Raw genomic sequence first — 57,671 nt, forward strand, 5'->3', positions numbered from 1 at the left:
GCCATGAGACCGCCTTCACCGTCAGCATCGAGGCCCGCGAGGGCGTCAGCACCGGCATCTCGGCCGCCGACCGCGCGCTGACCATCTCGACCGCGATCAACGAACAGAACACCCAGGCCCATATCGCCACGCCGGGCCACGTCTTTCCGCTGCGCGCCCGCAACGGCGGCGTGCTCGTGCGCGCCGGCCATACCGAGGCCGCCGTGGACATCTCGCGCCTCGCCGGTCTCAACCCCTCCGGCGTGATCTGCGAGATCATGAAGGACGACGGCACCATGGCCCGCCTGCCCGACCTGGTGGACTTCGCCAAGACTCACGGCATGAAGATCGGCACCATCTCCGACCTCATCGCCTATCGCCACAAGCACGACAACCTCGTGCGCGAGGTCCGGCGCGAGACCGTCACCTCGTCCCATGGCGGCGAGTGGGAGATGCGCATCTTCGCCGACCAGATCACCGATACCGAACACGTGGTGCTGTCCAAGGGCGACATCACCGACGGCAAGCCCGTGCTGGCCCGCACCCACGCCCTCAACGCGCTCGAGGACGTGCTCGGCATCGGCCTTGACGCCAAATCCGACGGCCCCACCGGCAAACTGCCCCGCGCCATGAACATCATCGCCCGAGAAGGCCGCGGCGCGGTCTTCCTGTTCCGCCAGCCCCGGCCCTCGCTCGCCTCGGAAATGGAAGAGGACGACACGCCCCGGACAATCAAGCAGACGGGCCTCGGCGCTCAGATCATGTCGACGATGGGCCTGCACGAACTGATCCTCGTCACCGACAGCCCCAAGACCCGCTATCTCGGGCTCGACGCCTACGGCATCAGCATCGTCGGCACGCACCCCCTCAGCGAAGGATAACGCCATGGCCGGAACCGAATACACCCTGCCCCGCGCCACGTTCGACAAGCCGGTGAAACTGCTGATCGTCGTGGCCCCCTTCTACCGCGACATCGCCGACATGATGATCGAAGGCACCCGCGCCGAGATCGAAGCCTCCGGCGCCACCTACGACCTCATCGAAGTCCCCGGCGCGCTGGAAATCCCCACCTCCATCGGCATCGCCGAGCGCCTGTCGAACTTCGACGGCTACGTCGCCCTGGGCTGCGTCATCCGCGGTGCCACCACCCACTACGAGACGGTCTGCAACGATTCCAGCCGCGGCATCACCCTTCTGGGCCTTCAGGGCCTTTGCATCGGCAACGGCATCCTCACGGTCGAAAACCGCGAGCAGGCCATTGAGCGCGCCGACCCCGAGCAGATGAACAAGGGCGCAGGCGCCGCCGCCGCCGCCCTGCACCTCGTTGCGCTCACCCGTAAATGGGGCACCCGCAAAGGCGTCGGCTTCATGCCCGACTCCGAGGAATACAGGCTCGCAGGCGCGCTCAAGGACAACCCCACCGCATGACAGAATTATCGGGCAACCAGAAACGCAAGATGCGCTCCGCCGCGCGGCTCTACGCCGTGCAGGCGCTCTTTCAGATGGAACATTCCAGCCAGTCCTACGAGACGATCATCCGCGAATTCCTCGATTTCCGCTTCGGGCAGGAAGTCGAAGAGGGCATCGACATGGCCGACGGCGATATCGACCTTTTCCGCAAGCTGGTCGAACAGGCGGTGAACTGGCAATCGAAGATCGACCAGATGACCGACCGCGCGCTGGTGGCCAAGTGGCCCATCGCCCGCATCGATCCCACCTTGCGCGCTCTCTTCCGCGCCGCCGGGGCCGAGTTCCTCGAGGGCGAAGCGCCGGTCAAGGTCGTGATCAGCGAATTCGTCGATGTCGCCAAGAGCTTCTATCCCGAGGGCAAGGAAGGCAGCTTCGTCAACGCCGTGCTCGACCACATGGCCCGCGAGGCGAAACCCGAGGCGTTCTGAGAGACGGGGGGGGTCCGGTTGGCCGGATCCTAAACCGTTTCGCCTTTCACCAAAGGCATCAGCCAAAGGCAAAACGCGTACGACGCTTGTGTGCGGCGCGGTCTTTGGCGGGTCAGCCGTGATCCGGGTTTACCGGAAGGCGCTTCAGTGCCCGCCGCCCCCGGCCAGCCCCACGCCCGAGATGATCGACCCCCAGACCTTCAGCCGCAGCCCCGCCGCCTTCACGACGCCCGTCGCGGCCACCAGGTGCCCGCCCGTTCCCGGCAGGTCGGTGCGGTAGGTCTGAACGATGCAACCCGACCCATCCAGGACGATCTCCTCGTGCTCGGGATGGACCAGTTCCATGTAGACCAGAACCGACCCGCGCTGCCGTACGCTGTTGGGATCCAGCAGCTTCGCCCCCGGCGTCACCTGCCCGGTCGCGATGGCGGGTTGAATCGCCACCACCCGCGCCGGCAGGACCGCGTTGCGGAACGACAGGTTGGCATTGGCGTCACAGGCGATCTCGGCCGGCATCCCCTCGTGCAGGTTGGCCATCGCCACCTGCGAGAACCCGGCCACGATCCGCACCGGCGTGTCCGCGCTCCGTTCCGGGATGATCACCATCGCCGGGCTCAGGATCAGGGTCGAGGCCGGGCTGCCCTCGCTCATCGCCAACTGCGTGACCGTACCGGCGGCAAAGCTGCGCACCACGGTGCGCTCCAGTGCCACCTTGGCGCTTTCCAGCCTGGTCTCCGCCGCGCGCCGCTGCGCCGGGATACCCTCTTCCAGGTCCGAGGTTGCCGCATCCACCTGCGCCTGCGCCGCGGCCAGCCCGGCCTGCGCCGCGTCCAGCGCGGCTTGCGCGGTCCGTACGTCGTCCTCGCGCCCAACGTTGCGCTCCACCAGGGTCTGCGCATTCTGCAAGTCCACCGAAAGCTTGGCCAGGTTCGCCTCGACCTGGCGCACCTGCGATTCCGCAACCCGCAGCGCATCCTGCGCTTTGGTCTCGGACGCCGCGATCTGTTCGAACTGCGCCTCGGCCTCGGCCACGGCGGCCTTCTGCGACGCGTCTTCGATCCGGAACAGCACATCGCCCGCCGCGACCCGCTGCCCGTTCACCACGTTCACCTCTGTCACCGGCCCGCTGGTCTGGGCCACGACCGACACGGTGCGGAATGGCACCAGCCCGGAATAGCTCTTGGGATGAAAATAGAAGATCACCAGGAACAGCGCAAAGGCCATGACGGCCCACATCACCACCGCCGTCTTCATGTTCCACACGCTCAGCGCCTCGCCCCGCCACTTCAGCTGGAAATACCGGATGATCACCGGAAACGACGTCAGAAGAAGCTCAATCATGCGCCGTCCCCCCCCGGGCTGCGCCGGTCTCTCCGCATGTGCCGTTTCCCGCGCCGTCTCGCCGTGCCCTCGAGCCCCACCTCGACATGCCCCAGGTTGAACCGCGCCCAATCCGCCATCAGCGCGATCAGGATGGCGCTCAGCGGCAGCAGGATGTTGAAATGGTCCAGCGGAAAGATCTCGTACAACAGCGCGATGGTCAGCATCGTCGGAATGGTCTTCGCCAGCGGCGTGCCTTGCGACTGATGTTCGGCCCACCTGTCGAACGCGGCATAAAGCACGACCATCCCGTAGATTGCCAGGCACAGCAGGACCACCACGAACCATGCCAGGTAATCGGTTTCCCCGGGCGCCACGAACCACGACGGGTCCGCGTGCGCCGACTCTGAATTTGCAGCCATTTCAATGTCCCCGGTGCGAGTTCTGAATTTGCAGGTACTGAAAAAAAGACGGGTACGAGAACCAATCCCTCGACCTAAGGCGAGTATGCGCAACCTGTAAAGCAAAAAGCAGGGCATCGGCCCCGCCGCGTCAGGCGTCGGTGTCGTCTTCGCCCTGCTCCGCCGACCACGTGCCCGCCGCCTCGACCACGAAGGCCGACGAGGCCGGCAGCACGCCCAGGTAGCTCTCGGTCTCGTCCACCGGCGTCGCGGCCCGTTTCGTCATCCGGTAGGCGGCATAGGCCGCAATCGCCGCGAACGCCGCCGCCAGCACCAGCCAGAACGCCGCCGGCCCCGATACGTCCATCACCCAGCCCGCCGCCAGCGGGCCCAGGATGGCCCCGATGCCGAAGGTCAGCACCAGCCCGCCCGACGCCGCCGCCATGTCCTCAACCGGCAGGAAATCGTTGGTATAGGCCAAGAGCAGCGAATACAGCGGCGTCGTCACGCCCCCGGTCAGGAACGCCGCCGCCATCAGCGGCCAGAAAGTCCCGCCCATGGCCCAGCCCAGCAGGCAGAACGCAGCCCCCAGCGCCGCCGCGCCGAAGATCACCCTGCGCCGGTCGATCCGGTCCGACAGCCACCCGATGGGATATTGCAGCACCAGCGCGCCGCCGAACAGCATCGCGATGAACAGCGCGATCTCGCCCTTGCCCATCCCGATCTGCGCGCCATAGACCGCGCCCATCCCCGATTGCGTGGCGTAAAGACTGCCCAGCAGGAAAATCCCCACCGTCCCCAGCGGCGAGCCGGTGAACAGCTCCCGCAACGGCATCGCGCGGATCACCTCCGCCGCCGGTACCGGCGTCACCGACAGCAGGATCGGCGCAAAGGACACCGACACCAGGATCGACGCCCCGATGAACAGCGACGCCCCCGCCGTCTCGCCCAGGTTCAACAGCCCCTGCGCACCGATGATCCCCAGCGTCTGCGCGATCATGTAGGCCGACAGCACCTTGCCCCGCGTCTCGTTCGTCGCCGCGTTGTTCAGCCAGCTTTCCGCGGTCACGTAAATGCCCGACATGGCAAACCCGATCAAAATGCGCAGCAAGGTCCACGCCCATGGCTCGGCCAGCAGCGGAAAAGCAATCAGCCCCGCCGACATGAAGCTGCCCAGTGCGGCGAAGACCCGCACGTGCCCGACCCGCCGGATCAGCCGCGGCGCATAGCGCGCGCCCAGCAGAAAGCCCACGAAATAGCCCGATGTCACCACCGCCAGTTCGCCCGAGGAAAACCCCTCGATATCCCCGCGCAGACCGATCAGCGTGAAATGCATCCCGTTGCCCAGCATGATCAGCACGATCCCGATCAGCAGCGCCCAGATCCCCGCAAAAGCCTGAAACATCGCGTGCCCCTTTTCGATTCGGCAGCCCCTATGCCCTGCCGTCACTCCTGCCAGCGTCCCCCACCGCCGTCGTCCCACCGACGCCGCTTTGGCGTCCCCCCGCGACACCGCCTAAATTGGACGACAACCAACGCCGCGCCGCTACGTAGGGTGGGTGAAAACCCACCTTTGGTGGGTGACAACCCACCTTTGGTGGGTGACAACCCACCTTTGGTGGATGAAAACCCACCTTTGGCGGGTACGCCGCCCCTAATCCAACTTGTCGCGCACCCGCTTGATCATCCACCACACCGCCGCCACCACCGGCAGCGCCACGATCGCCGTCAGCATCTCCTTCGACATCCCCGTCGGCTCGGTCAGCGGGTAGAGAAGATACCCCGCCAGCGACACCGCGTAGTAACTGATCGCCACCACCGACAGCCCCTCGACCGTGCGTTGCAGCCGCAGCTGCATGTCGGCACGCTTGTTCATGCTCTCCAGCAAGTCCTGGTTCTGCGCGCTGCGCTCCACGTCCACCCGCGTCCGCAACAGCTCGCCCGCTCGCATCGCCCGGTCCGACATCGCGTCCAGCCGGTCCTTGGTGGAGCGCACCGTGCGCATCGCCGGATCATAGCGCCGCATCATGAACTCGCCGAAGGTCTGCCGCCCGTTGAACCGCTCCTCGCGCAGCACCGTGATCCGCTGCTTCACGATCTGCTCATAGGCCGAAGTGGCGCCAAAGCGATAGGACGACCGCGCCACCATCCCCTCCAGCTTGGCCGAAATCTCCAACAGGTCGTCCAGCGTGTCCTCCGCGGCCACCGACCCGCCCGGCATGTTGCTGATCAGATGCGTCAGCCGCTCTTCCAGCGCGCCCATGTCGGGCCGCATCTCGCCCACCCGGGCAAAGCCCAGCATCGACATGGTCTTGTAGGTCTCGATCTCGAACAGGCGCTGCACCACGCGCCCCATCCGCCGCGTGCCGATATCGGCCGACGCATTGACCATGAACCGCAGATGTCCCGCCGGGTCGATGCGGAAGTCCCCCGCGATGATGGCGCTGTCGTCCAGCACCCGTGCCACGGCCACGCTGTCGGCCACGAACCAGTCGTGGATGTTCCGGCGCACCGTGTCCTCGTCCTTCTGCGTCTCGATCCGAACCATGGCCGAGGTCATCCGGTGCCCCGGCGCCTCGCTCAGCCAGTCGCCCGGAAAAACCTCGAACTCCGCCGGATCGAAGGGCCGGTCGCTGACCCCGTCACGGAACGCGGTATAGGTGACGAACTCAGTATGCCGCTCCCACTTCAGATGGTGCTTGCCGATATCGCCGGAGTAATGCGAGGCACCCGGCTTGGGATGCACCGCGCCATAGCGGTCCAGCAGCGCCGTCAGATGCGCCAGGTCATCGCCCCGGTCCCGTGCCGCCGCCCCCTCGACCCGCTTGATCGCCAGGAAGACTCCGGTCGCCGGTGCGCTCAGGTTGGGAAAGGGCCGCGCGTGCAGCTCGTTCGACAGCTCGTATCGCAGCGGATGATCTTCAATGGGCGGCATGGCTCTCGCGTCCTGACATGTCCCGGCACCCTAGCGACACGGCCCGGAGATGAAAATAGATTGAAGCGCACTTTCAATAACTTAGCGGAATGCAACTGTATACTGGCGCAAATTTAGCCAGTTTCGGCCCTGAACGCACGTTCTCCATCCACCGCTCGGTAGGGTGGGTGAAAACCCACGCGCCCGCACCGCACGAAAAAGGGCGCCGAACCCACGCCCGACGCCCCTTTCCAATCCTGCCCGCCTATTGCTCAGGCCGCTTTCTTCAGCGCCTTCTTGGCCTTCTTCAGCTTGGCCTCCTGCTTGGCGACCTTCTTCTTGCGGTCTGCCACTTCCTGTTTCAGCGATTTGATCTTGGCTTTCTTCGCCATCGTGTCTTCCTTTCAGATATGTCCTGCGCCTCCTGCCGTACCTACGACGAGCGCATATTAAATCTATATTCATTGTATATACGTTTTGCAACCCGCAACGGCACCCGCCCAGACGTCCCGGACCTGATCCGGGACCTCCGCCGCGCCCCAACGAAAAAGGCCCGCCAGCCGGCGGGCCCTTTCCAATTCCATAAGGCCGGGCCTTACCCGATCTTCGACAACAGCGCCGTCACGCTGTCCTTGGCATCGCCATAGAACATCCGCGTGTTGTCCTTGAAGAACAGCGGGTTCTCGATGCCGGAATACCCCGTGCCCTGCCCGCGCTTGGACACGAACACGTTCTTGGCCTTCCAGACCTCCAGCACCGGCATCCCGGCGATGGGGCTGTTGGGATCGTCCTGCGCGGCGGGGTTGACGATGTCGTTCGAGCCGATCACGATCACCACGTCGGTGTCGGGGAAATCGTCGTTGATCTCCTCCATCTCCAGCACGATGTCATAGGGCACCTTGGCCTCGGCCAGAAGCACGTTCATGTGCCCCGGCAGACGCCCCGCGACGGGGTGAATCGCGAACCGCACTTCCTTGCCTTGAGCCCGCAGCTTGTTGGTCAGCTCGCTGACCGCCTGCTGCGCCTGCGCCACCGCCATGCCGTAGCCCGGCACGATGATCACGCTGTCGGCCTCGTTCAGCGCATTGGCCACGCCGTCGGCGTCGATCGGCACCTGCTCGCCCTCGACTTCCGCCGCCGGACCGCTGGACCCGCCAAAGCCGCCCAGGATCACGCTGACGAAGGACCGGTTCATGGCCTTGCACATGATGTAGCTCAGGATCGCACCCGACGAGCCCACAAGCGCACCCACAACGATCAAGAGGTCGTTGCCCAGGCTGAAGCCGATGGCCGCCGCCGCCCAGCCGGAATAGCTGTTCAGCATGGAGACCACCACGGGCATGTCCGCACCGCCGATCCCCATGATCAGGTGATAGCCGATGAAAAGCGCCAGCAGCGTCAGAACGACCAGCGTCCAGCTGCCCGACCCGCTCAGGTACATGATCGCCAGCACTAGCGACAAGGCTGCCGCCGCCGCGTTCAGGATATGCCCGCCCGGCAGCTTCGTGGCGGCCGAGTCGACCTTGCCGGCCAGCTTGCCATAGGCAATCACCGACCCGGTGAAGGTCACGGCACCGATCCAGATGCCCAGCACCAGCTCGACCTTCAGGATCGACACTTCCACCGCCGTCTTCTTGGCGACGATCGCGGCGAATCCGGTGAACTGCTTGGCAAAGGCCACGCCTTCCGCCGTCACTTCCTCGGGCCGCGGGAAGGGCAGGCCCGCATCGGCGAACTGCGCCGCCACGCGCCCCAGCTCGATATCCGCGTTGAAGCCGACAAAGACCGCGGCCAGACCGACGAGCGAGTGCATGATCGCCACCAGCTCGGGCATCTGCGTCATCTGCACCTTGGTGGCCAGCTGATAGCCCACCACCGCGCCGCCCGCGATCATGATCAGCGACACCAGCCACAGGCCCGAACCGGGGCCGATCAGCGTCGCCAGAACGGCGATGCCCATACCGACAATGCCGTACCAAACAGCGCGTTTCGCGCTTTCCTGCCCGGACAAGCCGCCCAGGCTGAGGATGAAGAGAACTGCCGCGACCGCATAGGCCGCAATGGTAAATCCGAAATCCATCGTCCCTTACCCCCTTACGATTTCTGGAACATGGCGAGCATGCGCCGTGTCACCAGGAAGCCGCCAAAAATGTTGATCGCCGCCATGAAGATGCCAAGACCGGCCAGCAGCGTGATGAGGTAGGAGGTCGAGCCGATCTGTGTCAGCGCCCCCAGGATGATGATCGAGGAGATCGCGTTCGTCACCGCCATCAGCGGCGTGTGCAGGCTGTGCGCCACGCCCCAGATCACCTGGAACCCGATGAAGACCGACAACACGAAGACGATGAAATGCTGCATGAAGCTCGCCGGCGCCACGGTGCCGACCAGCAGCACCAGGAACGCGCCAACGCCCAGCAGGCCCACCTGGTTCATGGTCTGCTTCTTGAAGGCCGCCACTTCCTGCGCCTTCTTCTCTTCCGGCGTCAGTTCCTTGGGCTTTTCCTTCTTCGGGGCCGCCGCGATGGCCGACACCTTGGGCGGTGGCGGCGGATAGGTGATCTCTCCCTTGTGGGTCACCGTCGCGCCCCGGATCACGTCATCTTCCATGTTGTGATCGACCTTGCCGTCCTTTTCGGGCGTCAGGTCGGTCATCATGTGACGGATGTTGGTGGCATAAAGCGTCGAAGACTGCGTCGCCATCCGGCTGGGAAAGTCGGTATAGCCCACGATGGTCACCTTGTTGTCGGTGACGATCTTCTTGTCCTTCTCGGTCAGCTCGCAGTTGCCGCCGCGCTCGGCGGCCAGGTCCACGATCACCGACCCCGGCTTCATCATCTCGACCATGTCCTTGGTCCACAGCACCGGCGCGGGCCGGTTCGGGATCAGGGCCGTGGTGATGACGATGTCGATGTCCGGCGCCAGCTCGCGGAATTTCTCAAGCTGCTTTTCCTGGAACTCGGGGCTCGAGGGCGCGGCATAGCCGCCGGTCGACGACCCGTCCTTCTGCTCCTCCTCGAAATCGAGGAACACGAACTCGGCCCCCATCGATTCGATCTGCTCGGCCACTTCGGGCCGCACGTCGAAGGCGTATGTGATCGCGCCCAGGCTGGTCGAGGTGCCGATCGCGGCAAGCCCCGCCACACCGGCACCGACCACCAGCACCTTGGCCGGCGGCACCTTGCCCGCAGCAGTGACCTGCCCGGTGAAGAAACGGCCGAAATTGCTGCCCGCCTCGATCACCGCGCGATAGCCGGCAATATTGGCCATGGACGACAACGCGTCCATCTTCTGCGCGCGGCTGATCCGCGGCACCGATTCCATCGCGATCACGGTCGCGCCCTTCTCGGCGGCGATCTTCATCTGCTCTTCGTTGCCACCGGGATTGAAGAAGGAAATAAGGGTCTGGCCCTTGGTCAGGCGCTTGACCTCGGTGTCGGTGGGCACGCGCACCTTGACGACGATGTCGCTGGCCTTCCACAGCGCCGCGGCCGACTTGATGATCTCGACACCGGCCTCCTTGTAATCGGCATCCGAAAAACCGGCGGCTTCGCCCGCTCCGGCCTCGATGGCACAATCATGGCCCAGCTTCTGAAGTTGCAGCGCCGAGTCCGGCGTCATCGCCACCCGCGCTTCGCCTTCCATCACCTCTTTTGGTGTTCCGATCTTCAACTTTCACTCCCCCCGTTTTCTGACGGTCACTTGTGGCGGCCCCTCGGCCTGTCGCTTTCCGCACCCTAAAGGTCGGGTACGCCTTATCACACAAAATTTATCACCTTGGAATGTAGCGATTGTCGCAGGGTGTCAAACCCAACGTCGGGTCTTATGACAGTATTGCGCGAAATTCATTCGAAACTTTCGTCGCAACCGGTCCTCCTCGGGTAGGATGAAGCGCCGCTCGATGATCCATATGAAAATCGGCACCAGCGGCAGGCTCAGCACCGCGTCCCAGCGCAGGATCAACCCCGCAAGGATCAGCGCGTCGCCCAGGTAGATCGGGTTGCGGCTGCGCTTGTAGATGCCCGAGGTCACCAGCCGCTCGGCCTCAAGGTGCGGAATCGGCGTGGTCCTGTGGCGCCTCAGCTCGATCAGCGCCAGCGCCATCAGCACCAGCCCCGCCCCCACCAGCAGACCGCCCGTGAAATCCGCCCAGGCCCCGCCAAAGCTCAGCCCCGCCGGATAGTGCGACGCCTGCACCCACGCCAGCGCCGCCGCCCCGGCCAGCCACACGGGCGGTATGTCGATCCATTTCAGCACGCCGGTCTCCTTCTGGGCGGGTCCAAAATTTGTGCAAATTTTGGAATGGAAAATACGCATTTTCCATCCCGATTTCTGCCGCAGAAATCGCGCCCTTGGCAAGCCGTCCGGCCTGCGGCACAGTCATGCGCATGACACTGAAAGGAAAACACGCACTGGTCACCGGCGGCGGCACCGGCATCGGTCTGGCCATCGCCCGCGCGCTGCAAGACAACGGCGCCGACGTCACCATCACCGGCCGCCGCCCTGAGGTTCTGGAAAAGGCCGCCAGCGGCCACGGCCTGCACCCGCAACCGATGGACGTGCGCGACGAGGCCAGCGTGGTCGAAGGCATCGCCGCCTCCGTCGCCGCACGCGGCCCGATCCAGGTCTGCGTGCCCAATGCCGGCATCGCCGAGGGTCGCAGCCTGTCGAAGACCGACACCGATTTCTGGCACCGCACCATGGCCACCAACCTCGACGGTGCGTTCTGGACCATCCGCAGCGCGATGGCCTCCATGAAAACCACCGACTGGGGGCGCGTGGTGGCGATCTCCTCCATCGCGGGGCTCAGGGGCCTCAAGGGCGCCGCCGCCTACTCTGCCTCCAAGCACGGGCTGATCGGCCTCATCCGCGCCCTTTCCGAGGATTACATGGGCAGCCCCTTCACCTTCAACGCGGTCTGCCCGGGCTATGTCGACACCGACATCATCACCCGCAATGTCGATGCCATCAGCGCCCGCGCCGGGGTCGACGCCGACACCGCCCGTTCCATGATGGTCGACGCCAACCGCCACAAGCGCCTGATCGCCCCCGACGAGGTCGCCGCCGCCGTCGCGTGGCTCTGCGGTCCGGGATCCGAAAGCGTCAACGGCCAGACCATCGAAATCGCCGGCGGCCAAGTCTGACAATGCTGCCCCGCGACGCGTTCATGACCTTCTGCGCGGCGCTGCCCGCCACCAGCCATGTCGTGCAATGGGGCAACGCGGATGTCTGGAAGGTCGGCGGCAAGGTCTTTGCCATCGCCGGCTGGAACCAGGGGCGCGTCGCCTACACGTTCAAGGCCTCCGACATCGCCTTTGACGTGCTCCGGGACCAGCCCGGCATCCGCCCGGCCCCCTATCTCGCCTCCCGCGGCATGAAATGGCTCCAGGTGCATGCCGACCCGGGCCTCTCCGACGACAGCCTGAGGGACCATCTTAGGGCCTCCTACGACATGGTCGTGGCCGGCCTGACCAAAAAGAAGCGGGCCGAGCTGGGTCTCTGACGCTCGTCTGCCGCCCGACGGTCACGCCCGCAAAAAGACCCAATTTATCTCAAAATCGCCAAAAATCTCCCGCCTTCCGGCCACGGAGGCTCTGTATCCGCGTTGGAAACAACCGGCGCAAGAGCAGCAGACGAATGCGCCCGGGTCACGCGGCACAAGACCGCGGACGGATAAAGGAAGGCAGGAAGACCATGGCCACCTACGAGGTCAAGTTCTACAATTACAACCCGGCCGGCAACATCCCGACCGGCACGGGCAGCACCTTCACCTGGAGCGGTCCCGGCACCGCCACGGGCACCGCCGTCATCACCGACAACGAGACGGGCATCCAGGAATTCACCCTCGACGACGACAGCGCGGGCGGCGAATCCGCCACTGCGAATGTCACCGTGGGCGGCAACACCTCGATCGCATCGGACGTCGACGCCGAACTTGTCTGGACCCTGCGCGACACCGTCACGGGCCAGACCTTCCAGGTCATCCAGTTCGAGGTCGAGGACGGTGCCGCCAGCGGCAACTACACCCTGTCCGAAGTGCCGCTGGTGGCCGGCCGCAGCTATCAGGTGCAGGCCTACGACTCCAACCCCAACGCCGCAGCGGGCGACATCGCCTTCAGCGCGCAGGATTACACCGACCAGATCGTCGACGGCACCGATGGCGACGACACCATCGACGGCAGCTATAGCGGCGATCCCCAGGGCGACGTGGCCGATGGCGGCGACGGCACCGGCGCGGGGCTCAATGCCGACCTCATCCATGCCGGCGCGGGCAATGACAGCGTCGTGGCGGGGCTCGCCAACGACACCGTCTACGGCGGCTCGGGCGACGACACGATCCTCGGCGGCTCGGGCAACGACATCCTCTACGGCGACAGCGACCCGCGCGAATCCAGCAGTTCGGGCGGCACCAATATCGTGGGCAGCACCTTCAGCGTGTTCCGCCTGGGCAGCGACGCGGATGTCGACCCGACCGAGACCAACACCGCCAGCGAGAACGCCGGCAACCTGAGCGGCACCTACGGCAGCAGCGACGACCCGCTCTACCAGCAGCTTCTGTCGGCCCAGACCTTCGACAGCAACAGCGACGGCACGCTGCAATCCGACGACAACGGCCAGACGCCCGAGACCATCGTCATCGACGGCGTCACCTACCAGATCGATTCCGGCCTCGTCTACAACGCCACCGTCACCTTCACCGACGGCACCTCACAACCCTTCACCGCCGTGGTCATCCAGACCACCACGGGCGAAACCTTCATGCTGCCCGAGCTGACGAACAACGCCGACAACGCGATCCTGACCAGCCAGCCGATCCAGTCGATCACGCTCGGCACGCTCAGCAACGACAGCGCCACCATCGGCGCCAACCGGCTCGACGCCGACTACCAGCTCGGCGACGGGGCCCCCGGCGACGACAGCATCGACGGCGGCACCGGCAACGACACGATCTACGCCGAAGGCGGCTCCGACACCGTCACTGGCGGCGACGGCAACGACGTCATCTACGGCGACGACGCGCCCGCCACGGGGCAATGGGACTACCAAGTCTACAACTACGACTTCGGGGCCGCCAACGGACAGGCCTTCGACATCGAGTCGGGAACGCTTGTCGGCTCGGGCCAGTCGGATGGCTTCGATTCGAATACCCTCGTGAACGAGGCCCGAGGCACGACCGGCGACCCCGATGACTTCGGCGTGATCTACACCTCGCAGTTCCTGGCGTCCCAGGGCGGCACCTACACGTTCTCGACAACCTCGGACGACGGCTCGACCATCCGGCTACTCGATGAAAACGGTGACCCCCTCACCTTCACCAACCAGGGCGGCGGCACGGCCGGCTACATGAACAACGACTTCCACCAGGGCGCGACGACCCGGTCGGGAACAGTCGAGCTGGAAGCCGGCCGCATATACACCATCGAGGTCCGGCACTGGGAAAACGCCGGAGCCGAAGTCATCTCGGGGCAGGTCACGACACCCGGTGGCGTCACCTCGGACCTTGCGGACAGCAGCCACGTCATAGGACCGCCAGTCGCGTCCGGTGGCGATGACAGCCTCAGCGGCGGTGCCGGCAACGACGCCATCTTCGGCGGGGCGGGAAACGACACGCTGATCGGCGGCACCGGGGCCGACACGCTCCACGGCGGCCTCGGCGACGACGAGATGTACTTGGCCGAGGGCGACCGCGCCTTTGGCGGCGACGGCGACGACCTCTTCGTGCTGGGCGACCTGGGCGAGGCCGGCTCAGGCACCATCACCATCGTCGGCGGCGAAGGCGGCGAGACCAACGGCGACACGCTGCGCCTGACGCCCGACGTCAGCCGCAACGACATCACCTTCACCAACACCGATGACGATACGGGCGGGCTCTCGGGCAATTTCACCCTGCCCGACGGCACCACGGTAAGCTTCTCGGAAATCGAGAACATCATCTGCTTCACCCCCGGCACCCGCATCCTGACGCCGCAGGGCGAACGCGTCATCGAAACGCTGCGCCCGGGCGATCTGGTCATCACCCGCGACAGCGGCCCCCAGCCGATTCGCTGGATGGGCCATCGCACGGTCGAAGGCCGCGGCAAGTTCGCCCCCATCGCCGTCAATTCGACGGTCATGGACGGCGCGCGCCGCCCGCTCCTGGTCTCGCCGCAGCACCGGCTGATGTTCTCGGGCTACCGCGCCCAGCTTCTCTTTGGCGAAAGCGAGGTTCTCGTGGCCGCCAAACACCTTGTCGGTCTCGAGCACGACGTGCGCATCGCCGAACGCCGGCTGGTCACCTATTTCCACATGATGCTCGACCGGCACGAAATCGTGTATGCCGAAGGCGCGGCGACCGAGAGCTTTCACGCCGCCGACGTGGGCGTGGGCGCGCTCTCGGACACCTCGCGCGAGGATATGTTCCGCGTCTTCCCGCACCTGCGCGGCGATCTCACCGCCTATGGCGACACCGCCCGCCTTTGCCTCAAACCCCACGAGGCAAGACTTCTGGTGGAAGGCAGGCAGCGCCTCGCAATGGCCGCGTGAAACTACCTCGCATTGCAGGCAAATTCCATTTTTTGGCCTCATTTACTGCTGAATCCCGTCACCGGCGGACCCTAGCCTGAGCTTCAAATGACCGGCCCCAAAGGGCTGGCGGTTACCCAGGCAGATCGAGCAGACAGAATGAGAAACCGGGCCCCTCACAGCCCCCACCTGCCGCTATCGGTCATGGCGTCCCACCACATGCGGGGTGTTGGAGTGCCATGACCACCTATGTCGTCACCATCGCCAACTGGAACGACCCTGCCTTCTGGGCCGCCATCTCCGAAGCCGCGGGCGGCCACACGCTCGACGTCTCCGGCCTGCCGTCGCATTTCGACATCGACATCGACAAGGCATCGGGCCGGATCATCCTCAGCGATGGCACCACGACCTTTACCGTGGGCGAAGCGGGCTATGGCGGCGCCTCCGACGCCACCCTCGGCGGCAGCACCCTGCTCGACTATTTCGAAACGCTCGACTTCGGGAACGGCGATCACCGCATCATCGGCGACAGCTCGGCGGAAACCATCACCACCGGCAGCGGCAACGACACGATCCACTATGGCGACGGCGCCGATACCGTCCGCGCGGGCGACGGCGACGATCTCATCGACGACGCGCCGGGCCTCGACTCCTCCGCGACCGGCAGCCTCGTCTTCGCCGAGGGCGGCAACGACACCGCCTATGGCACCGCCGGCGACGACACGCTTCACGGCGGCACCGGCGATGACCTTATGGGTGGTGACGGCGGCAACGATCACATCTTCGGCGGCGACGGGGCCGACACCATCCTCGGCGGCACCGGCAACGACCGCATCTCGGCGGATGACGTCACGCCCACCGGCCCCAACCTGATCGTCAACGGGTCTTTCGAAGACACCACCGGCATGACGACCACGGTCTATGGCTTCCAGAGCACAACCGGCAGCGTGCCGGGATGGACCGACTCCGGCGGCAGCCTTGTCGATTTTCACAATGACGGCCGCGGCGGGCTTTCGGCGACCGATGGCGCCAACTGGCTCGACATGGAAGGCGACGCAGGCCAGCACCTCGCGATCTCGCAAACCGTCGCGGGCCTTCAGCCGGACGGGATTTACCAGCTCAGCTTCGACGCGGGCGATCTGTCCAGCGCCGATGACGGCACGGCGCAGGACAACACGCTCCAGGTCTACTGGAACGGCCAACTGGTCGACACCATCGACCCGCCCGACGGCGGCTGGCAGACCTACACCTACACCCTCACCGGCGGCGCGGGCGACGGGACCGGCACGCTGGATTTCCGCGGCGCGGGCGCAAATGATGCCAACGGTGTCTCGGTCGACGCGGTGGAACTCCACGCCACCACCGCCGCACCGGGCGGCGCCGATTCCGTCCTCGGCGGCGACGGCGACGACACGCTGCTGACAGGCGCGGGCGAAGATACCGTCGCCGGCGGCACCGGCAACGATCGCATCGACCTGGGCGCGGAGGACGGCGTCACCGACACGCTGGTTTTCTCCGATGGCGATGGCGCCGACACCGTCACCGGTTTCGAAGGGCCCACCGACAACGGCGACGGCACCTTCACCGGCCGCGATGAGCTTGACCTTTCCGACGCGACCGACGCCGCGGGCAACCGGCTCAACACCCGCGACATCACCGTGGGCGACGACGGATTCGGCAACGCGCTGCTCAGCCTTCCCAGCGGCGACAGCCTCACCCTTGTCGGCATCGCCCCCGCCGACCTTTCGGACGAGGACGCGCTGGCGGCCATGGGCATCCCCGCGCCCGACGACATCGTCACCGGCACCGGCGGTGCCGACCTGATCGACGCCGGATACACCGTCGACCCACAAGGCGACGCCATCGACGCCGCCGACAACGCCACCGGCACCAACGACGATTCGGTTCAGGCGGGGGCAGGCGACGACACGATCGTTTCGGGCGCGGGCAACGACACGATCGACGGCGGCACCGGGGCCGATCAGATCGAAGCGGGCACGGGCGACGACGAAATCCTCGTCGACCAGGGCGACACCGTACAGGGCGGTGACGGCGACGACACGTTCCGCCTGACCGATCTCGACACCACCGGCACCGGCAACGCCGCCATCGACCTCACCGGCGGCGAGGGCGACGAAACCAATGGCGACACGCTGATCCTCACCCCGGATGTCAGCCGCGACTCAATCACGTTCTCCAATACCGACGACGCGGCGGGCGGCCTCTCGGGCAGCTTCACCATGGCCGACGGCACGCCCGTCACCTTCTCCGAGATCGAGAACATCATCTGTTTCACCCCCGGCACGATGATCCTCACCAGCCACGGCGACCGTCCCATCGAAACCCTGCAACCCGGCGACCTCGTCGTCACCCGCGACCAGGGCCTGCGCCCGATCCGCTGGATCGGCAGGCGCACCGTCGAGGGCCAAGGCCGTTTCGCCCCGATCCGCGTCGGCGCGGCCGCGCTCGACCCCACGCGCAAGGGCCTGCTGGTCTCGCCCCAGCACCGCATCCTCTATACCGGCTACCGTGCCGAGCTTCTGTTCGGTGAAAGCGAAGTTCTGGTGCCCGCGACACATCTGCTCGATGGCCGCGAGGTCCTGCGCCAGCCCTGCGACCAGGTCACCTATATTCACCTGATGTTCGACCATCACGAGGTGATCTACGCCGAAGGCTACGCCACCGAGAGCTTTCACGCCGGCGATGTCGGCCTGGACGCCATCGCAGAGCCCGCCCGCGAAGAGCTGTTCGCGCTTTTCCCCGAACTGCGCACCGCGCCGGGCCACCACCTGGAAACCGCCCGCACCTGCCTCAGGAAACACGAGGCCGCCCTTCTGATCGAAGACACCGGAGGCGCGTTCTACTAGCCCGGGGGTGCCGCCCGGTGCGTCTTCACGCCGTCCCGTTCACGCCAGGCGCAGCGCGGGGCCACGCGCGCCCGCCTGCCATTTGCGGGCGGCATCGCCCAGCGCCTCGAACAGGCAGCGGCTGACCGGGTCGTTCGCGGCGTTCCATTCCGGGTGCCATTGCACCGCCAGCGCGAACCCCGGCGCACCGTCGATATAGACGGCCTCTGGCGTGCCGTCATGCGCGTGGCCGTCAACCACGATACCCTTGCCCGGCTTGACGATGCCCTGACCGTGCAGCGTGTTGGTCATCACCTTGTCCGACCCCATCAGCCGATGGAAAACGCCGCCCTCGGAAAACGTGACCTCGTGGCGCAGCGCGAATTTCTCCTCCAGCGTGCCGTCGGGCGGCATCCGGTGGTTGTCGCGCCCGGGCAAGTCGCGGATCTCGGGATGCAGCGTGCCGCCCAGCGCCACGTTCACCTCTTGGAAGCCACGGCAGATCCCCAAGATCGGCTGCCCTTGCGCCACGCAGGCCCGCACCAGCGGCAGGGTCAGCGCATCGCGCTCACGGTCGAACGCGCCATGCGCCTCGGTGGGCGCCTCGCCATATTCCTCGGGATGGATATTGGGCCGCCCGCCGGTCAGCACGAACCCGTCGCAGATCGCCATCAATTCCTCGACGCTCACCAGCGCGGGATCGCTCGCCACCAGCATCGGAATGCAGTCCGACACCTCCGACACCGCTTCCGAGTTCATCCGCCCCACCGCGTGCACGGGATAGCGGTCGTCGATGGCGTAGCTGTTGCCGATAATGCCGATCACGGGGCGCGTCATGTGTGTCCTTCGTCTGCTGCGGTTGCGACTTTAGGATAATATCACCAACGAATAAGAAAACCTCAACAGGCGCACAAGCGGGACTGCAAATTTGCCGCCCTGTTAACCCTTTCCCAAGCCCCCTCGCCTAGTTTCAGGGCGCAGGCGGAGGCACCGCACCTGTCGGGGCGCCACATTGCATCCCGGGGCCCCAGGGGACCGGGGGCGTCCGTCTGCACCTGCCTCCCGTTTCCACGTTGCCTCCCCTTTCGCATCGCCCTACCCTCCGCACGAACCTTCCCAGACGGAGAGACACGCGATGAAAGACGCCGCCCCCCAGCCGATCTATCTGGCCGACTATACGCCCCCCGCGCATCTGGTCGATCATGTCTCGCTCACCTTCCGTCTCGACCCGGAAAAGACCCGCGTCATCAGCAAGATCGCCTTCCGCCCCAATCCCGACGGGCCCGGCGGCCCCCTGCGCCTCGACGGCGAGGATCTGACCCTGATCGCCGCCCGCATCGACGGCACCGAGGTCACGCCGGAGGTCACACCCCGCGGCCTCACCGTCGCCGCCCCCGACGCCCCCTTCACGTTCGAGGCCGAGGTCGAGATCGCACCCATCCGCAACACCGCCCTCGAAGGTCTCTACATGTCGAACGGCATGTACTGCACCCAGTGCGAGGCCGAGGGTTTTCGCAAGATCACCTATTACCCCGACCGCCCCGACGTGATGGCCACGTTCGACGTCCGCATCGAAAGCGACGAGAAAATAAAGCTCTCCAACGGCAACCCCGGCGACGCGGGCGACGGCTTTGCCGAATGGCACGACCCCTGGCCCAAGCCCGCCTATCTCTTCGCGCTGGTGGCGGGCGACCTCATTAACCACCCCGACACGTTCACCACGAAATGCGGGCGCAAGGTCGAGCTCAACATCTGGGTCCGCCCCGGCGACGAGCACAAATGCGCCTTCGGCATGGAGGCGCTCAAGAAGTCCATGAAATGGGACGAAGACGTCTATGGCCGCGAATACGACCTCGACGTTTTCAACATCGTCGCGGTCGACGATTTCAACATGGGCGCGATGGAAAACAAGGGGCTGAACATCTTCAACTCCTCCGCCGTGCTGGCCAGCCCCGAAACCTCGACCGACATGAATTTCGAGCGGATCGAGGCGATCATCGCGCATGAATATTTCCACAACTGGACCGGCAACCGCATCACCTGCCGCGACTGGTTCCAGCTTTGCTTGAAGGAAGGCCTCACCGTCTTCCGCGACGCCCAGTTCACCGCCGACATGCGGTCCGAGCCTGTCAAGCGCATCGACGACGTCATCACCCTACGCGCCCGACAGTTCCGCGAGGATAACGGCCCACTCGCGCACCCCGTCCGCCCCGCCAGCTTTGTCGAGATCAACAATTTCTACACCGCCACCGTCTACGAAAAAGGCGCCGAGCTGATCGGGATGCTGAAAACCCTCGTCGGCGACGCGGCCTATTACCAAGCCCTCGACCTCTATTTCACCCGTCATGACGGCGACGCCGCCACGATCGAGGACTGGCTCAAGGTGTTCGAGGACACCACCGGCCGCGACCTCTCCCAGTTCAAGCGCTGGTACGAGGACGCGGGCACCCCGCGCGTCTCGGTCACCGACGATTTCTCGGGCGGCACCTACATCCTCACCTTCGAGCAGCACACACCCCCCACCCCGGGACAGGACGACAAGCCGCCCCGCGTCATCCCCATCGCCGTGGGTCTGCTGTCGCCCAACGGCGACGAGGTGCAGCCCACCAAGGTGCTCGAAATGACCGAAGCCAAGCAAAGCTTCACCTTCGACGGCCTTTCGTCGAAACCCATCCCCTCCATCCTCCGCGGCTTCTCCGCACCCGTCATCATCGACCGCGAGACAACCAACGACGAACGCGCCTTCCTGCTCGCCCACGACACCGACCCCTTCAACAAGTGGGAAGCGGGCCGCGACCTTGCCCGCGACGCCCTCGTCGCCATGATCCGCGACGGCGCCGCGCCGGACGAGGCCTATATCGACGCCGTGCACACCATGGCCCGCGACGACAGCCTCGACCCGGCCTTCCGTGCCCTCGCCCTCGGCCTGCCCAGCCAGGACGACCTTGCACAGACGCTTTTCGACACCGGCACCACCCCCGACCCGCAGGCCATCTGGGACGCCATCGAGACCCTGCGCCACGCCCGCGCCGAGCGGATGCAGGACACCGCCACGCGGCTCTATGCCCAGTTCCAGGTGTCCGAGCCCTACCGGCCCGACGCCGCACAATCCGGCGCCCGGTCGCTGGCCAACGCCGCCCTCAGCCTGATCAACCGGCTCGACGGCGGCGCGCAGGCACAGAAACAGTTCGATGTCGCCGACAACATGACGCAACAGCTTGCCGCCTTCTCCTGCCTGCTTCAGGCCGGCAAGGGCGCGGCGGCCACGCAATCCTTCTACACCCAGTGGCAGAACGACCGCCTGGTGATCGACAAGTGGTTCATGATGCAGGTCGTCCACGCCGCCCCCGAAGACGCCGCAGCCACGGCGGCCCACCTCACAGAACACCCTGATTTCACGATGAAAAATCCCAACCGCTTCCGCGCCACGCTGGGCGCGCTCACCATGAACGCGGCGGGCTTTCACCACGTCTCGGGCGCAGGCTACGACCTTCTGGCCGACTGGCTGATCCGGCTCGACCCCCTCAACCCGCAAACCACCGCGCGGATGTGCTCGGCCTTCGAGACCTGGCGGCGCTACGACGAGACCCGCCAGGGTCTCATCACGTCCCAGCTCGACCGCATCCTGTCGACGCCCAACCTCAGCCCCGACACCACCGAAATGGTGACCCGCATCCGCGGCAGCTAAATTCGGGGTGCATCCCACTCGGCGCGGAATCAAGGCGCGGCAAGCCGCGCCGCCGCGCCATCGACGGGCCGCCACCACGGCACGTCGATTGGTCAACGTCAGCGCGCCGTTCAGAGGTTTTGCGGGACCTCAAAGATAAAGTGCATCCGCTCCAGCGTTGGTTCGACGCACCGCGGCCCGTCAATGGCCCGGCTCGGCATCCGGTCCACCGAACTGTTCCCCCCAACGCACTTGGATTAGAACCCTTTTCGGCCACACCGCGACTGACAGATCAAGCGGCTCCGCAAAACGCCGTTGCGCCGCCGTGCGGGGGCCGCTTATCTGATCGCAGTTTGTCGCAAGGGATTTCCAAGTATGCACATCATTCTCGGCCTGATCGGCCTCGCCACGGCGGCCTATTTCCTTGTGATCCGCGCCCGCAACGCCGCGCATGTCGCCTCCGACCTCTCCGACTTGGCCCGCGACGTGCGCTCCGCCGCCCGCCGCTTCGGCTTCAAGCGCCAGACCAACATCCACCCGGTCGAGACCATCGAGGACCCCAACCTCGCCATCGCCGCCCTCGGCACAGCCTTCGTGGAAATGGACGACCTGCCAACGAAGGAGCAGCGCGACGCGCTCAATGCCGCCTTGCGCGAGCAGTTGCAGATGTGCGCCTCCGACGCCGACGAGGCGCTGATCCTCGGCCACTGGTTCGTCTCCGAATGCCACGGCCCGGAAACCGCCGTACCGCGCCTCGGCCGCAAGCTCTACAAGCTTGACGGTCAGGCCAGCTTCGAGCCGCTCCTGTCGGTCGTCACCGCCACGGCACAGGCTGGAACGGGCGATCTCAACGCCAAACAGCGCGAGGCGCTCGACGAGATCCGCCGCGCCTTCCGCATCAAATGATCGGGACTATTCGCTGACGGGAATCGGCTGCGGCTCGGGCGCGGCATCCGCCGCCGCCGGCACCTCCTGCGCCTCGGGCGTCTCCGCCTCCGGCGCGCGACCCACGACATCGGGCAGGTCCTGCACCGCGGGTTCGACCCCGATCGCCTCGGGCTCGGGCGCGGGCAGCGTGCGCACCACCACCAGGTCGTCGGGCCGCAGCCGCGGACGCACGGTGCTCATCGGCTTGCAATAGGTCTGCCGCCGCGTCCACGCCATCATGTCGCGCCGCTTGCTGCCGCTGTGCAGCGGCCCCCAATCGGCCGCCACGCCGCGCATCCCCCGCGACACCACGCCGTCCCGCGTCACTGTCTTGGCCATGATCCGGATCGCGCAGCTCAGGTTCGTCGGCCCGTGCTTCAGCTCCCCCCCGCTCCGGCCGCGACACCCGTAAAGCCTTGCCGTTGCGGGCAAAATCTGCGTCAGCCCGTACCACCGCCCGCCGCCGCCCACGGCGCGGGACCGATAGGTGCTCTCGTGCTTGACCAGCGCCGACAGGAACCCCACCCAGAAGGCCCGTCGCTGCGCCGGGCTGGCATCGGGATAGGCCGGGCACCACTCCTCGATGTCGCGCGGCACCATGTCGGTCAGGGGCTTGCCGTGATCCTTCAGCGCCGCCAGCGCCGCGCGGGTCCACAGGCGCGATCCGCCCACATGTTCCCACCGCGTGCGCGGCACATTGCCGTCGCGCGCGGGCGGCGACACCCGTGTCACCACTCCGTCCCTCAGCACCACGCCGTCCTCCTCGGCCGCGGCAAGTGACTGAAAGCACAGGCATATCACAAGGGCAGCGAACCTGAGCATCGGCGCAGTCTGCCCGGAACCCCGCGCCAAGGCAAGACTATTGAGACCATGGGCAATTTCCCTCTTGTCTCCGCGTCCCTGCCGCTTTTTGGCCGGATTGCCCTGTCACAAAGGTCCCGACATTACGAGCAGGCCGAAGGTATGGCACGACAGTCCCGACATGACGGCGCGCAAGGCGGCGCGCCCCTCCCCCCGTCCACCAAGCCGCCCCGCGGCCTGCGCAAGTGGTTCGCCGCGCGCAGCGCGCCCTCCCGCCCGGGCCCGGCGCCGCGCCGCTCGACCGAGGATATCGATTCGCTGGCCAAGCGCATCATCGTGCCCTCGCTGCCGGTCTCGGACGAGGAAATGGCCCGCGCCACCCACCAGGATCGCGGCCAGAAACTCGCCCGACAGGAAGCGTGGCAGGCCCTGTCGGACAAGATCCAGTACGCCGATCACACCCGTCTGGCCACTCCGGGCGGCGAAACCGCCTCGCTGCTGCTGGCCCAGGGCGCGCGCGGCGATATCGTCGCCGCCGCCGAGGATTCGCTGCATGACGGCCAGCCCCCGGCGCCCGAGGCCATCGAGGCGCTGGAAGAAGTGCTCGACGAGATGCCGGGCGACTACCCCACGGCCCTCGTCGTGGCGCTGGCGCATATCGACATCGCCTGGGCCTGGCGCAACATCGCCGCCCGCGACGATCCCGCCACCGCGGCCCGCGCCATTGCCGGCCATATCGCCAGCGCCGACGCCATCCTGGAACCCTATGACGGCCCCGTCATCGACTCGCCCTCGATCGCCGCCGCCCGCTGCGCCCTCATTGCCGCCTGCGACAAGCGCGGCCGCCGCGTGGCCGAGGAATACGGGGCCCTGATCGCGCTCGATCCCGACGGCCACCGCCATATCCGCGCGCTTGGCCGCCACATCCTGCCGCCCTATGCCGGTGGCGTGAAGGCGCTCGAGGTCGCCGCCCGCCGCGTCGCCGCCCGCACCCAGGACACCTGGGGCGCCGGCGCCTACACCTGGGCCTATCTCGACGCCCTGGCGCTCGAGCCGCGCGCGCTCGACCTGCTCGAACCGGGCTTTTTCGTCGAGGGGCTGCGCGACATCCTCGCCCGCAAGGACGACCAGCACGTGATCAACTTACTGGCCGCCTTCTGCGCCATCGCCATGGCGCCCGGCGCGGGCGACCGGGTGCTGTCGCCCCATGCCGACCGCACGCGGGCCGAGATCCACGACTGCGTCGACTGGATTCTCGAACATCACCTGCAGGAACTGCATCCGCTGATCTGGTCGCAGACCCTGCTGATGCCGGGCCACGCGCCGCTTCTGCCGTCGCGCCGCGCGCTCATTGCCAAGGGCCGCCAGACCGCCCTGCGCATCATTGCCGCCCGCTTCGCCGGCCATATCGCCGACGGCTCCTCGCTCGCCTTCTCGCGCCAGGGCATGTACCGCCTGCCCGCGCTGTGAGCCACAAAGCGCTTGCGCGGAACAAGGGCGAAGCCCGCCGCGCATCGCCGTCGGAAAACAACGTCCACTTCGTCCGCAATTTGGCCATTCATCTTTATCGCAGCGAATGTACGGTTTGAGCCCACTTTACCTAATGCCGCACTGCGCACGAGTGTCCGGTTCTCAAGAGGTGGCCAGAAACGTGACAAAATCAAACTGGGTTTCGCCAAGGGTTTGCGTCACAAGATTTTCCATCAGTTCGGTGAACCAACGGTCAGTGACAAAAAAGACCGTTTTGACGAATTGGTTCTGGCCGAGGGTTTATGTCGGGTGCGCGGACGAAACGGTCATCCACACCCCGTTGTCGTTTGAAAAGCGCCCCTACGTTCTGGGTGTAGGCTGATGGGCGAGGGGCGCCCAAAACGTATGGCGCTTTTCCGCGTTACTCCGGAGCATCTAGCGGCCTGAGCGCTCAGGGATCGGTGGTGCGCAGGCCCACTATCTCCACGAATCCCCACTTGTTTACCTCGTTTAGCGCGAAGTCCCGAAGGTCGGTTTCGTGCCAAGCCACAGCTGCCAGATCGCACAAGCCGGACGCCGTGGCCTGAAAAACATTAATCACGCTTTGCTGTGTTGTGATGGGGCCGTGTCTCCTTACTAACCATCCAGCGGCGTGATCCGGGTGGCCAGAATTCTCGGGCGACCAGTCTCCACTGACACATACTGGATAACCCTTTGCGATATCCTCAGCCGAGAGATTCTTTTTCGACTCGTAGGTATAGTATCGCCACTCAGCGCCCGTTTCTTCAGAACTTGCGTAGCTTGAGAAACATAAAAAGCCTGCCGTCACTACGCAGAATATATTTCGCATAATATACTTTCCCCCAAACAGATGTGCGCCGATTTCGCTCACGAGAGCAATTCCGCAATCCACTGTCAAGATATCATGAGCCGGAACGCCGCGAATCGCCTGTGCGTTAAGCGTCCGTAAGCGGTCGATTACAACCGTTTGTGCCACCCAGAGTTACGTCAAAGCTGACCTCGGCGCAGCCGCAGCGAAAGCTAACAATGTCCCGCAAAGCCGTATTTGCTGCCCGCAACGAATGTCTGGTCGAGCCCTTGTACGCCATCTGCATCGCCCCCCAGCCGGTTAACAGCCGCGAAGCGGCCCGGCCATCGTCAGCCCCTCCCCTGGGCTGGCGATTTGGCTGAGGCTGGGCGCAACAATCATTCCGAGGATGTATTTGGCAGGCATAAAGTGCTTCACAATGCCCGTCGGATCGCCACCCCAGGGGCTGACGATGGCCTCCGTCAGGCGTCCCCCTCCACCTCACCCACCACCACGTGATCCTCGGGAATGTTCGGCTGCGGATAATCCGCCTTCGTCCCACGCCGGACAAAGACCGAGCCATGCACCCGCGCGCCCTGAGGAATATGCCGGTACTCGCAGAGCGGCAGGTAGAACCCCAGGAACGTCCTGCGCCGGCTCAGGCTGTAGCGCGTCTTGTAGAACGGCAGGAATTCGACCACCTTCCAGCCCCACGTCATCGACTCGTTGGGCCGCGCCAGCGGATCGGGCGCCACATAGCGCCCCTCCGTATCCTCTCCCAGAACCAGCCGCCGCACCGTCGGTTCCTTGAACATCACCCCCAAGGGACGCAGCTCGTCGATCATCCAGGCCAGCGGAAATTTCGCCAACTGGCTGCGCTTTTCGGGATAGCCGCCGCCCACGTCCCCATGCACACCCGAGAACCACACCTCGTTCACGTCCTGCGGCGCGATCTTGCGCTCGTCTTGGGGCCGGAACGCGCTGCCCCAGTACTCGCCGCCCCCGGGCCAGGGTGTCGGCAGGTACATCGTGCGCCGCTCGTCGATCGCCAGCGCGTGGCGCACCGACCGCACGGACGGGTTCTCGGACACATGCGCATGGTTGCGGATCCGCGGCAGCCGCGCGCTCCATTCGATCACCGACCCCACCGTATCGAACAGGCCCAGCGCCCGGATCGCCGGCCGCCGCGGCCGCAGCATCCGCTCGAACAGCCGCACCTCGGCAAAGGGGTTGCGCTCGGGCTCGCGCGCATCGGTCACGTCCCGCCCCGTCGCCTGCCCGATATTCTTGTAGGCCCGGTAGGCATAGTTCAGCAGGTTCAGGTTGCGCGCCTCGATCAGCCCCAGCGCATGGATGAACCCCGCCAGGACCCGCGCAGTATAGGCCCCCCGGCTAAACCCGATGATATAGATGCGGTCCGGCGCCTCGTCCGCCACGTTCTCGCGCGTGCCGTCATCGTAATGCTCCACCAGGAAGCGGTACGCCTCCTTCACGTTGGCATCCAGCCCCCAGCCGGTGATCAGGCCCCAGATCTCCACCGCCCTGCGCCAGAAGCTCAGCCAGGCATTCTCGGCCCCGAAAGTCCCCACCCCGGGATCGTAGAACACAAGCTGGTCCTCGTCCTTCTTCAGGCAGCCATAAAGCCGCAGGATATTGGTCCGGTTGCGGGCAATCTCGTTCGACGTCCCGTCGCACAGCAGGATGATGTTCTTGGGCATGGCAAAGGCCTTTCTAGAAATGACGTGTCGCCGGAAAACCCGGCACAACCATAAAGCAATGCCATCATCCTACCCCTCAACCCCTCCGGTTGCCAAGCGCGCCGCCCGCAGCCGTCCCCTCACTGCGGCCGACGCAGCCGCCCGGCGGCGGCCCGGGCGCGGACCTCCGATGGCGTCGTCCCGGTCCAACGGCGGAACGCGCGGCTGAAATGCGCCGCGTCGCTGTAGCCCAGCCGCTGCGCGATATCGGTCAGCGGCACGACCCCCGCGCGCACCATCTCCAGGGCGCGATCCCGCAACATCCCGTCCAGCACGCCGCGGAACGACACCCCCTCGCGGTCCAGGACGCGCTGCAGCGACCGCCGGCTCATGCCCAGCTTGCCCGCCGCCCAGTCGATGCGCGGCTGCCCCTCCAGCAGCGCGATCGCCGCCAACGCCGCCACCTCGCCGGCCGGCCCCCGCGCCAGCGGCAGCTCCGGCCCCCCGCCGCCCTCGGCCCTGCGGGTCTGCGGACCGGGCGCCGCCAGCAGCGACAGGTCGAACTCCACCGCCGAGACCCGCGCGCCATGCCGCACCGGCGCGCCGAAGACCCGTTCCAGCGCCGCCGCCTCCGCCCGTCCGGCGCAGGTCGCGTGCACCATCGCCGGCCGCCAGCCCGGCCCGGCATAAAAGCGCACCGCGTCGATCAGATAGCTCACGCCCAACAATTCGTTCTGGAACCGCCCGTCCCCGCCCGGATCGAGAAACCCGATCGACCAGCAGGCCCGGTCCCCGCGCACCCGCAATGTCAGGTCCGTCGCCGTCTGCAGGTATCGGTTGAGGCACCGGTTCGCCCGGTCGATCGACCCCGCCAGGGTCGGCGCTTCCCCGATCCACCGGCCGAAGTCGCTCAGCTTCGCGGCTTTAACCTCGCGCCCCAAAGTCGCGCCAAAGAACGCATCGCCGGTTTCACGCCCCGCGGCACTCAGCACCCGGAACTGCTCCTGCAGGGGGAGCGCCATCTCGGGATTGTCCAGCAGCGCCAGCGGCAGGTCGACGCTGCGAAAGACCCGTTCGATCGAACCGCCCCGCCCCTCGACGACCTCGGCGATCGGCCCCAACGCACTTGCCCGTGTATAGCCCCGCATCCGCCGCGCCTCCCCGCGCCGCGCCGGGGCCACCGCGCGCCCGGCTTCGGCAGCAAACAGCCCCTGGCACCGATTGGCAAGCGTCGCCGCCCAGCGCCGTGCTATCCTGCCGGCATTTCCACCGGAGAACAGAATGACCGACACCAACCTCAGCCGGCCCCCGACCCCATCGGCGCCCGCCGCCGGCCTTCTCGACCAGTCCAACGTCACCTGGAACACGCTCGAAGGGTTTGACCACGTCTGGTATCACATCCTGAAAGTGGACCCGGACGCGAAAACCGTCGACCTGCTGCTCAAGTTCGCGGCCAACCAGCGCATCCTGCTGCACCGGCACCACGCCGATTACAGCACCCTCATCCTGCAGGGAGAGCTGCGCCTCTACGACGCCTCCGGCACCCTGACCGAGATCCGCCCCACCCTCAGCTTCGTCGAAAAACCGGCCGGCGGCCCGCCGCACAGCGAGGGTGGCGGCGACATCGACTGCATCGCGTGGTTCAGCAATCGCGGCACCGACGGCATGATCTACGAGATCCTCGGCCCCGACCTCGAAACCGTCGCCACCCTCGGCCTGCCCGATTTCCACGCCCTCTGGCTGGCCCAGGTGCCGCCCGTGCAGCCCTCGCATCCCGATTGACGCGCCGTTCCCCGTCACGGGCCAAAGGCTCAGACGCCCTTGCCCGCGCGCCCGCTCTGGCCTAGAACCGCGCTGATACCTTGAACGGAGCGCGCACCCCATGCTGGACCTGACCTATGAGACCCCGAAACCCAAGGTGATCGCCGGGGCGAAACAGGACTGGGAACTCGTCATCGGGATGGAGGTCCACGCGCAGGTGGCCTCCAACGCCAAGCTCTTCTCCGGCGCCTCCACCCGCTTCGGCGCCGAGCCCAATTCCAACGTCGCTTTCGTCGACGCCGCCATGCCGGGGATGCTGCCCGTCATCAACGAATTCTGCGTCGAACAGGCGGTGCGCACCGGCCTCGGCCTCAAGGCGCAGATCAACCTCAAATCCGCCTTCGACCGCAAGAACTACTTCTATCCCGACCTGCCGCAGGGCTACCAGATCTCCCAGCTTTACGAGCCGCTGGTGGGCGAAGGCGAAATACTCGTGGACATGGAGCCGGGCATCGCGCGGCTGGTGCGGATCGAACGCATCCACATGGAACAGGACGCGGGCAAGTCGATCCACGACATGGACCCCGCCATGTCCTTCGTCGACCTCAACCGCACCGGCGTGTGCCTGATGGAAATCGTCAGCCGCCCGGATATCCGCGGCCCCGAAGAGGCCGCCGCCTATGTCGGCAAGCTGCGCCAGATCCTGCGCTATCTCGGCACGTGTGATGGCAACATGCAGAACGGCAACCTGCGGGCGGATGTCAACGTCTCCATCTGTCAGCCCGGCGCGTATGAGAAATACCGCGAAACCGGCGATTTCTCGCATCTCGGCACCCGCTGCGAGATCAAGAACATGAACTCCATGCGCTTCATCCAGATGGCCATCGATTTTGAGGCCCGCCGCCAGATCGCCATTGTCGAGGGTGGCGGCACTGTCGATCAGGAAACCCGCCTGTACGACCCGGACAAGAACGAAACCCGCTCGATGCGCTCCAAGGAAGAGGCGCATGACTACCGCTACTTCCCCGATCCCGACCTCCTGCCGCTGGAGATCGAACAGGGCTGGATCGACGATATCGCCGCGTCCCTGCCCGAACTGCCCGACGAGAAAAAGGCCCGCTTCGTCAAGGATTTCGGCCTGTCGGAATATGACGCCAACGTCCTGACCGCCGAGCACGAGAACGCCGCCTTCTTCGAGGAGGCCGCCGCGGGCCGCGACGGCAAGCTGACCGCCAACTGGGTCATCAACGAGCTTTTCGGCCGCCTGAAAAAGGACGACCACGACATCACCGACAGCCCCGTGTCACCGGCACAACTGGGCGGCATCGTCGACCTCATCGCCTCCGACGCCATTTCCGGCAAGATCGCCAAGGACCTCTTCGAGATCGTCTATACCGAGGGCGGCGACCCCGCGCAGATCGTCGAAGAGCGCGGCATGAAACAGGTGACCGATACAGGCGCCATCGAAACCGCCGTGGACCAGATCATCGCCGACAACCCCGCCCAGGTGGAAAAGGCCAAGGTCAATCCCAAGCTCGCCGGCTGGTTCGTCGGCCAGGTGATGAAGGCCACGGGCGGCAAGGCCAACCCCAAGGCCGTCAACGAGATCGTCGCCCAAAAACTCGGGCTGTAAGCGACCAGAATTTTCGTACGAAAATTCTCAAGCCCAGAAAATTCGCACGAATTTTCTGGGCGCCCCGTTCACATCACTCCGCGTTGAACTGCTGCGGCTGCTGGCCCTGCTGCATCTGTCCCGCCGGCACGGTCTGGAACCCCGCCGCCTTCCAGGCCTCGATCCCGCCGCGATACCAAAGCACGTTGGTATACCCGAGGTTGATCGCCCTGAGCGACGCGTTGTAGGACATCCAGCATTCCACCGACAAACAGTAGAACACCAGCGGGGTGTCGGTCTTGCCCTGCGTCAGCTGGGTCAGGAACTGCCCCATCTGCTGTTGGGTCTGGTCCTGGAAACTGCCCGCCTGCGAGGCGCCCACCGCGGGGATCGCCCCCGGCAGCGTCTCGTTGCCGCCCAGCACGTCAAAGAGCGCATAGGGCATCTGCCGCTGGACCATCTCCGTCAGCCCCTTGGTGGTGATCAGCTGACCTCCGGGGATGGAATTGGGCGTGGGTCCGTGCATCGCCCCGCTGTGCAGCTGGTTCGTCGCCGGAACGCCCATGTCGCGCCGCTCCTGCTCGGCCAGCGCATCCAGCTGCGGGTTCCCGGTCGGCTGGGTGGTCGGGGTGTTGGTGGGCTGCGTTGTCGGTTGCGTCTCCGGCAAGGTGGGCGGCTGGTCGGGCGGCGTCTGCGTCGCCTGCCAAAGCCCCTGAAGCGCGGGCACGCTGCCCGCCTGCGTCCAGTCGGCCATGCCATTGGCCCAGACCAGCGTGGTTTGCTGCAACGCGCCGCTCTGCGCCTTGGCCGCCAGCTGCTCCATCGAATAGGGTCCGCCCTGCTGGCCGTTTTCCACCACGTAGAACGGGTCCGACTGCGCCGCCGCCGCCAGCGGCAGCACCGCCAGCATCAGCCCCGCCAGCATCAACCCCGTCGCAATCCTCATCGCCAGTCGTCTCATGAACATTTTCCTCTCCCATAAAAATCCAAGCACATCTAGATCTTGCGCCGCGACACCGTGCCTTGCGCGTCGCGGATGGTATTGTCGTCGATCACCTCGAACTCCGCCGGCGGCACCTCGGTCCGCTCGACCCGGTCGGCCCCGGCCGGATCGCCGCTCGGCAGGGTCATGACCAGCGGCGCGGCAAAGACGATCTCGAAACGGTCCGGCGCCTTGCGCGTCACGCTATAGCCGCCCTCCGACGCAAGCCTCATGGCCCGCGCCGCGCCGGCCGCGTCGGTCAGGTCGACCTGCCCGGTGAAACTGTAGGTGCCATCGGCGCGAAAGACCGTCTCGCCGGTGGCCACGCCCCGGCCCAGGCCCGGCAGTTCGGTCGTGACCGGCTCCGACGTCCAGGTGCCCTGCACGAACCGGCCGAAATCGCGCTCCTTCGGAATCGGCGGCAGGGCGGGGTCGAACAGCGCGCCCACCTCCGGCACCTCCGCCGCCGGCTGCCACGCCGCCATGCCGGTCGTCCAGACCGGCGTGTCGCGCCTGAGCCGCCCCATCAACATCCGGGTGCGCAGCTCGTCGATGAAATACGGGCCCGCCTCCCGGCCCGCATGCGCCATGTAATATTCCGTCCGCTCCGCTTGCGCGCGGGCCGCCTCCGGCCCGGCGAGACCGGCAAGGCCCGTAAACAGGAAAGCGATCAACAGGCGCAAGACGGTCCCCCCGCGGTTTCGCGCGGCCCCGGCGCCGCGCTGCATCAGACCGACTATCGCGCCCCGGCGCAGCCGCGTCCTCACCCAATTGGGTGAAGCCGCCAGACCGCCTTTTCGGGTTTACTGTCCGTCAACCACCAGCGGCCCGCCGCACAGACCTATCAGGGGGAGGCCTCCGTGCCACGTTCTCGTCTTCCATACCTTACCGGCGTGCTTGCCTGCGCCCTCGTTCTTGCCCTGCCGCTGCCCGGCCACGCGCAATCGCCGCTCGATCCGCATCTGGGCCCGCTTTCCGGCGTCGTCGAGACCGGGCGGGACGACCCCTGGACCGTCGGCACCGAAGGCGGCTGGGCCACGTTCCGCAACACCAGCGATCCCGGTGACGTGCGCTATTACTGGACCGAATTGACCGACATGGCCGATACCGATTTCTCGGTCGCCGTGACGCTCTTTGCCCAGTCGGACGAGCCCGCGCCGATGCATGCCGGCATGATCTTCAATTACGAGGCCGCCGACAGCTACTTCGCCGTCAGCATTGCCAGCGACGGAACCCCGTTCGTGATCGTGCGCAACGCCGACGGCTTCAATCCGCAGCCGCTCGACACCACTTCCGCGCAGCTCGACGGCAGCGATGTCCTCAGGCTCGAGGTCGAAGGCACCGATGTCCACGCGACGCTGAACGGCGACACGCTGATCAACGCCAGCTTCGGCGGCCCGGTGTCGCGCCGCACCGGGATCATCACCTATGGCACCGGCGTCGCGGGCTTTACCGGCCTCACGGTCGAGCCGATCCGGACCGCAAGCCCGCTGCCGACACCGGGCGGCGACACCCCCCTGCCCACGCCCGGCGGCGACGACGATGGCCCGCCCACCCCGCCTGCAAATGACGGCGGCGACGGTCCTCCTCCCATTCCCAACACCGGCGGTGACGGACCTCCACCCATCCCCAATACCGGCGGCGACGGACCTCCACCCATCCCCAATACCGGCGGTGACGGACCTCCACCCATCCCCAATACCGGCGGCGACGGCCCTCCGCCCATCCCCAATACCGGCGGCGACGGCCCTCCACCCATCCCCAATACCGGCGGCGACGGCCCGCCACCCATTCCCAATACCGGCGGCGACGGCCCGCCACCCATTCCCAATACCGGCGGCGACGGCCCGCCACCCATTCCCAATACCGGCGGTGACGGACCTCCGCCCATTCCCAATACCGGCGGCGACGGACCTCCGCCCATTCCCAACACCGGCGGCGGCGGCCCTCCCCCCATCCCCGGCCAGCAGGAAGGCGGACAGCAGACACCCGGCACGTCCCCGATTGCCGGCCTCACCGCGGACCAGGCCCAGCGCCGCATGGGCGTCGCCCTCGGCATCTTCCTGCACGAGATGGCGCACGCCGTGATCGGCGAAACCGACCTGCCGGCCACCGGCCCCGAGGAAGACACCGCCGACAGCTTCTCGGCCTTCGCGATGGCCAGCGTGATGGAAGGCGCCACACCCCAGACCGCCGAGTACATCACCGGCATCATCAGCAGCTCGACGCTGTTGTGGTACTACTCCGCCAAGGCGCTCGAACAGCACCAGGTCACCCATGACTGGCAGGACGAGCACGCGCCCGACATCAAGCGCTTCCGCAACTCCTTCTGCATCATCTACGGCTCCGAGCCGCAGGTCTTCGACCCGCTCGCCAACAAGGTCGACTTCACCGACCGCTCCCGCCAGCGCTGCGCCCAGGAATACCAGACCAAGTTCGAAGCCTGGGAAGAATTGCTGGCCCTGCGCGGCCGCAACCTCGGCCCCGACCTGCCCGGCCGCTTCCCCGCCAACCAACCCGGCGGCAAGATCAACCTCGTTTTCCAGCCGACGCAGACGGACTACGGCCGCACCACCGAGGCGCTGATGAAATTCAACGATCTGATCCCGACGCTGTTGCGGGTCTTCGAGGAGTATTTCGTCTGGCCCCGCGACCTGACCGTCACCTTCCGCGATTGCGAGGAAATCAACGCCTGGTACAACCCGAACGATAGCTCGGTGACGATGTGCTACTCGGCGATCGAATTCTACGAGACCTTCCTGGCAAGGGGTCTCACGTCGGGCAACTGAACGGAATGCGGTGCCGCTCCGTGGGGGAGGAAAGGCGCGTTGCGCCTAACGCCGGCGCCGCAATCCCATGCCGCGTCCCGCCGTTTCGGGGCGCGGCAGTTTCCCGTGCTGCTCGGCCACCTGCCGCAGGCGCGCCAGGATCGCCTCGGGCATCGGCGCTACCTTCGGTCCCGACTGGTCCACATGCAGCGCGATCCCCTCGCCCGTCGCCACCACGGTGCCATCTTCGCGGATCAGCTCCTGGTAGCTGTGAAACCGCTTCTCGTCATGGTCGAGGATGCGGAACGCAGCCTGCACCCGGTCGCCCAGCTTCAGCTCGCGCAGGTAACGCACGTGAAACTCGGCAGTGTAGGTGGTGCAGCCGCTGGCGTCGCGATACTCCGGCCCGAACCCGATCTCGGCATAGGCCTCGTCGGCGGCGCGGTCGAACAGGACGGTGTAATACCCCATGTTCATATGCTGGTTATAATCGATCCATTCCGCCTCGACGGCGTGAAAGCTGGACATCAGGGGCGCAGGCTCGGTCATGGAAGATGACATAGCATGGGCCCTGGGCGCATGACCACGCTTTACGCGCCCACCAGACCAATTTATACCAGTTACACCGAAATTGGTCTGGTCCGATGAGCACAGAAACCCAAGACACCGCCCCCGAACTGCGCCTCGCCCATCCGGTCGGCGCCACCGTGCAGATCGTCGTCGACACGCTCTTCGCGCGCATCAAGTCCGAGGAATACCCCCGCGACACCCGCCTGCCGTCCGAACGCACGCTCGCCGCAGAACTGGGCGTCGCCCGCAACACCGTGCGCGAGGCGCTCGACGTGCTCGAAGGCCAGGAGGTGATCCGCCGCCGCCCCGGCGCCGGCAGCTTCGTCACCTACCGCTCCACGCCCCAGGCCGCCCCCTCGCCCGATTCCGTCGCCGGCGAGACCAGCCCCCTCGACCACCTCGTCGTGCGCGGCATCCTCGAGCCCGAAATCGTCCGGCTGGCAGTGGTGAACATGACCCCGCGGATGCTGACCGCGCTGTCAGAAACCCTGTCGCGGATCGAGACTGTCACCACCGATATCGACGCCTTCATCGCGCTCGAGGAACAGCTCTACCTGCAGATCGCCGAAGGCACCGGCAACGCCCTTCTGGCCTCCTGCTACCGGCTGGCCATCGACACCTACCGCGAAAGCTATCGCACCCGCCTGCGCCGCCGCGCGCTCACGCCGCGCCGGATGCAGGACTACCAGAAACGCTACAACACGCTCTACAACGCCATCGCCTCGCGCGATGTCGGCCAGGCGGTGGAGTTCATCAAGCTGCATCTCGTCGAGGAACAAAAACTGCTTCTTCAGGATGATTGACGCGCATTAACCCCGGTTAACGCAAGGCCAAGACTTTTCAGAAAAGTCTTGGCAAAAGCCTTCAAAAGGCTTTTGCACCGCACGCCCCGTCAATCTGCCAAATCAGCAAAAAACGCACCGTCGGAATACCACCCGGATACCGACGAAATACCGACACGCCGACTCGGCCCGATTCGCCCGCGTTTACCCTTCAGTCGCACCCTCGCCCTGCACCACGCGCGCCCCCAGCGCCAGCACCCGCTCATAGGACAGCCGCTGCTGCCACATCTGCCCCAGGTCCTGCATCTCCGCCCGCAACAGATCCTCGTGCCGCCGCAGCCATCCCGGCACCGACCCGAACGCCACGACCCTGGCCCGCCCCTCCTCGATACGCACCACCGGCCAGTCGCCCACCAGCGCGTTGTCGATCCCGAACATCTCCGTGCCCCACCACTCGGCGGGACCGAAAGCATGTGTGACTTCGCCCAGCTGTTTCATCGCCGCCAGCACGCTTGCCGGCGCCACGCTGTCGGCCTTTTCGACCGCGGCGTGCCAGATATCCAGGATCGCCGCGTATTCCCAACTCACGGCCGTCCAGCTGTCGGGATAGGCGGCGTTGTATTCCTCGTAGAACGCATGCGGCCGGTTGAAGAAGAACGCCTTCTCGCTCAGCGCCGGATCGTCGAAATCGGGGAACTGGAACACCACGCCTTCCATGAACTCCGCGCCCAGCTTCTCCACCAGGTGACCGTAATGATCGCAGGTGCAGGACAGGATTTGGCCTTTGAATCCCTTGGCATGTGCATATTCCGTCATCGCGTGCACCATTGGCGTATAGCTCGTGCACCAGCACAGGACATCGGGGTTCGCGGCCAGCATCGGCCCCACCACGTTCTCCGCCGGTGCGCCTTCCGCGGGGTACTGCACCTCGTGCACGATCTCGACCCCCGCCGCCTTGAACGCCGCGCGGTAGGTGGCCAGCGACGGCAGGCCCATGCCGTCCTGCTGCGCGCAAAGCGCGACGGTCTTCAGCTCCGGATGCCGCTGCGTCAGCCACTCCACTCCCGTGACCACGTAAACCGGATGCACCTCCGACGGCGCAATGAGGTAAGGCGCGTCCGGCGACAGGTCCGAGGGCAGCAGGGTCGAGGTCAGGATGCGCCTGTCCATCAGGTCCTGCCCCACCGCGCGATAGGCGTCGCCGCCCAGCATCATCATCAGCTTGATGTCGTGGTCGCGCATGAGCGCCTGCGCCCCCTCGCGCGCCGCGTCAGCACTTTCTCCACTGTCATATGAGTGAATGCGGATCGGATAACGCCGCCCCCCGATCAGCACCCCGCCCGCGTTGTTCAGCCACCGCTCCCAGATGCGGCAGCCCTGCAATCCGGGCAGCCCCCAGCTTTCCGCCTGCCCCGACAACGGCGCCAGGAAACCGATATCCACCGTGCGCGCCATGCCCACCGACAGGCGCGGCATCACCCCCGAAAGGGCCAATCTCTGAGCAAAACTTGATGTTTCCGCGGCCACCGCACGCTCCCTTAAGGAATCCTTGACAGACTGGTCCAGTCTTTGGCTTAGTAAAAGGAACCAAAAGAACCAAAGTCAATAATTGGTCCACACCAATCTAGGGAGATAAGATACAATGGCCAAGAAAAGAGTTGCCGTCATCGGCGCGGGACCGTCCGGACTGGCGCAATTGCGCGCCTTCCAATCCGCCGCCGACAAGGGCGCCGAGATCCCCGACATCGTCTGCTACGAAAAGCAGAGCGACTGGGGCGGTCTCTGGAACTACACCTGGCGCACCGGCGTCGGCGCGGATGGCGAGCCCTGCCACGGCTCGATGTACCGCTACCTGTGGTCCAACGGCCCCAAGGAAGGGCTCGAGTTCGCCGATTACACGTTCGACGAACATTTCGGCAAGGAAATCGCCAGCTACCCGCCCCGCGCCGTGCTCTTCGACTATATCGAGGGCCGGGTGAAAAAGGCCGGCGTGCGCGACTGGATCCGCTTCAACAACGTGGTCCGCGACGTGCGCTACGACGACAAGACCGAGAAATTCACCGTCACCGCCCGCGACTCCAGCTCCGACACCGAAACCGAGGAAGAGTACGACCACGTCATCGTCGCCACCGGCCACTTCTCCACGCCCAACGTGCCCCACTACCCGGGCTTCGACACGTTCAACGGCCGCATCCTGCACGCCCACGATTTCCGCGATGCCCGCGAGTTCGAGGGCAAGGACATCCTGCTGATGGGCGCGTCCTACTCGGCCGAGGATATCGGTTCGCAATGCTGGAAATACGGCGCCAATTCGATCACCACCTGCTATCGCTCCGGCCCCATGGGCTATGACTGGCCCGACAATTGGGACGAGGTGCCGGCACTGGAGAAGGTCGAGGGCAAGACCGCCCATTTCTCCGATGGCCACACCCGCGAGGTCGACGCGATCATCCTGTGCACCGGCTACAAGCACCACTTCCCCTTCCTGCCCGACGACCTGCGCCTGAAAACCGCGAACCGCCTGGCGGCGGACGACCTCTACAAGGGCGTCGTCTGGATCGAAAATCCCCGTATGTTCTACCTCGGGATGCAGGACCAGTGGTTCACCTTCAACATGTTCGACGCTCAGGCCTGGTGGGTCCGCGACTGCATCCTGGGCCGCATCGCCCTGCCGGACACCGCGACGATGGAGGCCGACTGGAAAAAGCGCCAGGCCGACGAGGACGCGCTCGAGGACGATTACGCCTGCATCCGCTACCAGGGCGACTATACCGAGGAGCTGATGGCCGAAACCGACTATCCCGGCTTCGATGTCGAGATGGCCTGCCAGCAGTTCTACGCCTGGAAGAAGCACAAGAAGAAGGACATCATGGCCTTCCGCGACCACGGCTATGTCTCGCCCATGACAGGCAAGCAGGCGCCCGCGCACCACACGGCGTGGAAAGATGCGCTGGACGACAGCCTGGAAAGCTACCTGCAAACCAGCTGAACCGATTACACGCCGGCCCGCCATGCCGCGGGCCGGCGCGCTCCTTGCCACAGCTCTTCCTCTGGCCGGAAATATCCCGGAGAGCGCGAGAGGCAGCGCCTCTCGCCCCGGTCGACGCGGGCGCAGCCCGTGGCGAAACCGCTCTTAACCGGCTTTCATAGCCGCCCCCAGCCGCGCCGCGCGGCGCCCCGGCTCCTCACGCCCGATCGACCGGCAGAGGATGATCACCGGCAACAACCCGAACGCCACCAGCACCAGCGACGGCACCGCCGCCTCGTGCAGCCGCTCATCGGCGGCCAGCCGGTGCGCCTGTACCGCCAGTGTCTGAAAGTTGAACGGATGCAGGATCAGCGTCGCCGGCAACTCCTTCATCACGTCCACGAACACGATCAGCAGCGCCGTCAGCACCGAGGATCGCGCCACCGGCAGATGCACCCGCATCAACAGCTTCGGCCCCGATTGCCCCAGCGACCGCCCGATGGCATCGAAATGCCCCGGCACGGTCGCCATGCCGCTGTCATAGGCATTCAGCGCCGCCGCCATGAACCGGGTCATGTAGGCCAGCACCATCAACCAGATCGACCCGGTGATCAGCAGCCCGGTATCGATGCCTAAATTGCTCTCCATGATCCGGTCGATCAGGTTGTCGAGCGCGGCCATCGGCACCATCAGGCCCACGGCGATGACGCCGCCGGGCACCGCGTATCCCAGTCCCGCGCCCACCACCAGCGCCTTGCTGCCCCGCGTGGGCCGGGTGCGCGCGCGGAACCCGATCAGGATCGCGCCCATCACCGTCAGGACCGCCGCGACCGAGGCCAGCAGGACCGAATTCTGCATGAAGCCGATATAGCGCGCCGCAAAGAGGTTCTGGCCCGACCCCACCGCCATCGTGCCCAGCATGATGACCGGGACGATGAAGCCCAGCAGCACCGGCACGAGGCAGACCAGTGTCGCGATCCATCCCGCGCCGCCGGTCAGCCGCGGCTTCTCCAGCGTGTCGAACCGTGCCCCGCGTCCCGCCGTCTGCGCGCGGCCCCGCTGCGCCCGCTCCAGGCCCGCCACCAGCAGCGCGAACATCAAAAGGCACAGCGACAGCTGCGCCGCAGCGGGCCGGTCCCCCAGGCTGAACCAAGCCTGGTAGATCCCCGTGGCGAAGGTCTGCACATTGAAGAATGCCACCGTGCCGTAATCCGCGATCGTCTCCATCACCGCCAAAAGCGCACCGCCGGCAATGGCAGGGCGCGCCATCGGCAGCGCCACCCGCCAGAACGCCGCCATCGGCGAGCGCCCCAGCGTGCGCGCCACCAGGAACGCGTTCGACGATTGCTGCCGGAACGACGCCCGCGCCAGCAGGTAGACATACGGGTAAAGCACGATGATCAGCATCAGCGCCGCACCGCCCAGGCTGCGGATCTCGGGGAACCAGTAGTCGCGCGGCCCCCACCCCGTCACATCCCGCAAGAGGGTCTGCACCGGGCCGGGATGATCCAGCAGATAGGTATAGGCATAGGCCAGAACATAGGCCGGAAAGGCCAGCGGCAGCGCCAGCGCGATCTCCAGCCAGCGATGTCCAGGAAAGCGATAGACCGTCACCAGCCACGCGGTGACCGAGCCTATGACGGCGGTGGACAGCCCCACCACGACCACGAGGATCAGCGTCGTCGCGGTATAGCGCGGCAGGACACTCGACAACACGTTGCGCCAGGTGTCGAGGTCGCCGGTGAACGCGGCCAGCGCGGACGCGATGATCGGCGCCACGCATAGCGCGACGACGATCCAGGCCAGGCGGTGCAGCAGGCTTTCCGACATGCGGCGAGCGGGTCCTCAAAGGGTGTTGGCGCCCTTCGCTGCCACATCCCGCCGCGACTTGCCAGCAAAAACCCGACAGAAACGTTTGGCCGGCCGCCACGTCGCGCGGCCGCCAAAGATGCAGAGCCATCCCGGACATGATCCGGGATCGCCCGGACCGCCCTCATTTGGTCAGGATCAGCTTGCCCGCCCGCGTGATCCGCAAGGTGTAGACCTTGTCGTCCAGCGTGATCTGCGCGGTCGTGCGACCTTTCGTTAACTCCCTTGCGTCAAACAGGGCTTCGCTGGTTTCGGTATCGGCCACCAGCTGCGGCATCGCCTTGGTCTGTGCGCGGATCATGCCCGGACCTCCCCGGCGCGTTCCAGCAGCCGTTCGATCATCAGGTCAAGGCACAGCCCGCTGGCCATCGCCGACCCGAGAAGGGGAAAGTTCACGTCCGGCACGCCCGCGTGCCGCGGCTCCAAGCCTGCCGATTCTGTCTGTCGGATCACATGCATGATCGCGCTCCATTGCTTGCGATTTCAGGGGGTGGCTGACCGATCCGGCTGGCTTGACCTAATTTCTGATCGATTTAGTCAGAAATGTCAACTCGCAGGATCTACCCTGTCTGCGAAGGCACGGCACCGCCGATGCTGCCGCGCGGGATCGCGGTGGCGTTCAGGATCGCGAAACAGGCCTTGCCGGGGGCCAGGCCCATCTCCGACGCCGCCCTCTGGGTGATGCGCGCCAGGAACATGTCATCGCCCGCCCGCAACTGAACCGCCACCCCCGGCCCCATCCCGCGATGCAGCGCCACGATCCCGACCGGCAGCACGTTGTGCGACGACAACCCCTCGGGCCGCGCCTGTGACAGCAGCACGTCCCCCGCCAGCACCCGCAGCCGGATCATGCTGCCCTCGGGCGCGGTGACGCCGGGCAGCAGCAACTCACCGCCCGACAGCACCAGGCGGCTCAGCCCGTCGGCCCCGTGCTCGGCCACCCGCGCCGGCAGGATCGCCCCGGCCTCGCGCACGCCAACGAGGGGCAGCGCCTTGGGATCGCTCAGCACGGCCTCGGCCCTGCCCGACAGCACCACCTGCCCGCGCTGCATCACCACCAGATCATCTGCCAGCCGCGCCACCTCGGCCAGGTTGTGCGAGACGTAGACGATCGGCACCTGTGCCACGTCCCGCAACCGCTCCAGGTAGGGAAAGATCTCGTCCTTGCGCGGCTCGTCCAGCGCCGCCAGCGGCTCGTCCATCAACAGCAGGCGCGGCCGCGACAGCCAGGCCCGCGCCAGCGCCACCCGCTGTTTCTCCCCGCCCGAGAGCGTGCCGGGCCGCCGGCCCAGCAGCGCCTCCAGCCCCAACAGCCCCACGACCCGCCCCATCTCGGGCCGGTCCAGCCCACCGGGCGCAAAGCGGGCGCCGTATTCGATATTCGCCCCGACACTCATGTGCGGAAACAGCCGCCCGTCCTGAAAGACATAGCCGATACGCCTGCGCGCCGCCGGCACGTGCACGCCCCCTTTGCCGTCGAACAGCACCGTATCGTCCAGCGCGATCCGCCCGGCATCGGGACGCAGCAATCCGGCGATGGCATTGACGACGCTGGACTTCCCCGCGCCCGACGGCCCGAACAGGGCGGTCACCCCAGCCCCGGCCTCGAACGCCACGTCCAGGTCCAGCCCCGGAAACCGATGCCCGATCTCGACGCTCAGGCTCATCGCGTCACGTCCTGACCGATGCGCCGCGCCACGCGCCGGGCCAGCCATTCCGACACCAGCACCGCGCCCAGCGCCACGACGGTCGCCAGCACGACCAGCCGTATCGCCGCCGTCTCCCCGCCCGGAACCTGCAGAAAGGCATAGATCGCCGAGGGCAAGGTCTGTGTCTCACCGGGAATGTTGGCCACGAACGTGATGGTCGCGCCAAATTCGCCCATCGCCTTGGCAAAGCCCAGCACGACGCCCGCCAGGATGCCCGGCGCGATCAGCGGCAACGTCACGGTGCGAAACCGCGCCATCCGGCCCGCGCCCAGCGTCTCCGCCGCCTCTTCCAGCCTGGGGTCCACCGCCTCGATCGCCAGCCGTATCGCCCGCACCATCAGCGGAAATCCCATGATCCCCGCCGCCAGCGCCGCGCCGGTCCAGCGAAAGGCGAACACGATCCCCCAGTCGGCCAGCACCCGGCCCACCGCCCCGTTCATCCCGAAGGTCAAAAGCAGAAGATACCCCGTGACCACCGGCGGCAGGACCAGCGGCAAATGCACCAGCGCGCTTAGCAGCGCCTTTCCCGGGAACCGCTTGCGCGCCAGCACCCACGCCATCGCGACAGCCAGCGGCAGGCTGACCAGCACCGCCCAGAACGACACCTTCAGCGACAGCGCCAGCGCCGCGGATTCCGCTTCGGTCAGGCCAAAGGTCACCGATCGTCCCCAAGCACCACGAATCCATGCCGCTCGAACGCCTGCCGCGCCGCGTCGCGCTGCAAATGCGACAGCACCCCGCGCGCGGCCTCGCTGTCGCGCCCCGCAATCAGGGCGGCCGGGTAAACGATCGAGGCATGCAAGCGCGCGTCGATCTCCGCCAGCACCACGACGCCCGGATCGGCCTGCGCATCGCTGGCATAGACGACGCCCAGCGGCGCCTCGCCGCGCGACACCAGCGCCAGCGCCGCGCGGACGTTCTCGCTCTCGGCCAGTTGCGGGCGCAGCGCCTGCCAAAGGCCCGCCGCCTGCATCCATTCCCTGGCATAGATGCCCGCCGGAACGGCCTCGGTGTGGCCCACGGCCAGCCGCCCCCCGGCCAGCCTGCCCGTCAGCGCGGCGGCATCCGCGCGGTCCAAAGGCGCCGCGCCTTTCGGGCCCACCAGAACCAGCCGGTTGCCCAACAGGTCCCGGCGGCTGCCGGCGTCCACAAGGGCCTGCTCCTGCAGCCAGTCCATCCAGGCCACGTTCGCCAGGATCACCACGTCCGCGGGCGCTCCCTGCGCGATCTGCCGCGCCATGGTGCCCGACCCGCCATAGGACACGCGCACGTGCGTCTCTGCCCCCTCCAGCGCGGCATCGAGCGCCCCGCGCAGGGACGCGGCGGCGAAAATGGTGACCGGCGCATCCGCCCGCCCCGGGGCGATCGTCGCCAGCATCGTGCAAATGATTGTCAGAAGGCCGAAAATGCGTAACATCGGCGCAAGTATCCTGCACCTGCGGAGGCGACACAAGAGCCGTGGCACAGCACCATTTACGTTTCGGACCCGACGGCGCGCTGCATCGCGGCAAGGGAATGCGCGGCTATCATGGAAAATTCATGTGAATCGAATAAAATCGTGCTAATACTTCGTATATACATTCCGGTCTGAGCAGACGGGCAGGAGAGAACCCGATGACCCTACACAGCAAAGATCAGCTTCCCCTGGCGCTGCAGATTCCCGACAAGCGCGACGTGCGCACCCAGTTCGGCGCCTTGTGTTTCCGGATGAAGGCGGGCCAGCCGCAGGTCCTGATGATCACCTCCCGGCGCACCGGGCGCTGGATCATCCCCAAGGGCTGGCCGATCGAAGGCAAAACCCCCGGCGACAGCGCCCTGCGCGAAGCCTGGGAAGAGGCCGGCGTGCGCGGCAAGGTCGCGGGCCCGTGCCTTGCGCTCTTTTCCTATTCCAAGGGCGTCGGCACCGCCGACAAACTGCCGTGCGTCGTCATGGTCTACCCGGTCAAGGTCAACGCCCTGACCGATGACTTTCCCGAGGCCGGACAGCGCAAACGCCGCTGGATGAGCCTCAAGAAGGCCGCGAAACGGGTCAATGAGCCCGAGCTTGCGCACCTGCTGAAAACCTTCGACCCGCGCAAGTTGTAAATCGCCCGGCACCGCGCTTCTGCTTGATTGTACCGGGATTTTGCCTATTTGTTACACGTCGGATAGCGGAGCGGAACGGTGATCAAGTTCACCCTGAAATGCAAGAATGACCACCAGTTCGAAAGCTGGTTCCAGTCGGCTGCGGCCTTTGACAAGCTCGACGCCGCCGGCATGGTGTCCTGTGCCGTGTGCGGAAACGGCTCGGTGGAAAAGGCGATGATGGCCCCCAGTGTCCGCGCCAGCCGAAACGCCGCCCCGGCCCAGCAGGCCCCGTCGGCAGGCGACGGCCTTTCCGCCCCCACCGACGACCGCGCCCGCGCCATTGAGGCCCTGAAACGGCAGGTCGAGGAAAACTCCGAATATGTCGGCACCAGTTTCGCCAAACGGGCCCGCGACATGCATGACGGCGTCACCCCGGACCGCCCCATTCATGGCGAGGCGAAACCCGAGGAAGCCCGCAGGCTGATCGAGGACGGCGTGCCGATCCTGCCCCTGCCCTTCGTCCCGAGCCGAAAGTCGAACTAGCCTCTCGCAATGCCGCCCCCCGGCATGGCGCAGACCCCCACCGCGACCCCAAGGAGCCTTGCCATGCATGTTGTCATAACCGGCGCCAACCGCGGCATCGGCGCCGCCCTCGCCAAGGGTTATGCCGCCCGGGGCGACGACGTCACCGGCACATCCCGCGACCCCGAGGCCGAATACACGCTCGACGTGACCGACCCGGCCAGTCACCGCGCCTTCGCCGCGCGGCTCGACGGCGCGCCGGTGGATCTGCTGATCTGCAACGCCGGCGTCTATCTTGACAAGGGCGAGACCCTGCCCGACGGCTACCCGGCCAAGATGTGGGCGGACAGTTTCGCCGCCAACGTGACCGGGGTCTTCCTGACCGTTCAAACCCTGCTGCCCTGCCTGCAGGCGGCACAGGCGGGCAGGATTGCCATCATTTCCAGCCAGATGGCCAGCCACGAACGCGCGCCCGGCGGCAGCTACATCTACCGCGCCTCCAAGGCGGCCGCCCTGAACCTCGGGCGCAACCTGTCGAAGGACCTGGCGCCCCTGGGGCTTGCGGTCGGGATCTACCATCCCGGCTGGGTGCGCACCGACATGGGCGGTGACGGCGCGGACATCTCGGTGGACGAGGCCGCTGCGGGCCTGATCGAGCGTTTCGATGCGCTCGACACCGACAGCACCGGCTGTTTCAAGACCTGGGACGGCCAGGACCACCCGTTCTGACCCGCCATTTTCTTCACCGAAGAAAATGCCCAGGAAAATTCGTACGAATTTTCCTGGCCGCGCCCGACCCACGCTCCGCTCTTGCCCTTCCCCGCGCACCCGCGTAAAGCACCTGCGATCTGACCCAAGGACGCAGCCATGCCCCTGCTCGTGATGAAATTCGGCGGCACTTCGGTGGCCAATATCGACCGCATCCGCCGCGCGGCGAAACGCGTGGGCGTCGAGGTGGCCAAGGGCTATGACGTGATCGTCATCGTCTCGGCCATGGCCGGGCGCACCAATGAACTGGTGGGCTGGGTCGACGAGATCTCGCCGCTCTACGACGCCCGCGAATACGACGCCGTGGTCAGCTCGGGCGAGGCCGTCACCGCAGGCCTCATGGCGCTGACCTTGCAGGAAATGGACATCCCGGCGCGCAGTTGGCAGGGCTGGCAGGTGCCGCTCAGGACGAACTCGTCCCACTCCGCCGCCCGGATCGAGGAAATCCCCACCGACAACATCAACGCCAAGTTCGGCGAAGGCATGCAGGTCGCCGTGGTCGCGGGCTTCCAGGGCGTCAGCCCCGAGGGCCGGATCACCACGCTGGGCCGGGGCGGATCGGACACGACAGCGGTGGCCTTCGCCGCCGCCTTCGGCGCGGAACGCTGCGACATATACACGGATGTCGACGGCGTCTACACCACCGATCCGCGCATCACCGACAAGGCGCGCAAGCTCGACAAGATCGCCTTCGAGGAGATGCTGGAACTGGCCTCGCTCGGCGCCAAGGTCCTGCAGACCCGCTCGGTCGAGCTGGCGATGCGCTACAACGTGCGCCTGCGCGTGCTATCAAGTTTCGAGGAACAATCGGACGACGCAGGGACCCTGGTCTGCGCCGAGGAGGAAATCATGGAATCAAACGTGGTCAACGGCATCGCCTATTCCCGCGACGAGGCGAAGATGACCCTTATCTCGGTCGCCGACCGGCCCGGAATCGCCGCCGCCATCTTCGGGCCGCTGTCGGACGCGGGCGTCAACGTGGACATGATCATCCAGAACATTTCCGAGGAAGGCCGCACCGACATGACCTTCTCGTGCCCCACCAACCAGGTGGCCCGCGCCGAAAAGGCGCTCAAGGGCGCCAAGGAAAAGGGCGAGATCAACTTTCACGACCTCGTGGCCGACACCAACGTGGCCAAGGTCTCGGCCGTAGGCATCGGCATGCGCAGCCAGTCGGGCGTCGCCGCCAAAATGTTCCGGACGCTGCGCGACGAAGGCATCAACATCAAGGTCATCTCGACCTCCGAGATCAAGATCTCGGTGCTGATCGACCGCAAGTACATGGAACTGGCCGTGCAGTCGCTGCATGACGCGTTCGAGCTGGACAAGACCGCCTGACGGGCCGCCCCGGCGCCCTGCGGCGGGGCAGCGCCAGCGACGCCACGCCCGCTTTCGACAGCCCCGCGCCGGCCCGCTCTTGCGGCAGGGACAAGCGCGATCCGACACCAATCGGGCAATATCGAGGCAATTCACCGGGCTGCGCCGCCCCGCGCGTCGCCGCGCGACATTGCCATTTCACAATGCCGGCAACCTGTGATTTAAACGTCCCGGCTCCGGCCAGAACGGCCCAATGGAAAGGCTTCCGAACGCCATGTCACCTTCCGGCGATCATATCGAGACGGACAGCCGCCAGATGCTCTCGCGCCTGCGCGCGCTCATGGCCGAGGACGCCGCCGGACAGGCCCGGCTCGACGCGATCACCGCGCTCATCGCCGAGGAAATGCGCACCGAGGTGTGCTCGATCTACCTCTTCCGCGACGAGGACACGCTGGAGCTCTGCGCCACCGAAGGTCTCAACCGCGACGCCGTGCACCAGACCCGGATGAAGCTGGGCGAGGGCCTCGTGGGCCGCGTGGCGCGCACCGGCAAGGTGGTCAACACCGACAACGCGCCCGCCGCCCGCGGCTTTCGCTACATGCCCGAAACCGGGGAAGAGGCCTATTGCTCCTTCATGGGGGTCCCGATCCAGCGGCTGGGCGAAACCCTGGGCGTGCTGGTGGTCCAGTCCAAGCAGGCCCGCGAATATTCCGACGAAGAGCTTTACGCGGTCGAGGTCGTCGCCATGGTCATCGCCGAGATGGCCGAGCTGGGCGCCTTCGTCGGCGAAGGTGCGGCCATGTCGGCCCGCCACCAGCAGCCCGTCCTGTTCCGCGGCGGCATCGCCCAGGAAGGGGCCGCGCAGGGCCATGTCTGGCTGCACGAGCCGCGCGTCGTGGTCACCAACCCCATCGCCGAGGATCCCAACCGCGAACTGGAACGGCTGGAAGAGGCCGTGGACACCCTGCGCGTGGGCGTCAACCGCATGCTCTCGACGGCGGCCACCGGCGACAAGGAACAGCTCCAGGTGCTCGAAGCCTACCGCATGTTCGCCAATTCCAAGGGCTGGATGAAGCGGATGGAGGAGGACATCGCACGCGGCCTGTCGGCGGAGGCGGCGGTGGAAAAGGAACAATCCACCACCCGCGCCCGGATGACGCAAGTCACCGACCCCTACCTGCGCGACCGGCTCCACGACCTTGACGATCTCTCGAACCGCCTCTTGCGCATCCTCACCGGCCAGGGGTCGGAAACCGGGGCGGAAATGCCCGACGATCCGATCCTGATCGCGCGCAATATCGGCCCCGGCGAGTTGCTGGATTACGGGCGCAAACTGCGCGGCATTGTGCTTGAGGAAGGCTCGGTCGGTAGCCACGCCGCCATCGTCGCCCGCGCGCTGGCGATCCCGCTGGTCATTCACGCCAGCCGCATCACCAACGAGGCGCTCAACGGCGATTTCATCATGGTCGACGGCGATCAGGGCATCGTGCACCTGCGCCCCGACGACAACGTGGTCACAGCCTTCCGCGACAAGATGGCGATGCAGGCGCAGGCCCAGGAACGCTACGCCTCGATCCGCGACAAACCGGCGGAAACACTCTGCGGCACCCGGCTCGCGCTGCACATGAACGCCGGCCTCATGGCCGACCTGCCCAGCCTCGAAGGCTCGGGCGCCGAAGGCGTGGGCCTCTTCCGCACCGAGCTTCAGTTCCTCGTGCGCGCCCACATGCCCCGCCGCTCGGAACTGAGCGAGCTATATTCCCACGTCATGGACGCGGCCCGCGGCAAGCGCGTCTGCTTCCGCACGCTCGACATCGGCTCCGACAAGGTGCTGCCCTACATGAAGGTGGTGGACGAGCCCAACCCCGCCCTCGGTTGGCGCGCGGTGCGCGTGGCGCTCGACAAGCCCGGCGTGATGCGGATGCAGTTGCAGGCGCTCGTGCGCGCCGCCAAAGGGCGCCCGCTGTCGGTGATGTTCCCCTTCGTCGCCCAGCGCGAAGAATTCTCCGCCGCCAATGCCGAGATGAACAAGGCGCTGGATCGCGAGCGCATCCTCGGACACCCCCTGCCCTCCGAGATCGAGATCGGCGCGATGCTGGAAACGCCGTCGCTGGCCTTCGCGCCTGATTCTTTCTTCAAAGAGGTCGATTTTCTGTCGATCGGCGGCAATGACCTCAAGCAGTTCTTCTTCGCCGCCGACCGCGAGAACGAACTGGTGCGGCGGCGCTACGACACGCTAAACGTCAGCTTTCTGAGCTTCATCGAATCCATCGTGAAACGCTGCGAGACGCATGACACGCCGCTGAGCTTTTGCGGCGAGGATGCCGGCCGCCCGGTCGAGGCCGCCTGCTTTGCCGCGATCGGCCTGCGCAGCCTCTCGATGCGCCCGGCCTCCATCGGGCCGGTGAAATCCATCCTTCGCCGGGTCGATCTGGAGGAGCTCTACGAGGTGATCGACGGTGTGCGCATCGCGGGCGACCAATCGGTCCGTCCGGCGGTCATGGACTACCTCAAGGGCAAGCTCTGAGCCGCAGAAAATTCGTACGAATTTTCTCCGGCCCGGCCCTCAGGCGCGCTTGACGCTCGGAAGCGCCACCAGTTCGCGAAAATCCTCCAGCAGTTCGGCATGGTCGCGGTCGGCCTCTATGGCCAGGCGGCGCAGGCCGAAATGCACATGCGCCATCTGCTGGTAATAGCTGGTGAAGGCATAGTTGGTCGCCGCCCCCGCCGCCGCCCCCAGGATGGGGACCGTCTGCGCCGCCAGCTTCTGACCCAGCACGGTGGCCAGCCGTGGCGCGACCTTCGCCACCAGCGCCTGAACCGCCTTGCCGGTCACCGCCACGCGGGTGCTGAGAAAGGCCAGATCGCTGCCGTCGTCGTGGTCCAGCGGCCCGGCTGCGGCGAATACCTTGATACAGTCGTATTGCACGCCCGGCTCGTCCGGGTCGAAGCCGTATTCCGCCGCAACGTCCTGGATCGCCCGCAGCAGCACCGTGGTCGTGACAGGCAGTTCCGCCAGCGCCGTCGGCAGTCCGCCCGCGCCGCCCGCGGCCCCCATCGCCGTGGTCATCGCACGGCTCAGCCAGCCGGGGCTCTCGGCCACGTATCCGCGCGAGCGGTGCGCCGTGTCCATCGCCAGCCGCAGCGCCCGCTCGGTGCTGTCGTCCAGCCGCGACCGCACCGGCGCCGGCAGGCGCGACAACAGGCCTTCCGCCTGGCTGCCGATCATGTTGAGCACCTGGATGCCGACATTTCCGGCCCGCCGATGCCGCTCGGCCAGCGCCTTCAGGCGCGCCTCCACCGCGGTCGCATCAATCGCCGCCGGCAGGATCTCGGAATAGGATTTCTTGCCCATGCCTAGAAGATCGGGCACCGCGCCCGCATTTTCAAGCGTCACGCACGACTTTACCGGCAATCCCGTCCCAGGCCCCGGGGGTCAGCGCGTATCCGAGCACCCGTTCGGGGTTGGTAGGCGGCGGCATCTTCACCTTGTCCAGCCGGGTAAACCCGAACCGCGCGTAATAGGGCGCGTCCCCCACCAGCATCGCCCGGTCCCAGCCGGCCTCATGCCCGATCCGCAACGCCTCGCGGATGAGGTACCCGCCCAGGCCCTCGCCCTGCCGCGTCGGGTGCACCGCGATGGGCCCCACCAGCAACGCCCGCGCCGTGCCGATCCGCACCGGCCAGACCCGGATCGCCCCGGCCAGGATGCCCCCCTCGTCGCGCGCCACCAGGCACAGCGCCGCCACCGGCGCCACGCCCTCGCGCAGCCGGTAGGACGACAGCGCCTCGCGTCCGGGCGCAAAGCACAGGTCGTAGAGCGCCTCGACCTCCCACCAATCCTCGCGTGTCTCTTGGTGCAACTCGTACACGGGGGCGCATTATCCTTCGAAAAACAGGTGGATCGTCGCGTAGCACGCGTTTAGGCCTATGTCCAAACGCATTCGTCCCAACCCGGAAAGTTGCTCATGTTCTACCGCCCCGAAGACGGCCACGGCCTGCCGCACAACCCGTTCAACGCCATCGTCGCACCCCGGCCCATCGGCTGGATCTCCACCCGCGGCAGCGACGGGGCGGAAAACCTCGCGCCCTATTCCTTCTTCAACGCCGTGGCCTATGTGCCGCCGCAGGTGATGTTCTCCTCGACCTCGACCAAGCCCGACAGGGGCGACACCAAGGACAGCGTCGCCAATATCCGCGACACCGGCGTCTTTTGCGTGAACATCGTGGAATACGCCCTGCGCGACGCGATGAACCGGACCTCGGGCCCCTGGCCCAGGGACACCGACGAGTTCACCGATGCCGCCCTCGAACGCGCCGCCTGCGAGACCATCCCCTGCTCCCGCGTGGCCGCCGCGCCCGCAGCGCTGGAATGCAAGCTGACGCAGATCGTCGACCTGCCCGGCGAGGCCAACAAGGTGGTGTTCGGCGAGGTCACCGGCGTCTACATCCGCGACGACTGCCTGAAGAACGGCATCTTCGACGTGCTCAGCTTCAACCCGCTCGCGCGGATGGGCTACAAGGATTACACCGTGGTGCGCGAGAAATTCGCCCTCGCGCGTCCGGGGGAAAACTGAAGAGACCGGCCGCGCATTGCCGGGCCGCGGTGCGGCGATCCATCGGCCCATCTAAAGCGCTTTATCGCTGCCAAATCCGAAACACCTGCGAGCGGAGCACCAAGCTGTACCAAATCGCCGTGCCGTTGGGGCGGCCCGGCGATGCGCGGCGGCACGGCAGAGCCGTGCCTTGACTCCGCGCGCAAGTGCAGGACGCGGGCGCCGTCCCGGGCCTGACCCGGGACCAAGATGGCAAGGAGATCCCGGATCAAGTCCGGGATGCACCGTTACGTAGGGTGGGTGAAAACCCACGCGCCCCGCCCCGGCAGACCGTCAATGCCCCGCGCCCAGGACCCCCGTCTTGACGTCGTAATCCACTGCCAGCCCGTAATCGGGGTCGTCGTCGCTGTCGACCATCAGGTGTCCGGCCTTGTTCAGCATCCGGTGGCAATCCCGCGTCAGGTGCCGCAACTGCAACCGCTTGCCCGTCGCCAGGTACTTGCCCGCCACCGCCTCGATGGCCTGCAACGCCGACTGGTCCACGACCCGGCTCTCGGCGAAGTCCACGACCACCTTGTCGGGGTCGCTGTCGGGGTCGAACAGCTCCACGAACCCGCTGGCCGAGCCGAAAAACAGCGGCCCCTGCACGCGGTAGACCTTGGTGCCGTCCATCTCCTTGCCGGTGATGGCATGAATGCGCTTGGCGTTGTTCCACGCGTAGGTCAGCGCCGACACGATCACGCCCACGACCACGGCAATCGCCAGGTCGTATTGCACCGTCACCACCGTCACCAGCACGATCACCAGCGCGTCCGACAAGGGCACCTTGCGCAGGATGCGCAGCGAGTTCCAGGCAAACGTCCCGATCACCACCATGAACATCACGCCCACCAGCGCGGCCAGCGGGATCTGCTCGATCAGCGGAGAGGCAAAGAGGATGAAGATCAGCAGGAACACCGCCGCGCAGATCCCCGCGATCCGCGTGCGCCCGCCCGATTTTACGTTGATGATCGACTGCCCGATCATGGCGCAGCCGCCCATGCCGCCGAAGAACCCGGTCACGGTGTTGGCCACGCCCTGCGCGATGCATTCCTGGCTGGCGCCGCCGCGCTTATTCGTCATCTCGCCTACCAGGTTCAAGGTCAGCAGACTCTCGATCAGGCCAATCGCGGCCAGGATCACGGCATAGGGCAGGATGATCTCGAACGTCTCCAGCGTCAGCGGCACGGTCGGAACATGGAAGGACGGCAATCCGCCCTGGATCGACGCAAGGTCGCCCACGCGCGGCACGTCCAGCCCGAACACCACGACGATCCCCGCCACCAGCCCGATGCCCGCCAACGGCGCCGGGATCACCTTGGTCACGCGCGGCATCAACCAGACCACCGCCATGGTCAGCGCCACCAGCGCCAGCATGGTGTAGAGCGGCATGCTCGACAGCCATTCGCCACCGCTCATCCCGTGGCCGGTGTTCTCCATAGTGCCTGGCACCTTGAACTGGCCCAGTTGCGCCAGGAAAATCACGATGGCGAGCCCATTGACGAAGCCCAGCATCACCGGATGCGGCACCAGCCGGATGAACTTGCCCCAGCGCAAGACCCCCGCCGTCATCTGCAAGATCCCCATCAGAACGACCGTGGCGAAAAGGTATTCCACCCCATGCTGCGCCACCAGCGACACCATCACCACGGCCAGCGCGCCCGTGGCCCCGCTGATCATGCCGGGACGGCCGCCGATCAGCGCGGTGATCAGCCCCACGATGAAGGCCGCGTAAAGCCCTACCAGCGGATGCACCCCGGCGACAAAGGCGAACGCCACCGCTTCCGGCACCAGCGCCAGCGCCACGGTCAGCCCCGACAACAGCTCGATCCGCAGCCGCGTCGGGCTCAGCCGCTCTCCGGGCGTCAGGCTCAGTTCGGACAGATCGAAGCGTTTGGCCCAGTCGGCCAGCAAGGTGCGTTTCACGGGGGGTATCCTGAATGGTATTTTTCGCGCGAGCGTCCCCCTAACGCGAACCCGCCCGTTTGACCATTGCCAATTTCAGGACCCCGCCATGAACGTGGCGGAATTACTTGCCGTAATACTCGCGGAACCACGCCACGAACTGCTTCACGCCGTCGCGCACATCCGTATCGGGGCGATACCCGGTCAGGCTGTGCAGCAGGCTGGCGTCGGCCCATGTGGCGGGCACGTCGCCCTTCTGCATATCCATCAGGTTGCGCTCGGCGGTCATGCCCAGCGCCGCCTCGATGGCGTCCACGAAATCGGTCAGGCGAATGCTGTCGGAATTGCCGATATTGACCACCCGGTAGGGCGCCACCGGCGACAGGCTGTCGCCCTCGGCGATGTCCTCGGGGCGGTCGGGCCGAACCGGCGCTGCGTCCATCAACAGGCGGATGCCGCGCACCAGGTCGGTGACATAAGTGAAATCGCGGTACATCTCGCCGTGGTTGTAGACGTCGATGGGACGCCCCTCCAGGATCGCGTCGACGAACTTGTAAAGCGCCATGTCGGGCCGCCCCCAGGGCCCGTAGACGGTGAAAAAGCGGAACATCGTCGTCGGCAGGTTCCACAGGTGGGCATATGAATGGCCCATCGCCTCGGCCGCCTTCTTGGTGGCGGCATAGATCGTCATCTGCGTGTCGGCCTTCTGCGTCTCGGCATAGGGCATGTCGGTCTCGGCCCCGTAGACCGAACTGGTCGAGGCCATCAGCAGATGGCGCACCTCGTGCCGCCGTGCGGCCTCCATCACGTTGAACGTGCCCACCACGTTGGCGTCGATATAGGCGCGCGGGTTCTCCAGGCTGTAGCGCACGCCGGCCTGGGCGGCCAGGTGCACGATGATGTCGGGCGCGCAGTCATCGACCGCGTCGTCCAGCGCCGCCACGTCCTCCAGCATCGCCTCGTGCGCCTTGAACTCGGGCGATTGCAACAGCATCTGGTGCCGCCGCGCCTTCAGCCGCACGTCGTAGTAATCCGTCAGCCCGTCAAAGCCGTGCACGACCATGCCTTCGTCCAGCAGGAGCCTGGCCAGGTGAAAGCCGATGAACCCGGCCGTGCCGGTGATGAAGACCCGTGTCATATGACCGCTGTCCGTCTTGCCCCGATTTGCGCCCAACGGTTAAAGGGCACGGTCCCGTTGCACAAGACCCCGGCCCGTGCTCAGTCGCCCGTCGCGGCGTCGACGGTATGCCGCGCGACCGCGCGGCGCAGGTCGGGCGCAAAGGCCACGTGACAGCCCCGCCCGGCCTCTTTCGCGGCGTAAAGCGCAAGGTCGGCATCGTCCATCATCACCGCCAGCCGCGGCGTGGCGTAGTTCGCGCTGCGCGTGGTCCCGATGCTGCCGGAAATCCGCGCCATCTCGCCGCCGATGCTCAAGGGTTCCTCCAGCCGCCGGATCAGTCGTTGCGCCAGCTCGGCCAGCCGCGCGTCCGAAGGCGCCTCGGCGAAGATCAGAACGAACTCGTCCCCGCCGACGCGAATGACCGTGTCCTCGCTGCGGGTTTCCTCGCGCAGGATGCGCGCCACGCGGCGCAGCACATGGTCGCCCGCCGCGTGGCCCAGCGTGTCGTTCACGGATTTGAAGTAATCCAGGTCCAGGTGCATCAGCGTGAAATCCGCGCCGCGCGCGATCAGGCGGCGGATCACGGGGTCGAGCGCACGGCGGTTGCGCAATCCCGTCAGCGTGTCGGTATGTGCCTCTTCCTCCGCCGCGGCCTTCGCCCCCTGCAACCGCTGGCTCAGTTTCTGAAAGGCGTCCATGACGGCCGCTTTCGCCTCGACAAGGTACAGCATCTCGACCGCAAGGTCGGTCGCGGCGAAATCGCGGCTGGTCAGGTCGTGGCGGCCCACGGCGTCGATCAGGCCGATCCCGAAGGACAGGTCCACGATCAACCCGCCCGGTGGCCCGGTGCCCCGGTCCCCTGGCAAGGGGGCCGCGACGCCTTTCAATTCGATCCCGGGCGCGTCGCGCAACACGCAGTGCAGCCGTCGGCCCACCGCCGCGCGCAGGCCCGCCCCCCCCGGCGCCAGGCGGGGCCGCTTCACGTCGAAAAGCTCCAGGAACGCGCGGCCGACCGGGCCCGCAGGGCCCAGGACCTTTTGCGCGGTGGGTCCCGCATGGACGATCCGCCCGTCCGCATCCAGCACCAGGTGCATCGGACACAGCACATCCAGCAGCGTCCCCGACGCCGCGATCCTGTCGCTCGTCACTGGGCCGCCCCCAGCGAAAAGCTCCGCCCCCGGGCAAAGGCCGTCTCCAGCACGCGCACCTCGATGGTCTCGACCCCGTCGCGGCGCCCCTTGTGATCCAGCGTCACCAGCACGCCGTAGTCGTCCGCCATCGCCCGCAGCAACCCCAAGAGCACGTAACCAAAGGACAATCCGCCGGACCGCCCCGCGCCGACGGCGACCGAAAACCTGTGCCCGTCGTGATCGTGCAACTCGATCGGCGGCAGGATCAGTTGTGGCACCGCCAGCCGCGCCCGCGCCGGAAGATCATCCAGGGAATGCAGGAAATCGGTGAAATCCGTGCCGGAAAACCGCAGCAGCCGCCGCAGCGCCTCGGCGGTGGGATGCGACACCAGGTAGGTGCCGATATCCTCCAGTATCGCGGCCTCGGGCTTGTCCAGAACCCGCGACACCCCGGCCAGCACGTCCCGCGTCACCGCGTCGGGATAGTCCAGCATCGCCTCGAAGTCCTGCGGCACCAGCTCCGACCGGCCGGCCACCTCGCCCCAGGTGTCCTGCCCATAGGTATCGCGGATGAAAAGTTCGATGGCCCGGTTGATCAGCCCGTGCATGTCACGCTCCTGCTTCCGGCAAAGCCTTTGCAGAACGGCGTTAACAAGCCGTGGACGTTTCCAATTGTCGCTATTTCCGGCCGGCGCACACGTCAGAAATCGGTCGGCGCGCCGCCTTCCTCCTTGCGCCGGGCGACGAAGGCTTCCAGTTCCTCGCGCACCGCGTCGTCGATAGGGGGCGCCTCGAAGCTCGCGATGATGTCGCGAAAGACCTGGTGCGCGCGTTGCGGGGTCCATGCCGCGCCAGAGGCCTCCCATGCCTCGAAGTTCCGCCAGTCGCTCAGGAACGGCTGGTAGAACGCCGTGGTATAGCGGTCCTGGGTGTGCTGGATGCCGAAGAAATGCCCCTGGTTGCCCACTTCGCGCACCGCCTCCAGCGCAATCTCGTCGGGGCCGGTCGCGGTCAGCATCGGGTCCATGTAGCGCTGGATATGCTGCAATATCTCGCAATCCATGATGAACTTCTCGGGGCTGGCGATCAGCCCGCCTTCAAGCCAGCCGGCGGCATGATAGACCATGTGCGCCCCCGACTGCACCGCCGACCACAGGCTGTTCGAGGTTTCCCACATTGCCTGCCCGTCCGGCACGTTCGCCGCGCACACACCCGACGCCCGCATCGGCAGGCCATAGAACCGCGCCATCTGCCCCGTCATCTGCGTCGCGCGCATGTATTCCGGCGTCCCGAAGGCAGGCGCGCCCGATTTCATGTCGACATTGCTGGTGAACGTGCCGATGGCGCAGCCCACGCCGGGCCGGATCGCCTGCGCCAGCACGATCGCGCACAGCCCCTCGGCCAGGCTTTGCGCCACCGCCCCCGCCATGGTCACCGGCGCCATCGCCCCGGCCAGCGTGAACGGCGTCACCACCAGCCCCTGGTTGCGCCGCGCCAGGCGCATCCAGCCGTCCAGCATCGGGAAATCATGCTTCAGGGGCGAGGTGGAGTTGATGTTGGAATACATGTGCGGGCGCGCCTCGAACGCATCGTCCGTAAGGCCGCCGGCAATGCGCACCATCTCCATCACATCCTCGACCCGCTCCCGGCCCAGGCAATAGGCATGCGCCACCTTGTCGGTCAGCGTCAGCTTGTCATAGAGCACATCGAGGTGCCGCACGCTGGCATGCACGTCCTGCGGCTCCACCGGGTAGCCACCGACGAAATGCACGCAGTTGAAATACTGGCTCAGTTTCAGCAGGTTGGCGCACATCTCGCGCGTGCCAGTCACCTTGCGCCCTATCCCCATGTCCCAGTAACTGGGCGGCGACGAGACATTGCCGAAATTCAGGTGCCGCCCCCCGATCGTGATGGCATGATCGGGGTTGCGCGGCGTGATGGTGAACTCGCTCGGCGCCTTGCCGATCATCTCCATCACAAAATCGCGCCCCATCCGCAC

At 66.3% G+C, this 57,671-nt stretch carries 50 protein-coding genes (2 of these 50 only partly in view); 21 read left to right on the forward strand and 29 right to left on the reverse strand.

Annotated elements, in window-relative coordinates:
- The 3 genes in view from ribB to nusB are tightly spaced (at most 4 nt apart) and all read left to right on the forward strand, a layout consistent with a single transcriptional unit that may run on beyond the window.
- On the forward strand, positions 1–860 hold the 3' portion of the coding sequence (ribB, locus tag FIU85_RS04970; RefSeq protein ID WP_152491802.1) for a 3,4-dihydroxy-2-butanone-4-phosphate synthase. The gene continues 292 nt to the left of window position 1, outside the view; 860 of the gene's 1,152 nt are visible here — the last part of the coding sequence; its start codon lies off the left edge, out of view; the stop codon is at positions 858–860.
- A gap of 4 nt (positions 861–864) precedes the next feature.
- On the forward strand, positions 865–1,407 hold the full coding sequence (locus FIU85_RS04975) for a 6,7-dimethyl-8-ribityllumazine synthase (RefSeq protein WP_152496071.1): 543 nt from the start codon (positions 865–867) through the stop codon (positions 1,405–1,407).
- On the forward strand, positions 1,404–1,877 hold the full coding sequence (nusB, locus tag FIU85_RS04980) for a transcription antitermination factor NusB (protein WP_152496072.1): 474 nt from the start codon (positions 1,404–1,406) through the stop codon (positions 1,875–1,877). The genes FIU85_RS04975 and nusB overlap by 4 nt, the downstream gene beginning before the upstream one ends.
- Positions 1,878–2,021: 144 nt before the next feature.
- On the opposite strand, the gene FIU85_RS04985 is transcribed toward nusB, so the two are convergent.
- The 7 genes from FIU85_RS04985 to FIU85_RS05015 form a co-directional block, all read right to left on the reverse strand.
- Positions 2,022–3,218 carry an HlyD family secretion protein gene (locus FIU85_RS04985; RefSeq protein WP_152496073.1) on the reverse strand — a complete coding sequence of 399 codons (1,197 nt, stop codon included), beginning with the start codon at positions 3,216–3,218 and terminating at the stop codon, positions 2,022–2,024.
- Positions 3,215–3,619: a hypothetical protein gene (locus tag FIU85_RS04990; RefSeq protein ID WP_254703008.1), complete on the reverse strand. Its 405-nt coding sequence runs from the start codon at positions 3,617–3,619 to the stop codon at positions 3,215–3,217. Before FIU85_RS04990 ends, FIU85_RS04985 begins: the two co-directional genes overlap by 4 nt.
- Before the next feature lie 130 nt (positions 3,620–3,749).
- Positions 3,750–5,003 (reverse strand): MFS transporter, encoded by a 1,254-nt coding sequence (locus FIU85_RS04995; protein ID WP_152496074.1) that lies wholly within the window; start codon positions 5,001–5,003, stop codon positions 3,750–3,752.
- A 249-nt stretch (positions 5,004–5,252) separates the two neighbouring features.
- On the reverse strand, positions 5,253–6,533 hold the full coding sequence (locus FIU85_RS05000; protein ID WP_152496075.1) for a DUF3422 family protein: 1,281 nt from the start codon (positions 6,531–6,533) through the stop codon (positions 5,253–5,255).
- 574 nt (positions 6,534–7,107) lie between these two features.
- The gene (locus tag FIU85_RS05005) at positions 7,108–8,592 is read right to left on the reverse strand and encodes an NAD(P)(+) transhydrogenase (Re/Si-specific) subunit beta (RefSeq protein WP_152496076.1); all 1,485 of its coding nucleotides are present in this window, start codon (positions 8,590–8,592) and stop codon (positions 7,108–7,110) included.
- A 14-nt stretch (positions 8,593–8,606) separates the two neighbouring features.
- The gene (locus FIU85_RS05010) at positions 8,607–10,181 is read right to left on the reverse strand and encodes a Re/Si-specific NAD(P)(+) transhydrogenase subunit alpha (protein WP_152496077.1); all 1,575 of its coding nucleotides are present in this window, start codon (positions 10,179–10,181) and stop codon (positions 8,607–8,609) included.
- Between the two features lie 132 nt (positions 10,182–10,313).
- A complete protein-coding gene (locus FIU85_RS05015) occupies positions 10,314–10,763 on the reverse strand; it encodes an isoprenylcysteine carboxylmethyltransferase family protein (protein WP_254703045.1) in 450 nt (149 codons plus the stop codon).
- 134 nt (positions 10,764–10,897) lie between these two features.
- Here FIU85_RS05015 and FIU85_RS05020 point away from each other — a divergent pair, with 134 nt between their 5' ends.
- From FIU85_RS05020 to FIU85_RS05035, 4 genes are all read left to right on the forward strand, one after another.
- On the forward strand, positions 10,898–11,653 hold the full coding sequence (locus tag FIU85_RS05020; RefSeq protein WP_152496079.1) for an SDR family NAD(P)-dependent oxidoreductase: 756 nt from the start codon (positions 10,898–10,900) through the stop codon (positions 11,651–11,653).
- 5 nt (positions 11,654–11,658) lie between these two features.
- Positions 11,659–12,012, forward strand: coding sequence for an MmcQ/YjbR family DNA-binding protein (locus FIU85_RS05025; protein ID WP_152494418.1), 354 nt, complete (start codon positions 11,659–11,661; stop codon positions 12,010–12,012).
- 191 nt (positions 12,013–12,203) lie between these two features.
- The gene (locus FIU85_RS05030) at positions 12,204–15,032 is read left to right on the forward strand and encodes a Hint domain-containing protein (RefSeq protein ID WP_172978798.1); all 2,829 of its coding nucleotides are present in this window, start codon (positions 12,204–12,206) and stop codon (positions 15,030–15,032) included.
- Between the two features lie 218 nt (positions 15,033–15,250).
- Positions 15,251–17,878: a Hint domain-containing protein gene (locus FIU85_RS05035; protein WP_152496081.1), complete on the forward strand. Its 2,628-nt coding sequence runs from the start codon at positions 15,251–15,253 to the stop codon at positions 17,876–17,878.
- A 39-nt stretch (positions 17,879–17,917) separates the two neighbouring features.
- On the opposite strand, the gene FIU85_RS05040 is transcribed toward FIU85_RS05035, so the two are convergent.
- Complete coding sequence (locus FIU85_RS05040) at positions 17,918–18,694, reverse strand: gamma-glutamyl-gamma-aminobutyrate hydrolase family protein (protein ID WP_152496082.1); 777 nt, start codon at positions 18,692–18,694, stop codon at positions 17,918–17,920.
- A 298-nt stretch (positions 18,695–18,992) separates the two neighbouring features.
- Between FIU85_RS05040 and pepN the strand changes: the two genes are divergently transcribed.
- A complete protein-coding gene (gene pepN / locus FIU85_RS05045; RefSeq protein ID WP_152496083.1) occupies positions 18,993–21,545 on the forward strand; it encodes an aminopeptidase N in 2,553 nt (850 codons plus the stop codon).
- Positions 21,546–21,899: 354 nt separating this feature from the next.
- Positions 21,900–22,430 carry a hypothetical protein gene (locus FIU85_RS05050; protein ID WP_152496084.1) on the forward strand — a complete coding sequence of 177 codons (531 nt, stop codon included), beginning with the start codon at positions 21,900–21,902 and terminating at the stop codon, positions 22,428–22,430.
- 6 nt (positions 22,431–22,436) lie between these two features.
- On the opposite strand, the gene FIU85_RS05055 is transcribed toward FIU85_RS05050, so the two are convergent.
- Positions 22,437–23,273: a transglycosylase SLT domain-containing protein gene (locus FIU85_RS05055; protein ID WP_216648892.1), complete on the reverse strand. Its 837-nt coding sequence runs from the start codon at positions 23,271–23,273 to the stop codon at positions 22,437–22,439.
- A 141-nt stretch (positions 23,274–23,414) separates the two neighbouring features.
- On the opposite strand from FIU85_RS05055, the gene FIU85_RS05060 reads away from it, so the two are divergent.
- The gene (locus FIU85_RS05060; RefSeq protein ID WP_152496085.1) at positions 23,415–24,722 is read left to right on the forward strand and encodes a hypothetical protein; all 1,308 of its coding nucleotides are present in this window, start codon (positions 23,415–23,417) and stop codon (positions 24,720–24,722) included.
- 451 nt (positions 24,723–25,173) lie between these two features.
- Here the strand turns inward: FIU85_RS05060 and FIU85_RS21915 are convergent, their stop codons facing one another.
- The 3 genes from FIU85_RS21915 to FIU85_RS05070 all read right to left on the reverse strand — a co-directional run bounded on the left by FIU85_RS21915 (position 25,174) and on the right by FIU85_RS05070 (position 28,519).
- The gene (locus FIU85_RS21915) at positions 25,174–25,614 is read right to left on the reverse strand and encodes a hypothetical protein (RefSeq protein ID WP_172978799.1); all 441 of its coding nucleotides are present in this window, start codon (positions 25,612–25,614) and stop codon (positions 25,174–25,176) included.
- 398 nt (positions 25,615–26,012) lie between these two features.
- Positions 26,013–27,248, reverse strand: coding sequence for a DUF2235 domain-containing protein (locus FIU85_RS05065; protein ID WP_152496086.1), 1,236 nt, complete (start codon positions 27,246–27,248; stop codon positions 26,013–26,015).
- Between the two features lie 119 nt (positions 27,249–27,367).
- Positions 27,368–28,519 (reverse strand): AraC family transcriptional regulator, encoded by a 1,152-nt coding sequence (locus FIU85_RS05070; RefSeq protein WP_152496087.1) that lies wholly within the window; start codon positions 28,517–28,519, stop codon positions 27,368–27,370.
- Between FIU85_RS05070 and FIU85_RS05075 the strand changes: the two genes are divergently transcribed.
- Both FIU85_RS05075 and gatB read left to right on the forward strand, forming a co-directional pair.
- Positions 28,509–29,009, forward strand: a complete 501-nt coding sequence (locus tag FIU85_RS05075; protein ID WP_152496088.1) for a regulator — start codon at positions 28,509–28,511, stop codon at positions 29,007–29,009. The genes FIU85_RS05070 and FIU85_RS05075 overlap by 11 nt on opposite strands.
- Before the next feature lie 100 nt (positions 29,010–29,109).
- Entirely contained in the window at positions 29,110–30,621 is a 1,512-nt protein-coding gene (gene gatB, locus FIU85_RS05080; RefSeq protein WP_152496089.1) for an Asp-tRNA(Asn)/Glu-tRNA(Gln) amidotransferase subunit GatB, read from the forward strand.
- Between the two features lie 73 nt (positions 30,622–30,694).
- On the opposite strand, the gene FIU85_RS05085 is transcribed toward gatB, so the two are convergent.
- Positions 30,695–31,561 (reverse strand): GYF domain-containing protein, encoded by an 867-nt coding sequence (locus tag FIU85_RS05085; RefSeq protein ID WP_172978800.1) that lies wholly within the window; start codon positions 31,559–31,561, stop codon positions 30,695–30,697.
- Between the two features lie 35 nt (positions 31,562–31,596).
- Positions 31,597–32,265: a DUF4339 domain-containing protein gene (locus FIU85_RS05090; protein WP_172978801.1), complete on the reverse strand. Its 669-nt coding sequence runs from the start codon at positions 32,263–32,265 to the stop codon at positions 31,597–31,599.
- Between the two features lie 177 nt (positions 32,266–32,442).
- Between FIU85_RS05090 and FIU85_RS05095 the strand changes: the two genes are divergently transcribed.
- Positions 32,443–34,371, forward strand: coding sequence for a DUF4344 domain-containing metallopeptidase (locus FIU85_RS05095; RefSeq protein WP_152496092.1), 1,929 nt, complete (start codon positions 32,443–32,445; stop codon positions 34,369–34,371).
- Between the two features lie 45 nt (positions 34,372–34,416).
- Here the strand turns inward: FIU85_RS05095 and FIU85_RS05100 are convergent, their stop codons facing one another.
- Positions 34,417–34,899, reverse strand: a complete 483-nt coding sequence (locus FIU85_RS05100; protein WP_152496093.1) for a thioesterase family protein — start codon at positions 34,897–34,899, stop codon at positions 34,417–34,419.
- Positions 34,900–34,994: 95 nt separating this feature from the next.
- Here FIU85_RS05100 and FIU85_RS05105 point away from each other — a divergent pair, with 95 nt between their 5' ends.
- Positions 34,995–35,723 (forward strand): FadR/GntR family transcriptional regulator, encoded by a 729-nt coding sequence (locus FIU85_RS05105; RefSeq protein WP_152491777.1) that lies wholly within the window; start codon positions 34,995–34,997, stop codon positions 35,721–35,723.
- Positions 35,724–35,906: 183 nt separating this feature from the next.
- Here the strand turns inward: FIU85_RS05105 and FIU85_RS05110 are convergent, their stop codons facing one another.
- Positions 35,907–37,178: an ABC transporter substrate-binding protein gene (locus FIU85_RS05110; RefSeq protein ID WP_152496094.1), complete on the reverse strand. Its 1,272-nt coding sequence runs from the start codon at positions 37,176–37,178 to the stop codon at positions 35,907–35,909.
- Positions 37,179–37,344: 166 nt separating this feature from the next.
- Here FIU85_RS05110 and FIU85_RS05115 point away from each other — a divergent pair, with 166 nt between their 5' ends.
- Positions 37,345–38,691: an NAD(P)-binding domain-containing protein gene (locus tag FIU85_RS05115; RefSeq protein WP_152496095.1), complete on the forward strand. Its 1,347-nt coding sequence runs from the start codon at positions 37,345–37,347 to the stop codon at positions 38,689–38,691.
- A gap of 144 nt (positions 38,692–38,835) precedes the next feature.
- On the opposite strand, the gene FIU85_RS05120 is transcribed toward FIU85_RS05115, so the two are convergent.
- From FIU85_RS05120 to modA, 6 genes are all read right to left on the reverse strand, one after another.
- On the reverse strand, positions 38,836–40,500 hold the full coding sequence (locus FIU85_RS05120; RefSeq protein WP_152496096.1) for an iron ABC transporter permease: 1,665 nt from the start codon (positions 40,498–40,500) through the stop codon (positions 38,836–38,838).
- A 163-nt stretch (positions 40,501–40,663) separates the two neighbouring features.
- Positions 40,664–40,816, reverse strand: coding sequence for a hemin uptake protein HemP (hemP, locus tag FIU85_RS05125; RefSeq protein ID WP_254701860.1), 153 nt, complete (start codon positions 40,814–40,816; stop codon positions 40,664–40,666).
- A gap of 20 nt (positions 40,817–40,836) precedes the next feature.
- Positions 40,837–40,998 (reverse strand): hypothetical protein, encoded by a 162-nt coding sequence (locus tag FIU85_RS21920; protein WP_172978037.1) that lies wholly within the window; start codon positions 40,996–40,998, stop codon positions 40,837–40,839.
- Positions 40,999–41,099: 101 nt separating this feature from the next.
- Positions 41,100–42,206, reverse strand: a complete 1,107-nt coding sequence (modC, locus tag FIU85_RS05130) for a molybdenum ABC transporter ATP-binding protein (RefSeq protein ID WP_152496097.1) — start codon at positions 42,204–42,206, stop codon at positions 41,100–41,102.
- Positions 42,203–42,907 (reverse strand): molybdate ABC transporter permease subunit, encoded by a 705-nt coding sequence (gene modB / locus FIU85_RS05135; protein ID WP_152491771.1) that lies wholly within the window; start codon positions 42,905–42,907, stop codon positions 42,203–42,205. The genes modC and modB overlap by 4 nt, the downstream gene beginning before the upstream one ends.
- Positions 42,904–43,626: a molybdate ABC transporter substrate-binding protein gene (modA, locus tag FIU85_RS05140; RefSeq protein ID WP_254703009.1), complete on the reverse strand. Its 723-nt coding sequence runs from the start codon at positions 43,624–43,626 to the stop codon at positions 42,904–42,906. The genes modB and modA overlap by 4 nt, the downstream gene beginning before the upstream one ends.
- Before the next feature lie 236 nt (positions 43,627–43,862).
- Here modA and FIU85_RS05145 point away from each other — a divergent pair, with 236 nt between their 5' ends.
- From FIU85_RS05145 to ptsP, 5 genes are all read left to right on the forward strand, one after another.
- Positions 43,863–44,333, forward strand: a complete 471-nt coding sequence (locus tag FIU85_RS05145; protein WP_152496099.1) for an NUDIX hydrolase — start codon at positions 43,863–43,865, stop codon at positions 44,331–44,333.
- A gap of 78 nt (positions 44,334–44,411) precedes the next feature.
- Complete coding sequence (locus FIU85_RS05150) at positions 44,412–44,858, forward strand: DUF1178 family protein (protein WP_152496100.1); 447 nt, start codon at positions 44,412–44,414, stop codon at positions 44,856–44,858.
- A gap of 63 nt (positions 44,859–44,921) precedes the next feature.
- Positions 44,922–45,566 (forward strand): SDR family NAD(P)-dependent oxidoreductase, encoded by a 645-nt coding sequence (locus FIU85_RS05155; protein WP_152496101.1) that lies wholly within the window; start codon positions 44,922–44,924, stop codon positions 45,564–45,566.
- Between the two features lie 138 nt (positions 45,567–45,704).
- Complete coding sequence (locus FIU85_RS05160; RefSeq protein WP_152491766.1) at positions 45,705–46,943, forward strand: aspartate kinase; 1,239 nt, start codon at positions 45,705–45,707, stop codon at positions 46,941–46,943.
- Between the two features lie 253 nt (positions 46,944–47,196).
- A complete protein-coding gene (ptsP, locus tag FIU85_RS05165; protein ID WP_152498183.1) occupies positions 47,197–49,449 on the forward strand; it encodes a phosphoenolpyruvate--protein phosphotransferase in 2,253 nt (750 codons plus the stop codon).
- 39 nt (positions 49,450–49,488) lie between these two features.
- Here ptsP and FIU85_RS05170 read toward each other — a convergent pair whose 3' ends face one another.
- Entirely contained in the window at positions 49,489–50,277 is a 789-nt protein-coding gene (locus FIU85_RS05170) for an EcsC family protein (protein WP_152498184.1), read from the reverse strand.
- Positions 50,278–50,308: 31 nt separating this feature from the next.
- Positions 50,309–50,794, reverse strand: coding sequence for a GNAT family N-acetyltransferase (locus FIU85_RS05175; RefSeq protein WP_152491764.1), 486 nt, complete (start codon positions 50,792–50,794; stop codon positions 50,309–50,311).
- 96 nt (positions 50,795–50,890) lie between these two features.
- Between FIU85_RS05175 and FIU85_RS05180 the strand changes: the two genes are divergently transcribed.
- The gene (locus tag FIU85_RS05180; protein ID WP_152496102.1) at positions 50,891–51,499 is read left to right on the forward strand and encodes a flavin reductase family protein; all 609 of its coding nucleotides are present in this window, start codon (positions 50,891–50,893) and stop codon (positions 51,497–51,499) included.
- A 312-nt stretch (positions 51,500–51,811) separates the two neighbouring features.
- Here the strand turns inward: FIU85_RS05180 and FIU85_RS05185 are convergent, their stop codons facing one another.
- The 5 genes from FIU85_RS05185 to FIU85_RS05205 all read right to left on the reverse strand — a co-directional run.
- Positions 51,812–53,428: a SulP family inorganic anion transporter gene (locus FIU85_RS05185; RefSeq protein WP_254703046.1), complete on the reverse strand. Its 1,617-nt coding sequence runs from the start codon at positions 53,426–53,428 to the stop codon at positions 51,812–51,814.
- 118 nt (positions 53,429–53,546) lie between these two features.
- Positions 53,547–54,560 (reverse strand): NAD-dependent epimerase/dehydratase family protein, encoded by a 1,014-nt coding sequence (locus FIU85_RS05190; protein WP_152496104.1) that lies wholly within the window; start codon positions 54,558–54,560, stop codon positions 53,547–53,549.
- 80 nt (positions 54,561–54,640) lie between these two features.
- Positions 54,641–55,690 carry a GGDEF domain-containing protein gene (locus FIU85_RS05195; protein WP_254703010.1) on the reverse strand — a complete coding sequence of 350 codons (1,050 nt, stop codon included), beginning with the start codon at positions 55,688–55,690 and terminating at the stop codon, positions 54,641–54,643.
- A complete protein-coding gene (locus FIU85_RS05200) occupies positions 55,687–56,280 on the reverse strand; it encodes a heme NO-binding domain-containing protein (RefSeq protein WP_152496105.1) in 594 nt (197 codons plus the stop codon). Before FIU85_RS05200 ends, FIU85_RS05195 begins: the two co-directional genes overlap by 4 nt.
- A 92-nt stretch (positions 56,281–56,372) precedes the next feature.
- On the reverse strand, positions 56,373–57,671 hold the 3' portion of the coding sequence (locus tag FIU85_RS05205) for a trimethylamine methyltransferase family protein (protein ID WP_152496106.1). Its footprint extends 264 nt past the window's final position; the window shows 1,299 of its 1,563 coding nt (coding positions 265–1,563); its start codon lies off the right edge, out of view — the gene reads right to left on this strand; its stop codon occupies positions 56,373–56,375.

It is taken from the genome of Roseovarius sp. THAF8, assembly GCF_009363735.1.
Lineage (GTDB): Bacteria > Pseudomonadota > Alphaproteobacteria > Rhodobacterales > Rhodobacteraceae > Roseovarius.

Coding starts and splice junctions, on each gene's coding strand:
- FIU85_RS05160 (WP_152491766.1), top strand. CDS start 45,705: ATGCCCCTGCTCGTGATGAAATTCGGCGGCACTTCGGTGGCCAATATC.
- FIU85_RS05000 (WP_152496075.1), bottom strand. CDS start 6,533: ATGCCGCCCATTGAAGATCATCCGCTGCGATACGAGCTGTCGAACGAG.
- FIU85_RS05105 (WP_152491777.1), top strand. CDS start 34,995: ATGAGCACAGAAACCCAAGACACCGCCCCCGAACTGCGCCTCGCCCAT.
- FIU85_RS05055 (WP_216648892.1), bottom strand. CDS start 23,273: ATGCTCAGGTTCGCTGCCCTTGTGATATGCCTGTGCTTTCAGTCACTT.
- FIU85_RS05100 (WP_152496093.1), bottom strand. CDS start 34,899: ATGACCGAGCCTGCGCCCCTGATGTCCAGCTTTCACGCCGTCGAGGCG.
- FIU85_RS04985 (WP_152496073.1), bottom strand. CDS start 3,218: ATGATTGAGCTTCTTCTGACGTCGTTTCCGGTGATCATCCGGTATTTC.
- FIU85_RS05170 (WP_152498184.1), bottom strand. CDS start 50,277: ATGGGCAAGAAATCCTATTCCGAGATCCTGCCGGCGGCGATTGATGCG.
- FIU85_RS05115 (WP_152496095.1), top strand. CDS start 37,345: ATGGCCAAGAAAAGAGTTGCCGTCATCGGCGCGGGACCGTCCGGACTG.
- FIU85_RS05050 (WP_152496084.1), top strand. CDS start 21,900: ATGCACATCATTCTCGGCCTGATCGGCCTCGCCACGGCGGCCTATTTC.
- nusB (WP_152496072.1), top strand. CDS start 1,404: ATGACAGAATTATCGGGCAACCAGAAACGCAAGATGCGCTCCGCCGCG.
- FIU85_RS21920 (WP_172978037.1), bottom strand. CDS start 40,998: ATGCATGTGATCCGACAGACAGAATCGGCAGGCTTGGAGCCGCGGCAC.
- pepN (WP_152496083.1), top strand. CDS start 18,993: ATGAAAGACGCCGCCCCCCAGCCGATCTATCTGGCCGACTATACGCCC.
- FIU85_RS04990 (WP_254703008.1), bottom strand. CDS start 3,619: ATGGCTGCAAATTCAGAGTCGGCGCACGCGGACCCGTCGTGGTTCGTG.
- FIU85_RS05075 (WP_152496088.1), top strand. CDS start 28,509: ATGACCGACACCAACCTCAGCCGGCCCCCGACCCCATCGGCGCCCGCC.
- FIU85_RS04975 (WP_152496071.1), top strand. CDS start 865: ATGGCCGGAACCGAATACACCCTGCCCCGCGCCACGTTCGACAAGCCG.
- FIU85_RS05110 (WP_152496094.1), bottom strand. CDS start 37,178: ATGCCGCGCCTGTCGGTGGGCATGGCGCGCACGGTGGATATCGGTTTC.
- FIU85_RS05085 (WP_172978800.1), bottom strand. CDS start 31,561: ATGAGACGACTGGCGATGAGGATTGCGACGGGGTTGATGCTGGCGGGG.
- FIU85_RS05035 (WP_152496081.1), top strand. CDS start 15,251: ATGACCACCTATGTCGTCACCATCGCCAACTGGAACGACCCTGCCTTC.
- FIU85_RS05120 (WP_152496096.1), bottom strand. CDS start 40,500: ATGTCGGAAAGCCTGCTGCACCGCCTGGCCTGGATCGTCGTCGCGCTA.
- FIU85_RS04995 (WP_152496074.1), bottom strand. CDS start 5,003: ATGTTTCAGGCTTTTGCGGGGATCTGGGCGCTGCTGATCGGGATCGTG.
- FIU85_RS05200 (WP_152496105.1), bottom strand. CDS start 56,280: ATGCACGGGCTGATCAACCGGGCCATCGAACTTTTCATCCGCGATACC.
- gatB (WP_152496089.1), top strand. CDS start 29,110: ATGCTGGACCTGACCTATGAGACCCCGAAACCCAAGGTGATCGCCGGG.
- modC (WP_152496097.1), bottom strand. CDS start 42,206: ATGAGCCTGAGCGTCGAGATCGGGCATCGGTTTCCGGGGCTGGACCTG.
- FIU85_RS05155 (WP_152496101.1), top strand. CDS start 44,922: ATGCATGTTGTCATAACCGGCGCCAACCGCGGCATCGGCGCCGCCCTC.
- FIU85_RS05060 (WP_152496085.1), top strand. CDS start 23,415: ATGGCACGACAGTCCCGACATGACGGCGCGCAAGGCGGCGCGCCCCTC.
- FIU85_RS05040 (WP_152496082.1), bottom strand. CDS start 18,694: ATGACGCGCCCCGTGATCGGCATTATCGGCAACAGCTACGCCATCGAC.
- FIU85_RS05180 (WP_152496102.1), top strand. CDS start 50,891: ATGTTCTACCGCCCCGAAGACGGCCACGGCCTGCCGCACAACCCGTTC.
- FIU85_RS05065 (WP_152496086.1), bottom strand. CDS start 27,248: ATGCCCAAGAACATCATCCTGCTGTGCGACGGGACGTCGAACGAGATT.
- FIU85_RS05005 (WP_152496076.1), bottom strand. CDS start 8,592: ATGGATTTCGGATTTACCATTGCGGCCTATGCGGTCGCGGCAGTTCTC.
- FIU85_RS05020 (WP_152496079.1), top strand. CDS start 10,898: ATGACACTGAAAGGAAAACACGCACTGGTCACCGGCGGCGGCACCGGC.
- FIU85_RS05190 (WP_152496104.1), bottom strand. CDS start 54,560: ATGACACGGGTCTTCATCACCGGCACGGCCGGGTTCATCGGCTTTCAC.
- modA (WP_254703009.1), bottom strand. CDS start 43,626: ATGCTGGCGACGATCGCCCCGGGGCGGGCGGATGCGCCGGTCACCATT.
- FIU85_RS05145 (WP_152496099.1), top strand. CDS start 43,863: ATGACCCTACACAGCAAAGATCAGCTTCCCCTGGCGCTGCAGATTCCC.
- FIU85_RS05030 (WP_172978798.1), top strand. CDS start 12,204: ATGGCCACCTACGAGGTCAAGTTCTACAATTACAACCCGGCCGGCAAC.
- ptsP (WP_152498183.1), top strand. CDS start 47,197: ATGTCACCTTCCGGCGATCATATCGAGACGGACAGCCGCCAGATGCTC.
- hemP (WP_254701860.1), bottom strand. CDS start 40,816: ATGCCGCAGCTGGTGGCCGATACCGAAACCAGCGAAGCCCTGTTTGAC.